The 57671-nt window shown below is 62.2% G+C and carries 49 protein-coding genes and 2 pseudogenes (2 of these 51 cut by a window edge); 25 read left to right on the top strand and 26 right to left on the bottom strand.

Annotated features, from left to right (window positions below):
* Nucleotides 1–1208, top strand: partial view of an aminotransferase-like domain-containing protein gene (locus DOCECA_RS23175; protein WP_420767168.1) — the 3' portion only. Its footprint begins 223 nt before the window's first position; only the last 1208 of its 1431 coding nucleotides appear in the window; its start codon lies off the left edge, out of view; the stop codon is at nt 1206–1208.
* A gap of 39 nt (nt 1209–1247) precedes the next feature.
* On the opposite strand, the gene DOCECA_RS23170 is transcribed toward DOCECA_RS23175, so the two are convergent.
* The 3 genes from DOCECA_RS23170 to DOCECA_RS23160 form a co-directional block, all read right to left on the bottom strand.
* Entirely contained in the window at nt 1248–3662 is a 2415-nt protein-coding gene (locus DOCECA_RS23170; RefSeq protein WP_445571147.1) for a fimbria/pilus outer membrane usher protein, read from the bottom strand.
* Nucleotides 3662–4366, bottom strand: coding sequence for a fimbria/pilus chaperone family protein (locus DOCECA_RS23165; protein ID WP_434608871.1), 705 nt, complete (start codon nt 4364–4366; stop codon nt 3662–3664). The genes DOCECA_RS23170 and DOCECA_RS23165 overlap by 1 nt, the downstream gene beginning before the upstream one ends.
* A 133-nt stretch (nt 4367–4499) precedes the next feature.
* Nucleotides 4500–5150, bottom strand: coding sequence for a DUF1120 domain-containing protein (locus DOCECA_RS23160; protein WP_434608869.1), 651 nt, complete (start codon nt 5148–5150; stop codon nt 4500–4502).
* Nucleotides 5151–5424: 274 nt separating this feature from the next.
* Between DOCECA_RS23160 and DOCECA_RS23155 the strand changes: the two genes are divergently transcribed.
* A complete protein-coding gene (locus tag DOCECA_RS23155; protein WP_420767164.1) occupies nt 5425–6990 on the top strand; it encodes a phospholipase D family protein in 1566 nt (521 codons plus the stop codon).
* A 74-nt stretch (nt 6991–7064) separates the two neighbouring features.
* Here the strand turns inward: DOCECA_RS23155 and DOCECA_RS23150 are convergent, their stop codons facing one another.
* The gene (locus DOCECA_RS23150; RefSeq protein ID WP_420767163.1) at nt 7065–8207 is read right to left on the bottom strand and encodes an MFS transporter; all 1143 of its coding nucleotides are present in this window, start codon (nt 8205–8207) and stop codon (nt 7065–7067) included.
* Between the two features lie 175 nt (nt 8208–8382).
* Nucleotides 8383–9876, bottom strand: a complete 1494-nt coding sequence (locus DOCECA_RS23145) for an aldehyde dehydrogenase (RefSeq protein ID WP_420767162.1) — start codon at nt 9874–9876, stop codon at nt 8383–8385.
* Nucleotides 9877–10108: 232 nt separating this feature from the next.
* Between DOCECA_RS23145 and DOCECA_RS23140 the strand changes: the two genes are divergently transcribed.
* Nucleotides 10109–10471, top strand: a complete 363-nt coding sequence (locus DOCECA_RS23140; protein WP_420767161.1) for a cupin domain-containing protein — start codon at nt 10109–10111, stop codon at nt 10469–10471.
* A gap of 115 nt (nt 10472–10586) precedes the next feature.
* On the opposite strand, the gene rpmG is transcribed toward DOCECA_RS23140, so the two are convergent.
* Nucleotides 10587–10742, bottom strand: a complete 156-nt coding sequence (gene rpmG, locus DOCECA_RS23135) for a 50S ribosomal protein L33 (protein WP_003177274.1) — start codon at nt 10740–10742, stop codon at nt 10587–10589.
* An 11-nt stretch (nt 10743–10753) separates the two neighbouring features.
* Nucleotides 10754–10987: a 50S ribosomal protein L28 gene (gene rpmB / locus DOCECA_RS23130; RefSeq protein ID WP_003177273.1), complete on the bottom strand. Its 234-nt coding sequence runs from the start codon at nt 10985–10987 to the stop codon at nt 10754–10756.
* Between the two features lie 448 nt (nt 10988–11435).
* Between rpmB and DOCECA_RS23125 the strand changes: the two genes are divergently transcribed.
* Nucleotides 11436–13022 (top strand): ABC transporter substrate-binding protein, encoded by a 1587-nt coding sequence (locus tag DOCECA_RS23125; protein WP_434649670.1) that lies wholly within the window; start codon nt 11436–11438, stop codon nt 13020–13022.
* A gap of 134 nt (nt 13023–13156) precedes the next feature.
* Here the strand turns inward: DOCECA_RS23125 and radC are convergent, their stop codons facing one another.
* Entirely contained in the window at nt 13157–13831 is a 675-nt protein-coding gene (gene radC / locus DOCECA_RS23120) for a RadC family protein (protein ID WP_445572185.1), read from the bottom strand.
* A 144-nt stretch (nt 13832–13975) separates the two neighbouring features.
* Between radC and coaBC the strand changes: the two genes are divergently transcribed.
* The 4 genes and pseudogenes from coaBC (at nt 13976) to argB (ending at nt 18229) form a co-directional block, all read left to right on the top strand.
* Nucleotides 13976–15184, top strand: a complete 1209-nt coding sequence (gene coaBC / locus DOCECA_RS23115) for a bifunctional phosphopantothenoylcysteine decarboxylase/phosphopantothenate--cysteine ligase CoaBC (protein ID WP_420767159.1) — start codon at nt 13976–13978, stop codon at nt 15182–15184.
* A 5-nt stretch (nt 15185–15189) separates the two neighbouring features.
* On the top strand, nt 15190–15645 hold the full coding sequence (gene dut, locus DOCECA_RS23110) for a dUTP diphosphatase (RefSeq protein WP_030138214.1): 456 nt from the start codon (nt 15190–15192) through the stop codon (nt 15643–15645).
* A gap of 236 nt (nt 15646–15881) precedes the next feature.
* A pseudogene (locus DOCECA_RS23105) lies at nt 15882–17297 on the top strand (phosphomannomutase/phosphoglucomutase); the annotation flags it as partial.
* Nucleotides 17298–17323: 26 nt separating this feature from the next.
* Nucleotides 17324–18229: an acetylglutamate kinase gene (argB, locus tag DOCECA_RS23100; protein ID WP_030138216.1), complete on the top strand. Its 906-nt coding sequence runs from the start codon at nt 17324–17326 to the stop codon at nt 18227–18229.
* A 193-nt stretch (nt 18230–18422) separates the two neighbouring features.
* Here the strand turns inward: argB and pyrE are convergent, their stop codons facing one another.
* Nucleotides 18423–19067, bottom strand: a complete 645-nt coding sequence (gene pyrE, locus DOCECA_RS23095) for an orotate phosphoribosyltransferase (RefSeq protein ID WP_060740059.1) — start codon at nt 19065–19067, stop codon at nt 18423–18425.
* Between the two features lie 83 nt (nt 19068–19150).
* Between pyrE and DOCECA_RS23090 the strand changes: the two genes are divergently transcribed.
* Complete coding sequence (locus DOCECA_RS23090) at nt 19151–19930, top strand: exodeoxyribonuclease III (RefSeq protein ID WP_013694557.1); 780 nt, start codon at nt 19151–19153, stop codon at nt 19928–19930.
* Between the two features lie 93 nt (nt 19931–20023).
* Here DOCECA_RS23090 and gltS read toward each other — a convergent pair whose 3' ends face one another.
* The 3 genes from gltS to rph all read right to left on the bottom strand — a co-directional run bounded on the left by gltS (nt 20024) and on the right by rph (nt 22846).
* Nucleotides 20024–21232: a sodium/glutamate symporter gene (gene gltS / locus DOCECA_RS23085; protein WP_445571146.1), complete on the bottom strand. Its 1209-nt coding sequence runs from the start codon at nt 21230–21232 to the stop codon at nt 20024–20026.
* 492 nt (nt 21233–21724) lie between these two features.
* Nucleotides 21725–22093 carry a DUF4870 domain-containing protein gene (locus DOCECA_RS23080; RefSeq protein WP_186615200.1) on the bottom strand — a complete coding sequence of 123 codons (369 nt, stop codon included), beginning with the start codon at nt 22091–22093 and terminating at the stop codon, nt 21725–21727.
* Nucleotides 22094–22123: 30 nt separating this feature from the next.
* The gene (rph, locus tag DOCECA_RS23075; protein WP_434561629.1) at nt 22124–22846 is read right to left on the bottom strand and encodes a ribonuclease PH; all 723 of its coding nucleotides are present in this window, start codon (nt 22844–22846) and stop codon (nt 22124–22126) included.
* A gap of 265 nt (nt 22847–23111) precedes the next feature.
* Between rph and DOCECA_RS23070 the strand changes: the two genes are divergently transcribed.
* The 6 genes from DOCECA_RS23070 (at nt 23112) to DOCECA_RS23045 (ending at nt 28415) form a co-directional block, all read left to right on the top strand.
* Nucleotides 23112–23975 carry a YicC/YloC family endoribonuclease gene (locus DOCECA_RS23070; protein ID WP_445571145.1) on the top strand — a complete coding sequence of 288 codons (864 nt, stop codon included), beginning with the start codon at nt 23112–23114 and terminating at the stop codon, nt 23973–23975.
* A gap of 12 nt (nt 23976–23987) precedes the next feature.
* Nucleotides 23988–24608, top strand: coding sequence for a guanylate kinase (gmk, locus tag DOCECA_RS23065; RefSeq protein ID WP_047735756.1), 621 nt, complete (start codon nt 23988–23990; stop codon nt 24606–24608).
* Nucleotides 24609–24775: 167 nt separating this feature from the next.
* Nucleotides 24776–25039: a DNA-directed RNA polymerase subunit omega gene (gene rpoZ / locus DOCECA_RS23060; protein WP_003177259.1), complete on the top strand. Its 264-nt coding sequence runs from the start codon at nt 24776–24778 to the stop codon at nt 25037–25039.
* A gap of 60 nt (nt 25040–25099) precedes the next feature.
* Nucleotides 25100–27205, top strand: coding sequence for a bifunctional GTP diphosphokinase/guanosine-3',5'-bis pyrophosphate 3'-pyrophosphohydrolase (gene spoT / locus DOCECA_RS23055; RefSeq protein ID WP_030142176.1), 2106 nt, complete (start codon nt 25100–25102; stop codon nt 27203–27205).
* A gap of 33 nt (nt 27206–27238) precedes the next feature.
* Nucleotides 27239–27619, top strand: coding sequence for a RidA family protein (locus DOCECA_RS23050; RefSeq protein WP_030142177.1), 381 nt, complete (start codon nt 27239–27241; stop codon nt 27617–27619).
* Nucleotides 27620–27674: 55 nt separating this feature from the next.
* On the top strand, nt 27675–28415 hold the full coding sequence (locus tag DOCECA_RS23045; protein WP_445571144.1) for a hypothetical protein: 741 nt from the start codon (nt 27675–27677) through the stop codon (nt 28413–28415).
* Between the two features lie 128 nt (nt 28416–28543).
* Here the strand turns inward: DOCECA_RS23045 and DOCECA_RS23040 are convergent, their stop codons facing one another.
* Entirely contained in the window at nt 28544–29401 is an 858-nt protein-coding gene (locus tag DOCECA_RS23040; RefSeq protein ID WP_434649664.1) for an SDR family oxidoreductase, read from the bottom strand.
* A gap of 188 nt (nt 29402–29589) precedes the next feature.
* Here DOCECA_RS23040 and exbB point away from each other — a divergent pair, with 188 nt between their 5' ends.
* The 6 genes from exbB (at nt 29590) to DOCECA_RS23010 (ending at nt 36502) form a co-directional block, all read left to right on the top strand.
* Entirely contained in the window at nt 29590–30561 is a 972-nt protein-coding gene (exbB, locus tag DOCECA_RS23035; RefSeq protein ID WP_434608851.1) for a tonB-system energizer ExbB, read from the top strand.
* A 6-nt stretch (nt 30562–30567) separates the two neighbouring features.
* Nucleotides 30568–30996 carry a TonB system transport protein ExbD gene (exbD, locus tag DOCECA_RS23030; RefSeq protein WP_030142181.1) on the top strand — a complete coding sequence of 143 codons (429 nt, stop codon included), beginning with the start codon at nt 30568–30570 and terminating at the stop codon, nt 30994–30996.
* Nucleotides 30993–31748, top strand: a complete 756-nt coding sequence (locus DOCECA_RS23025; RefSeq protein ID WP_434561619.1) for an energy transducer TonB family protein — start codon at nt 30993–30995, stop codon at nt 31746–31748. The genes exbD and DOCECA_RS23025 overlap by 4 nt, the downstream gene beginning before the upstream one ends.
* A 272-nt stretch (nt 31749–32020) precedes the next feature.
* The gene (locus DOCECA_RS23020) at nt 32021–32941 is read left to right on the top strand and encodes a hydrogen peroxide-inducible genes activator (RefSeq protein WP_039593629.1); all 921 of its coding nucleotides are present in this window, start codon (nt 32021–32023) and stop codon (nt 32939–32941) included.
* Nucleotides 32942–32950: 9 nt separating this feature from the next.
* The gene (gene recG / locus DOCECA_RS23015) at nt 32951–35026 is read left to right on the top strand and encodes an ATP-dependent DNA helicase RecG (RefSeq protein WP_445571143.1); all 2076 of its coding nucleotides are present in this window, start codon (nt 32951–32953) and stop codon (nt 35024–35026) included.
* 78 nt (nt 35027–35104) lie between these two features.
* Entirely contained in the window at nt 35105–36502 is a 1398-nt protein-coding gene (locus DOCECA_RS23010) for an aminoacyl-tRNA deacylase and HDOD domain-containing protein (protein ID WP_420767150.1), read from the top strand.
* A gap of 164 nt (nt 36503–36666) precedes the next feature.
* On the opposite strand, the gene DOCECA_RS23005 is transcribed toward DOCECA_RS23010, so the two are convergent.
* Complete coding sequence (locus DOCECA_RS23005) at nt 36667–37047, bottom strand: helicase (protein ID WP_445571142.1); 381 nt, start codon at nt 37045–37047, stop codon at nt 36667–36669.
* A gap of 240 nt (nt 37048–37287) precedes the next feature.
* On the opposite strand from DOCECA_RS23005, the pseudogene DOCECA_RS23000 reads away from it, so the two are divergent.
* A pseudogene (locus DOCECA_RS23000) lies at nt 37288–37443 on the top strand (DUF6124 family protein); the annotation flags it as partial.
* A gap of 606 nt (nt 37444–38049) precedes the next feature.
* On the opposite strand, the gene tagQ reads toward DOCECA_RS23000, so the two are convergent.
* The 12 genes from tagQ to tagH form a co-directional block, all read right to left on the bottom strand.
* Entirely contained in the window at nt 38050–38991 is a 942-nt protein-coding gene (tagQ, locus tag DOCECA_RS22995) for a type VI secretion system-associated lipoprotein TagQ (RefSeq protein ID WP_445571141.1), read from the bottom strand.
* 85 nt (nt 38992–39076) lie between these two features.
* The gene (locus DOCECA_RS22990; RefSeq protein ID WP_445571140.1) at nt 39077–40804 is read right to left on the bottom strand and encodes a formylglycine-generating enzyme family protein; all 1728 of its coding nucleotides are present in this window, start codon (nt 40802–40804) and stop codon (nt 39077–39079) included.
* Complete coding sequence (locus DOCECA_RS22985) at nt 40797–41993, bottom strand: ABC transporter permease (protein WP_445571139.1); 1197 nt, start codon at nt 41991–41993, stop codon at nt 40797–40799. The genes DOCECA_RS22990 and DOCECA_RS22985 overlap by 8 nt, the downstream gene beginning before the upstream one ends.
* Nucleotides 41993–42709, bottom strand: a complete 717-nt coding sequence (locus DOCECA_RS22980; protein ID WP_420767175.1) for an ABC transporter ATP-binding protein — start codon at nt 42707–42709, stop codon at nt 41993–41995. The genes DOCECA_RS22985 and DOCECA_RS22980 overlap by 1 nt, the downstream gene beginning before the upstream one ends.
* Entirely contained in the window at nt 42709–45771 is a 3063-nt protein-coding gene (locus DOCECA_RS22975) for a serine/threonine-protein kinase (RefSeq protein ID WP_445571138.1), read from the bottom strand. Before DOCECA_RS22975 ends, DOCECA_RS22980 begins: the two co-directional genes overlap by 1 nt.
* Nucleotides 45768–46499 (bottom strand): PP2C family protein-serine/threonine phosphatase, encoded by a 732-nt coding sequence (locus DOCECA_RS22970; protein ID WP_434561609.1) that lies wholly within the window; start codon nt 46497–46499, stop codon nt 45768–45770. The genes DOCECA_RS22975 and DOCECA_RS22970 overlap by 4 nt, the downstream gene beginning before the upstream one ends.
* The gene (gene tagF, locus DOCECA_RS22965) at nt 46500–47153 is read right to left on the bottom strand and encodes a type VI secretion system-associated protein TagF (protein WP_445571137.1); all 654 of its coding nucleotides are present in this window, start codon (nt 47151–47153) and stop codon (nt 46500–46502) included.
* Entirely contained in the window at nt 47150–50650 is a 3501-nt protein-coding gene (gene tssM / locus DOCECA_RS22960; RefSeq protein ID WP_445571136.1) for a type VI secretion system membrane subunit TssM, read from the bottom strand. Before tssM ends, tagF begins: the two co-directional genes overlap by 4 nt.
* Complete coding sequence (locus tag DOCECA_RS22955; protein ID WP_434649644.1) at nt 50647–51951, bottom strand: DotU family type VI secretion system protein; 1305 nt, start codon at nt 51949–51951, stop codon at nt 50647–50649. Before DOCECA_RS22955 ends, tssM begins: the two co-directional genes overlap by 4 nt.
* 6 nt (nt 51952–51957) lie before the next feature.
* Nucleotides 51958–53292, bottom strand: a complete 1335-nt coding sequence (gene tssK / locus DOCECA_RS22950) for a type VI secretion system baseplate subunit TssK (RefSeq protein WP_420767139.1) — start codon at nt 53290–53292, stop codon at nt 51958–51960.
* 15 nt (nt 53293–53307) lie between these two features.
* The gene (gene tssJ, locus DOCECA_RS22945) at nt 53308–53814 is read right to left on the bottom strand and encodes a type VI secretion system lipoprotein TssJ (RefSeq protein ID WP_445571135.1); all 507 of its coding nucleotides are present in this window, start codon (nt 53812–53814) and stop codon (nt 53308–53310) included.
* Between the two features lie 67 nt (nt 53815–53881).
* The gene (gene tagH / locus DOCECA_RS22940) at nt 53882–55309 is read right to left on the bottom strand and encodes a type VI secretion system-associated FHA domain protein TagH (protein WP_445571134.1); all 1428 of its coding nucleotides are present in this window, start codon (nt 55307–55309) and stop codon (nt 53882–53884) included.
* Nucleotides 55310–55713: 404 nt separating this feature from the next.
* On the opposite strand from tagH, the gene tssA reads away from it, so the two are divergent.
* The 3 genes from tssA to tssC form a co-directional block, all read left to right on the top strand.
* Entirely contained in the window at nt 55714–56739 is a 1026-nt protein-coding gene (tssA, locus tag DOCECA_RS22935) for a type VI secretion system protein TssA (RefSeq protein ID WP_420767136.1), read from the top strand.
* 82 nt (nt 56740–56821) lie between these two features.
* Nucleotides 56822–57337 (top strand): type VI secretion system contractile sheath small subunit, encoded by a 516-nt coding sequence (gene tssB / locus DOCECA_RS22930; RefSeq protein ID WP_186633609.1) that lies wholly within the window; start codon nt 56822–56824, stop codon nt 57335–57337.
* A gap of 12 nt (nt 57338–57349) precedes the next feature.
* A protein-coding gene (gene tssC, locus DOCECA_RS22925; protein ID WP_030138240.1) for a type VI secretion system contractile sheath large subunit crosses the window boundary here: on the top strand, nt 57350–57671 show its start. The gene runs 1175 nt beyond the window's last position; 322 of the gene's 1497 nt are visible here — the first part of the coding sequence; the start codon lies at nt 57350–57352; its stop codon lies off the right edge, out of view.

Below are 57671 nucleotides of genomic sequence, written 5' to 3'. Positions count from 1 at the left end.
TGCCGGCGGTGGGCCGTCCAGCCCAGCGCCCGGTGGACATTTCACAATGGGACCAAGTGCTGGAACTGATACGCGCCGTACCGCGCAAAGACGTGGTGCAGCTGGGTCGCGGGATGCCGGATATCCATTCGCCAACCATGAAGCCATTACTTCGCAGCCTGGCGCAGATCAGCCGACGGCAAGACATGCCCGGCCTGTATTACGACAACATCTACGGCAACCTGGAACTGCGGGAACAGATCGCCCGGCTGTCCTTGGACTCCGGCTGCCAACTGGGCGCCAACGATCTGATTGTCACTACCGGCTGCCACGAAGCGTTGTCAGTGAGCGTCCGCGCCACCTGCGAGCCAGGTGACATCGTCGCGGTGGATTCACCCAGCTTCCATGGCGCCATGCAGACGCTGAAAGGCCTGGGCATGAAAGCCCTGGAAATCCCCACCGACCCACTCACTGGCATCAGCCTGGAAGCTTTGGAACTGGCGTTGGAGCAATGGCCGATCAAGGCCATACAGTTGACCCCTAGCTGCAATAACCCGTTGGGTTACATCATGCCCGAGGCCAACAAACGCGCCCTCCTGACCTTGGCACAGCGCTTTGATGTGGCGATTATCGAAGACGATGTGTATGGCGAGCTGGCCTACACCTACCCGCGTCCGCGCACCATAAAGTCTTTCGACGAAGATGGGCGCGTCCTGCTCTGCAGTTCTTTTTCCAAGACCTTGGCGCCGGGCCTGCGAGTGGGTTGGGTTGCCCCCGGCCGCTATCTGGAACGGGTGCTGCACATGAAGTACATCAGCACGGGATCTACCGCGCCGCAGCCCCAGATCGCTATTGCCGAGTTTCTCAAGGCTGGTCATTTCGAGCCGCATTTACGCCGCATGCGCGGGCAATACCAGCGCAATCGCGACGTAATGATGGACTGGGTCAGCCGATATTTCCCCCAGGGCACCCGCGCCAGCCGCCCTCGTGGCAGCTTCATGCTCTGGGTCGAGTTGCCGGAAGGCTTCGATACGCTGAAGCTCAACCGCATGCTTCATGACCAAGGGGTCCAGATCGCGGTCGGCAGTATTTTCTCGGCATCTGGCAAATACCGTAATTGCCTGCGCATGAACTACGCTGCCAAGCCAACGGCGCAAATCGAAGATGCTGTACGCAAGGTGGGTGCCGCCGCGAGCAAGCTGTTGAGCGATGTCGCCAACGTCCAATGAAGCTCATCGCTCACTGAATGATCGGCGGTGCAGGTACGCTCAGCCAACCTGGCAAGCCACCTCAAGACGATCAATAGGCGCTGAGGATGCCGGCATCTGGCGAGTATCGATTTCCAAGCGGCAGATTTGCTCATCGGCAAGCGCTATAGAGAGTTTTGCCACGACAGGGGCATCCTCCAGATATACCAGGCCCGTATCGACCACCGTCGTCAAGTACTGACCCGCGTGGTCGTAAACCCCAAGGCCCTTGGCCATGGGCACCCCCTCTTCGTTGCGCACGTATAGCAACAAGCGACGAACCCTGGCGGCCTGGAAGTCGAGCCGCGGCACAGCGCCGCGCGCTGCCCGCACTTCTTGGTAACCATTTGGCACCTCAATGTTGCGAGGGAGGCTGACCGTGTCGATTTCAACACGGCTCGCCTGGTAAGGCGGCAGTTCAGCCGCCACCGCACGCCCGGCTCCATCGGTCCAGACGGGCCCCTGGGACGTTCCAATCTTGACTCCGGCGTAGTCGCCGACTTTGAGCAGGCCAAACGTGTCGCGCAGCGGATACGGCGAAGGCGTCACGCCCTCGTCGTGCAAAGCCAACCCCCCGCGTAGCGTCAGGTCATAATGGCGCGCGCCGGCGCTGCTCTGGGAATACCCCAGTTCTGCGCTGGTATAACGGGGCACGGCGTTAAGCCTGGCGTTGAAGTCGTTCCGGTCGTCGGCGAAGCGATCGGCACCGATGCTGTAGCCAAGGCTGTCACTGACCTGCTCCGAATAACGTGCGCCACTGCGCACTCCTCTCGAATCATCGTAACGTACAGAAGTGCTTATTCTTCGGTTGCGTCCCAGGGGCACACCCACGTTGACGAACGCACCTGATCTACCCGCTTGCTCAAACCTGTCGTGTTCAAGGCTCAGCGAAAACGTCGCCCAGTCGAAACCCCGCGACCATGCCGCGCTGACCCTCGAATGAGCTTTTCCACCCCCGCCCTGATAGCGAGCCAATGATCCGCTCAGCGCACCCCATGCCGGATCCGCTCTCCTCAGCGATAGGCTCCAGTGATTGGCCGCGCGGGCAAACGGGTCACCTCCAACGGCATCACGCCCGGCCTCAGACAAGTATCGAAACCCAGGGCTGCGCTGGCCCGCTGTCAAACCGACCGATAGCCCGTCGCCCAGCGTCGTGTTGAGTGTGGCCTGGATCTCTTGGCCGCCGATGCCTCGTGTCGTGCGTGAACCGAGCTGCTGCAGGGTCAGCACGGTCGCTGGGGTCAGCGCTTGAGAAACGCCCCATCCAATGGATTGGTAACCGTCGGCCCCCATCCACCCTGCGCTCGTCTGCGTCCGAGGGCCCCATCGCCAGTCCCGGCTGGCCGCAAAAAATGACGGAGTGTCATGGTCACGCCCGATCTGCCGGATCCTGCCTGCCGCCAATCCATAACTGGGCAGGGTGCCTAGTCTCGCGGGACGCACTTGCGCGGCAGGCACATGAAAATCGCGACGCTCACCGCTTTCTTCGAACACGCTGACTTCCAGATCCAGCCTATCACTGATCAGCGGCAGGTCGCGCAAGGTGAACGGCCCGGGGGGGACCAAAGTGGTATAGATCACGATGGCACTCTGACGGACCTCGACTCGGGCCGTCGAATAGGCCAACCCTTGGACCTCGGATCCCGCGCCCAGCCCACCCGCATCCGCGGAAAGCGCCGTTTCCGGGAAGATTTGCACCCCGGTGAACGGGCCCGTGGAAAACAACGAGGAACGCATGTTCAACTGGCCCAACTGCACCTGCGCGCCAAATCGCTCCCAGGTCTTGGATGCTTGGGTGTACAGCGTCTCGAAACGCGTCACGCCCTGGAACGACGTGTAATTCTGGCGGCTGCGTACGACCCAATCTCCGGCGTTGAAACCCAGCTCAGTGCCCAAGCTGCGATAGTGGCTGGACTGCCCCGCAGCGGAACCGTCGATGACCAGAGCATCGTAATTCCACACACCTGCCACCCCTCCGGAGTCCCAGCCGCCGGGACGCTGCCCTGGCCTCGCCAGCAAGTCGGCGGGCACCACCAATGAAACCAGGTTCTGTCCCGGATCAAGCTGCACCTGGAAGCCGGCCAACGCTTGTACGGCAGACAGGCACAGCGCCTCATCAACGCCTGGATTCACGTTCGACGGCGCGGCGATTCCCACGTGCTCAAACAAGTTCGCATCGACGCACAACTGCCCTTCGTCATCGAACGTCACGAAGATCTGCCCGGAAGGTACGCCATTGACATTCAGGGAGACGCGGTTGCGTCCTGCGGCAAACCGCGCGGCGCTGCGAAAGTACTCGGCGACATTCGGATCGATCCCTCGCGCTTCGAGCACCGAACGGTCAAATTCATCGGACGCCTGTGCCGAGGCTTCGGTCCAGGCAATCGACATCAGGACCAGGCTGCCGACAGGCCGCCAGAAGACACCCAGGCCCACTACTGCAAGCTCAAGCGTGCGTCGTGGCTACCAGCGGCAAACCCGTAGGTGGTGGCTGGGAACAACCGGACATGTGTGCCCAGGCTCGATGGCGTGGCGAACGCCAGCGTTTCCCCCGGCAGGATATAGGTACGGCCGATATCCAGTGTTGCACCACCGGGAATCAGACTCACCGACCGTGCCAGCCTCACAACATAGGGGCTGGGATTGCTCACGCTTATCTCACCGGTCCTGGCGCTCCAGACCAGCCGTTTCCAAGGCATTCGCTCCGTTGCCAGGCCAGCCGGACGAATAATCACCGGGATGTTCTGGCGCACGCCCATGGAGATTTGTGCGCCGCTCGCCGCCGGACGCGCTTTGATGCCCTCGAACACGACGCGCTTGAGCCGCTCCGTCTGCAAGACAGCGGCACTGTGAAGGATAAAACGCACTTGCTGGCTCTGGCCGGGTTCCAGTCGAGCCACGGGAGGGTTGACCAGGAGCAACGGTTCCTTGTCCTGCGGAAGGTCAAGGACAGCGCTATAGAGCAATGCCGGTTGATCGTCCGTATTCCTGACATTCAGGGTCGCCTCCCCTATGCCCTGGTCGACAATCACAACCGGCGTTTCCGGGACCATTCCGGCCGCCTGGGCGCCAAGGCCTATGAATGGCAGGCACAGCGCTGCCATCGCACTCGTCCACAGCGAGCAATTTCGAACAAACATGGGAATCTCCAGAGGCACCGACCGAGACATGCCAGGCACGTCTCGTCGGCATCAAACCTACCCGCAGGAGCACGGCTCCTCAGGCGAATCGATAGCCCTTCAGACGCGCATCACGCGTCGCATGCGCCAGGAGTCAGAGGTAAAACACATCGAACGTAACCGAACCGTCGAGATCGAAGTCATCGGTGGTAGCCGGTAATTCGGACGTGGCGCGAATGACCGCGGCGACTTTCATCGGGAAGGTGTGAAGACGAGCCGGTGCGGGACCGGCTGCCGGGCTACCCCCCCAGGAGTAAGTCGTTGGCGCATTGGTCACCAAACCATTGGTCGGCACGCTCCAGCCCGGATTGGCCGCCGTTCGTAGCAGCAGTGACTGCAAAGCGCCGTCGGCCCGAGGCTGGCCACCCAACAAACCGAAACCACCGATGCCGACCCCCTGGGTGCTACCCAGGCCGTAATACAGATCATCGCCTCGGCTTCCGTTGAAGGACAGGCCCGGCACTTTGGAAGCACCGCGGTTGTCAGTCACGGCAATTTCCACGGCCGCCGGAGCGGAGCAGGTGATTTGCAGGCTGACGTCCCGCTGAGGAAGATCGTTCTGCCGATCGGGGGCCAGGGTGGACGAAAAAATCCGGCCTAGGTTGACATCGCTACCACCGGCAAATGCCGGAACGCAGGAGGTCGGAATGACCCGGCCAGTTACATTCAAATCAACACTGGCCGCCTGGGCGATCATGGGCGTGGAAGCAGCAGCCAGCATGCTGGCCAGGAATATTTTTTTCATGATTACTTACCTGTGGAATGGGAGGGAGTGGAGTCATGCGATGGCTATCAGGGAAGGAAACCAGCCACCGGCAGCAATGCCTGCGTATCGTTGCCTACCAGATGGGATTTTTCTGTAGGAAAAGGCTCCTCGACGCGCCATGTTTTTCAGCAAAACGCGTGGCTCTCTTGGCCTTGGAGGCGGTGTCCCACACCCAAGGGGCATCGCATCTCGCAGGCATGACGGATCAAAAAGCCGTGCCATACTCCTTCGCAACGACCCGGGATGATTCGACTTGAAACCCCACGTTCCCCTGACATTCGCTCTGTTGCTCGCCACGACTCTCTGCGGCTGCGCGAGCCTGGATATCACTCGCGAGCCCAGCCAGGCGCTAGCGGCGGAGCATTCGACCTTCGGTCGCTCAGTCCAGGCCCAAGCCGCTCTTCACGAGGGCCGCTCGGGCTTTCGTCTACTGTCGGACAGCTCCGAGGCCTTCACCGCCCGGGCCGAATTGATCCGCAACGCTCAAAGCAGCCTGGACTTGCAGTACTACATCGTCCATGACGGGATCAGCACGCGAATGCTGGTGGACGAGTTGCTCAAGGCCGCCGACCGGGGCGTACGCGTGCGCATCTTGCTGGATGACACCACCAGCGACGGGCAAGAGGAGACCATCGCGACGCTCGCTGCCCACCCCAACGTCCAGATCCGCCTGTTCAACCCTTTGCATCTTGGCCGCGCCACCGGCGTGACCCGCGGCCTCGGGCGGCTGTTCAACCTGTCGTTGCAGCATCGAAGGATGCACAACAAGCTTTGGCTGGCGGACAACAGCATGGCGATCGTCGGAGGCCGAAACCTGGGGGATGAGTATTTCGATGCCGAACCCAACCTGAACTTCACCGACATCGACCTGCTCGGCGTCGGGCCGGTGGCCGAGCAGCTGGGACATAGCTTCGACCAGTATTGGAACAGCGCCCTGAGCAAGCCCATCGAGCAGTTCATGTCCCATCGGCCCACTGCCCAGGACTTGGCCGACAGCCGCTTGCGCCTGCAAGCGTCCCTTGATCAGACGCACAAGGAAAACCAGGCGCTGTATCAACAGCTGACCACCTACAAGACCCAGCCACGCCTGGACACCTGGCGCAGTCAATTGATCTGGGCCTGGAACCAGGCATTGTGGGACGCGCCTAGCAAAGTACTGTCAAGGGATGAGCCTGACCCCCAATTGCTGCTGACAACGCAACTGGGGCCGGAGCTGACCGGAGTGAGCAAGGAATTGATCATGATCTCGGCCTACTTCGTCCCCGGCCAGCCGGGCCTGGTGTACCTGACCAGTCGCGCCGATGCCGGCGTATCGGTGAGTCTGCTGACCAACTCCCTGGAAGCCACTGATGTGCCCGCTGTTCATGGCGGCTACGCGCCGTATCGCAAGGCCCTGTTGCAGCACGGCGTGCGCCTGTTCGAACTGCGACGACAGCCGGGCGACAATGGCAGCAGCCCACATCTGTTCTATAGCAAATCCTACGGCGAGTCGGACTCCAGCCTACACAGCAAGGCGATCATCTTCGACCGGCAGAAGTCCTTCATCGGCTCGTTCAACTTCGACCCGCGTTCGGTCCTGTGGAACACCGAGGTCGGTGTCCTGGTGGACAGCCCGGAGCTTGCCGACCAGGTGCGCGAGCTGGCGTTACAGGGGATGGCGCCGACCCTGAGTTATCAAGCGCGGCTTGAAGAGGGAAGAATGGTATGGACCACCGAAGACAACGGCAAGCTACACGACTTGGACCGCGAGCCAGGCAGTTGGTGGCGCCGGTTCAATGCCTGGTTCGCCACGACGATCGGGCTTGAGAGCATGCTCTGAGGGTTGACTGCTTTTCTGGCAGTCCGCCTTTGTGGCGAGGGAGCAAGCTCCCTCGTCGCCGGCCTCTTCTAACTTCAGGCGGGCTGTGTCGCTCCGAACGCGCCTTGTCGCAACAACAGAATCACCAACCCGAACGCCCCCGCAGCCATGAACAGGGGCAGCGCGTGCCCGCTGATCCATTGGCTGCCCGCCCCCGCCAACAAAGGTCCAACCAGGCATCCAATGCCCCAAAGCTGGGCAATATGAGCGTTGGCCCGGACCAGCGCATCGTCGCGATAACGCTCGCCGATCAAAATCAGCGACAAGGTGAACAGCCCTCCCGCGCTGGCACCAAACAGCACCCACAGCGGCCAGATGAAGAGCGTGTCGATCAGCAGCGGCACTGCCAGGCTGGACAACATCAAGACCACCGCGCAGCCAGTGAACAGCGAGCGACGCGAAAGACGATCGGCCAGGGCACCGATGGGCAATTGCAGCAAGGCATCGCCGACCACCACTGTGCTGACCATCGCCAGTGCGACATCGGCGCTGAAGCCCTGGCGCAAGCAATAGACGGGCAGCAACGTCAGGATCATGGCTTCAAAGGCGGCGAACAACGACACGGCCCAGCCAATCGCCGGCAAGCCCCGGCAAAAGCCCCAGAGATCCTTGAAGGTGACACTGCTGGCTTCACTGCTGGGCGCCCCGCTACGGCCAAGCAACAATAAGGGTGAGACCAGCAGCAGGCCGACGCCCACCCAGAAACCATAGTCGTGGTCGGTCCCAAGGGCGCCGAGCAGCAACGGACCGGACAGTTGGCTCAACGCATAGCTGCTGCCGTACAGCGCGACCAACCGGCCGCGCCATTGTTCGACGACCAATTGGTTGATCCAGCTCTCGCCAAGGATGAATACCAGCGTCAGGACCACGCCGATCAACAGCCGCAGCAGCAACCACACCGGATAACTGGGCAACAGCGCCAGCAACCCGATGGACAGTGCCCCGCCCCAGAGGCACAGGCGCATCAATGCCGCCGTGCCGAAGCGCGCCGCCAGTCGGCTCGATACCTTGGCCCCGACCAGCACCCCAACGGCCGGCATGGCGGCCATAACGCCGATGGCGAACGAACCGTAACCCCAGCCCTCCAGGCGCAGCGACACCAGCGGCATGCTCACGCCCAGGGCCAGGCCGACACTCAGGACAGACGCCAACACGGCGAAATAAGTCGCCCAACGCATTTCCCTGCTCCTGTAGCAATCACTCAAAACCAATGCGGGAGCGAGCTTGCTCGCGATGGCGGCGCGACATTCAACGATGTCGTCGACTGTCATACCGCTGATCGCGAGCAAGCTCGCTCCCACAGGGGACTAGCGCTACTTGAGGGCCCGAACCGGATCCGGAGCCGTCATTTCATCAGAGCTTGATCCAGGTCGCCTTCAGCTCGGTGTATTTGTCGAACGCATGCAACGACTTGTCCCGGCCGTTACCCGACTGCTTGAAGCCACCGAACGGCGCGGTCATGTCACCGCCGTCGTACTGGTTGACCCAGACGCTGCCGGCGCGCAGCGCCTTGGCGGTCAGGTGGGCCTTGGAGATGTCCTTGGTCCACACCGCGGCAGCCAAGCCGTATGGCGTGTCGTTGGCGATCTGGATGGCTTCTTCGGCGCTGTCGAAGGCGATGACGGACAATACCGGGCCGAAGATTTCTTCCTGGGCGATCTTCATTGCGTTGCTCACGCCATCGAAGATCGTCGGTTCAACGTAAGTGCCGCCGGTCTCTTCGAGGATCCGCTTGCCGCCCGCCACCAGCGTGGCGCCGTCGCTGTGACCGGCCTCGATGTAGGACAACACGGTATTCATCTGCTGGGTATCGACCAGGGCACCGACATTGGTGGCCGGGTCCAGCGGGTTGCCAGGCTTCCAGCCCTTGAGGGCCTCGATCACCAGCGGCAGGAAGGTGTCCTTGATGGAACGCTCCACCAGCAGGCGCGAGCCGGCGGTGCAGACTTCGCCCTGGTTGAAGGCAATGGCACTGGCGGCGGATTCGGCGGCGGCTTGCAGGTCCGGGGCATCGGCAAACACGATGTTCGGGCTCTTGCCGCCGGCTTCCAGCCAGACGCGCTTCATGTTGGACTCTCCGGAATAGACCATCAGTTGCTTGGCGATCCGGGTCGAGCCGGTGAATACCAGCGTATCGACATCCATGTGCAAGGCCAGCGCCTTGCCAACGGTATGGCCGTAGCCCGGCAGAACGTTCAGCACACCTTTGGGAATACCCGCCTCAATTGCCAGGGCGGCGATACGGATCGCGGTCAGCGGGGATTTTTCCGATGGTTTCAGCACCACGGAGTTACCGGTGGACAACGCAGGGCCGAGCTTCCAGCAAGCCATCATCAGCGGGAAGTTCCACGGCACGATGGCGCCGACCACGCCGACGGGTTCGCGGGTCACCAGGCCTAACTGATCGTGGGGCGTCGCGGCCACTTCGTCGTAGATCTTGTCGATGGCTTCACCGCTCCAGCTCAGCGCCTGGGCGGCCCCGGGCACGTCGATATTCAGCGAATCGCTGATCGGCTTGCCCATGTCCAGGGTTTCCAGCAGGGCCAGCTCCTCGGCGTTCTGCTTGAGCAGCCCGGCGAAGCGAATCATGGCGGCTTTGCGCTTGCTCGGCGCCAGGCGCGACCAGACGCCGGAATCGAACGTGGCGCGAGCATTTTCGACGGCGCGCTGGGCATCGGCCACGTCACAGCTGGCGACCTTGCCCAGCAGGCGGCCATCGACCGGGCTGAGGCAATCGAAGGTTTCGCCGGACACCGCATCGGTGTATTCGCCGTTGATGAAAGCGCGGCCTTCGATCTTCAGGTCGCGGGCACGCTGTTCCCAGTCGGCACGAGTCAGGGTGGTCATGCGAGTGTCCTCCTCTTATTGGGTAGGAACGCCGCGGCACCCGCAGCGCTCAAGAATTCTGCCCGGCCAGCCCGTTTTCGGCGCTGTTATCGGCACGGAACATCCGCCACCCTAAACCAGCCGCCGCTAATGTTTCAATATATTTGACATAACGCTGGCAAACGGCCTTGCGATGTTCGTTTTAATAAACATAGACTCGAGGCCTTCCACGCTATCTCCGGGGATCACTTGCATGCATATTCAGGACATCGTCGATTTCAGCCAGGCCAACACTACCCCCGAACGCTATCGCCCGGACCCCACCAAAATACTCAAGGGTGATCCTGAACAGGCGGTGTTCAATCATTACAACAGCCCATGCGGCCAGATGAATGCCGGGGTCTGGGAAGGTGCGGTCGGCCAGTGGACGGTCAACTATACGGAACACGAATACTGCGAAATCGTTCAGGGCGTATCGGTGCTGCGGGATGCCGAAGGCAATGCCAAGACACTTCGGGCGGGCGATCGCTTCGTGATTCCGGCCGGGTTCAAGGGCACCTGGGAAGTGCTGGAGCCTTGCCGCAAGATTTATGTGGTGTTCGAGCAGAAGGCCTGAGGGTTTTGTGCTGTCTGGGCTTGCTCGCGAGGGCGCCCTGACAGACAAGACACCGTTAACAAAAAAGGCCCGTATCTCGCGATACGGGCCTTTTTCGTAAAGAAGGAAAAATCAATTACTTGATTTTGCCTTCCTTGTAGATCACGTGCTTGCGAACAACCGGATCATATTTCTTGATCTCGATTTTGTCCGGGGTAGTACGCTTGTTCTTGTCGGTAGTGTAGAAGTGACCAGTACCGGCGCTCGAGATCAAACGAATCAATTCACGCATGATTAGCTCCCTTAAACCTTGCCATCGCGACGAAGTTCGGCCAGCACGACACTGATGCCACGCTTGTCGATGATGCGCATGCCCTTGGCAGATACGCGCAGACGTACAAAACGTTTCTCTTCTTCAACCCAGAAGCGGTGATGCTGCAGGTTCGGCAGGAAACGACGACGGGTTTTGTTGTTTGCGTGGGAAATGTTATTCCCAGTCACCGGACCCTTACCGGTAACTTGACAGACTCTCGACATGCCTCAGCCCTCTAAAACCACATGCCCAACCCGGCATGGGTTGGCCGCTTAATCTCTCAGTCATTTGGCGCCAGGCGCCGCGTTTCTTTAAGGGTCTTACCGGCTACACCTACAGTGAAGGAACCGGGCCCCTAGAAAAGAGCGCTGCTTTATACCAGAAAGACCCCAGCACAACAACAGCCGGTGTGATTTGTCTTCGTTGGAAATCATCAATCGGCAGCCCCGGGCGGCTGGGGCAAGGGCCGGCGATGGCCTTACCGCTCGTCGCGGCGCGCAGGTTTTTTTCAATCGATGCCGGGTTCCAACCCAGGGCACCTCCTGCGAAGCGCAGGAAAGAGTGCCGGAAAATGCAAAATGGGGATAGTCATTTGCAGGCGAGCCCACTAGGGTAGACCTTTTCCAGACTGCACTCGCAGATGGGCCTCCGACCTGCACAGGAAATCAAATCATGCGCCTCGCTGCCCTACCACTGATGCTCGCCCCTCTGCTGATCAGCCCTCTGGTCCAGGCCGCCGCCCTGAGCGTATGTACCGAGGCCAGCCCGGAAGGGTTCGATGTCGTTCAATACAACTCGTTGACCACCACCAATGCTTCGGCCGACGTGCTGATGAACCGCCTGGTGGACTTCGATACGGCCAGCGGGAAAGTGGTCCCGAGCCTGGCCGACAGCTGGGAAGTGTCGCCCGATGGACTGACCTATGTGTTCAAGCTGCGTCCACGGGTCAAGTTCCATCACACCGACTATTTCACACCGCACCGCGACTTGACCGCCGAAGACGTCAAGTTCAGCTTCGACCGCATGCTGGATCCGGCCAACCCTTGGCACAAAGTGGCGCAGAGTGGCTTCCCACACGCTCAATCCATGCAATTGCCGTCGCTGATCACAAAAATCGACGCCCTGGACCCGCTAACGGTGCGATTCACACTGGACCATGCCGACTCGACCTTCCTGGCGACGCTGAGCATGGGCTTTGCGTCAATCTATTCAGCCGAATACGCAGACCAGTTGCTGAAGGCCGGCAAGCCGGAACAACTCAACAGCCAGCCCATTGGCACCGGCCCGTTCATTTTCAGCCGTTTCCAGAAAGACGCCTCGATCCGCTACAAGGCCAACAGCGAATACTTTGGCGGCAAGCCTCAGGTCGACCCCCTGATTTTCGCCATCACCCCGGACGCCAATGTTCGCCTGCAGAAACTGCGGCGCAATGAATGCCAGATCGCGTTGTCGCCCAAGCCGTTGGACGTACAGGCCGCCAAGCAAGAGCCTACGTTGAAAGTGGAACAGACTGACGCCTTCATGACCGCCTTCCTGGCGATTAATAGCCAGCATCCCCCCTTGGACAAACCTGAAGTCCGTCAGGCTATCAATCTCGCGTTTGACAAGCCCAGCTACCTCAAGACCGTTTTCGAAGGCACCGCCGAAGCGGCCAACGGTCCTTACCCCCCAAACACCTGGAGCTACGCCAAAAACCTGCCCGGCTATGCCCATGATCCGGCCAAAGCTCGGGACCTGCTGGCCAAGGCCGGGTTGAAAGAGGGCTTCAAGACCACCATATGGACTCGCCCTTCCGGCAGCCTGCTCAACCCCAACCCGAGCCTTGGCGCCCAACTGCTGCAATCGGACCTGGCGGAAATCGGCATCCAGGCGGAAATCCGCGTGATCGAATGGGGCGAGCTGATCCGCCGCGCCAAGGCTGGCGAGCATGACCTGCTGTTCATGGGCTGGGCCGGTGATAACGGCGATCCGGACAATTTCCTCACGCCGCAATTTTCCTGCGCGGCGGTCAAGTCCGGCACCAACTTCGCCCGTTATTGCAACCCGGACCTGGACAAGCTGATCAGTGCTGGCAAGACCACTGGCGAGCAAGGTGTCCGCACCAAGCTCTACGAACAGGCACAGGCTCAGATCCAGCAGCAGGCCCTTTGGTTGCCGTTGGCGCACCCGACCGCCTTCGCATTGACCCGCAAGGATGTGCAGGGGTATGCGGTGAGCCCGTTTGGGCGCCAGGACTATTCCAAGGTCAGCTTCAAGTAACCCCAGCCCCACAGCCCCCCTGTGGGAGCGAGCTTGCTCGCGATAGCCGCGCATCAGACACATCAATGCTGACTGAGCAACCGCTATCGCGAGCAAGCTCGCTCCCACAAAGGGTCTTGTTCGTCAGATCGAACCTACATCCACCCATACTCCGCCATGGACAGTGGCTCCCCATCGCCAACGATGAAATGATCGAGCACCCGCACATCGATCAGCTCCAGCGCCTCCTGAAGCCGCTCGGTGAGCATTCGGTCGGCCTGGCTGGGCTCGGTGTTGCCGGAGGGGTGGTTGTGGCACAGGATCACGGCAGCGCAATTGTGGGCCAGGGCCCGCTTGACCACTTGCCGAGGGTGAACGGTGGCCGTGGCGATCGAGCCGCGAAACAGTGCTTCAAACGCCAGCACCTGGTGCCGTGAATCAAGGAACAGACAACCAAAAACCTCATGAGGCTCGTGGCGCAGCATTGACTTCAGATAGTCACGAACAGCCTGCGGATCCTCAAGCATTGATTTTTGCCGCATCCGCTCTGCCAGATGTCGCCGGCCCATTTCAAGAACGGCCCGCAATTGTGCGAATTTCGCCGGGCCCAGGCCCATCTGACTGCTGAACGTAACCTGGTCCGCTTCAAGCAGCGCGCGCAGGCAGCCAAATTGACTCAATAGGTGTCGCGCCAGATCCACCGCGCTTCTGCCCGCCACTCCCGTGCGCAAGAAAATCGCCAGCAACTCGGCGTCCGAAAGACTCTCCGCTCCCGACACCAGTAACCTTTCCCGCGGCCGCTCGGCCACGGGCCAATCCCGAATACTCATGGCATCTCCCTGATAGTGGGCGCCGCTGTTCCATAGCGGACGCTGTGATATCTTAGCCCATCTTTTTTGCAGGCGATTTTCACCCAGGCAGCTCACGCCAAGGGTTTCGCTCTGCGCTGACCACTGAAATCGAAAGGCAGGCCTATGCAGCGGCTGTATCGGAAACGCATCGTTCTGGGCGTCGGCGGCGGCATTGCCGCCTACAAGAGCGCCGAGCTGGTTCGCAGGCTTATCGACCAGGGCGCGGAAGTGCGGGTCGTCATGACCCGTGGCGGCAGTGAATTCATCACGCCGCTGACCATGCAGGCCCTGTCCGGCCACCCGGTCCACCTGGATCTGCTCGACCCGGCGGCTGAAGCCGCCATGGGCCATATCGAACTGGCCAAGTGGGCCGACCTGGTGTTGATCGCCCCGGCCACGGCCGACCTCATCGCCCGCCTGGCCCAGGGCATCGCCAATGACCTGTTGACCACCCTGGTGCTCGCCACCGACGCGGTGGTCGCCGTGGCACCGGCCATGAACCAGGCCATGTGGCGCGACCCGGCCACCCAGGCCAATCTGGAACTGCTTGAAAGTCGCAACCTGAAAGTCTTCGGTCCAGCTTCCGGCAGCCAGGCCTGCGGCGATGTCGGGATGGGCCGCATGCTAGAAGCCACCGACCTGGCCCAATGCGCCGCCGACTGCTTCAAGCGCGAAGCCCTGACGGGCAAGCACGTATTGATCACCGCCGGGCCGACCCAGGAAAACATCGACCCGGTGCGCTACATCACCAACCACAGCTCAGGGAAAATGGGCTTCGCCCTGGCCGAAGCCGCCGTAGAGGCTGGCGCCCGGGTGACGCTGATTACCGGCCCCGTGCACCTGCCGACCCCAGACCGGGTTACGCGCATCGACGTCGTCAGCGCCCGGGACATGCTTGCCGCCTGCGAAGCGGCCATCCCGTGCGACCTGTTCATCGCCTCGGCGGCAGTGGCGGACTACCGGCCTGAAGTCGTCGCCCCGCAAAAATTGAAGAAAGACCCTACGAGCGGCGACGGCCTGCTCCTGCAAATGGTGCGCAATCCCGATATCCTCGCCACCATCGCCACCCGCCCCGACCGACCGTTCAGCGTGGGTTTCGCCGCCGAGACCGAACACCTCCTCGATTACGCCGCGCGTAAGCTCAAGGACAAGAATCTGGACCTGATCGTCGCCAACGACGTCGCCAACCCGAGCATTGGGTTCAACAGCGAGGAAAACGCCTGCAGCGTGATCGACCGCCAGTTGCACGCCACGCTTTTCGCCCAGACCAGCAAGGGCAAGATCGCCCGCCAACTGATCACTTTCATCGCCGAACGGCTGAACCAGGTTTAATTTCAATGCACGCTCTACAAGCCAAGATCCTCGACCCACGCATCGGCAACGAATTTCCATTGCCGCAGTACGCCACACCGGGCTCCGCCGGCCTCGACCTGCGGGCCATGCTCAAGCAGGACACCGTCCTGGAGCCGGGCCAGACCCTGCTGATTCCGACCGGCCTGTCGGTCTATATCGGTGACCCGGGCCTTGCCGCGCTGATCCTGCCACGCTCGGGCCTGGGCCATAAGCACGGCATCGTGCTGGGCAACCTGGTCGGGCTGATCGATTCGGACTACCAGGGCGAACTGATGGTGTCCTGCTGGAACCGTGGCCAGACCGCTTTTAACATCGCAGTGGGCGAACGCATCGCTCAGCTTGTGCTGGTGCCAGTGGTCCAGGCCCACTTCGAACTGGTCCAGGAATTCGACGAAAGCCAACGTGGCGCCGGCGGCTTCGGGCATTCCGGCAGTCATTGATACTGCGTTGCAGCCGGGCACCTTGCCTGACTGCTTTATTAAGCTTCTGTTTCAGGACGAAAAATGCGCAACGGCTGGCGACAAGGTTTCCCACCGGGAATCAAGGTTTTAGACGGTTCAGACCGGGATACCGCTGTCTCATGGCACGCTCCCACCGCGAACTCTCTGCCAAAAACGCCGTCATACCCTTCAGCTTGAGCCTGCCGACGCCCCTGTCGGCGTGTCCAGTCACTTTCCTGATAGAGCGCCCGCCCATGAACACCCCAGCCGCAATCGCCCCGATCTTTCCTGACAGTATCTTCCGCGCCTACGACATCCGTGGCGTCGTGCCGGAAACCCTGACGGCTGAAACCGCTTACTGGATTGGCCGCGCCATTGGTTCCCAGAGCCTGGCCCAGGGCGAACCGAACGTGAACGTCGGCCGCGATGGTCGTTTGTCCGGCCCGGAACTGGTCGAGCAATTGATCAAGGGCATTGCCGACAGTGGTTGCCATGTCAGCGACGTCGGCCTGGTGCCAACACCGGCGCTGTACTACGCCGCCAACGTGCTGGCTGGTAAATCCGGCGTGATGCTCACCGGCAGCCACAACCCGTCGAACTACAACGGCTTCAAGATCGTCATCGCCGGCGACACCCTCGCCAACGAGCAGATCCAGGCCCTGCACACCCGCCTCAAGACCAATGACTTGAGCAGCGGCCAGGGCAGCGTGACCAAGGTCGACATCCTCCCGCGCTACAACGATGAGATCGTCAAGGACGTGAAGCTCGCTCGCCGCCTGAAAGTGGTGGTCGATTGCGGCAACGGCGCGGCTGGCGTGATCGCCCCCCAACTGATCGAAGCCCTGAACTGCGAAGTTATCCCGCTGTTCTGCGAAGTCGACGGCAACTTCCCGAACCACCACCCGGACCCGGGCAAGCTAGAAAACCTGCAAGACCTGATCGCCAAGGTCAAGGAAACCAATGCCGACCTGGGCCTGGCCTTCGACGGCGACGGCGACCGCGTGGGCGTGGTGACCGAGACCGGTAGCGTCGTGTTCCCGGACCGCCTGCTGATGCTGTTCGCCAAGGACGTCGTGGCACGCAACCCCGATGCGGAAATCATCTTCGACGTGAAGTGCACCCGTCGCCTGGTGCCGCTGATCAAGGAATACGGCGGCCGTCCGCTGATGTGGAAAACCGGCCATTCGTTGATCAAAAAGAAAATGAAACAGAGCGGTGCCCTGCTGGCCGGCGAAATGAGCGGCCACATCTTCTTCAAGGAGCGTTGGTTCGGTTTTGATGACGGCATCTACAGCGCGGCACGCCTGCTGGAGATTCTGAGCAAGGAAAAATCCACTGCGGAAGAACTGTTCGCAACCTTCCCGAACGATATTTCTACGCCGGAAATCAATATCCATGTGACCGAAGAGAGCAAATTCAGCATCATTGATGCACTGCACGATGCCCAGTGGGGCGAAGGCGCCGAACTGACCACCATCGACGGTGTGCGGGTCGACTACCCACAAGGCTGGGGCCTGGTTCGCGCCTCTAACACCACGCCGGTGTTGGTGCTGCGCTTCGAGGCCGACAACGAGGCCGAACTGCAGCGCATCAAGGACGTGTTCCACACCCAACTCAAACGTGTTGCACCCGATCTCCAACTACCGTTCTGATTTTTGAATCACCACCGGAGCCCTGAATGACCCTCGAACGCGAAGCCGCCGCCAACACCGCCAAGGTCCTGTCCGAAGCGTTGCCTTATATCCGACGCTATGTCGGCAAGACCCTGGTGATCAAGTACGGCGGCAACGCGATGGAAAGCGAGGAGCTGAAAACCGGCTTTGCCCGCGACATCGTGCTGATGAAGGCCGTGGGCATCAACCCGGTCGTGGTGCACGGTGGTGGCCCGCAGATCGGCGACTTGCTCAAGCGCCTCTCCATCGAGAGCCATTTCATCGACGGCATGCGCGTCACTGACGCACAGACCATGGATGTAGTGGAAATGGTGCTCGGCGGCCAGGTCAACAAGGACATCGTCAACCTGATCAACCGTCACGGCGGCAGCGCCATCGGCCTGACCGGCAAGGACGCCGAGCTGATCCGCGCGAAGAAGCTCACCGTTACGCGCCAGACCCCGGAGATGACCCAGCCGGAAATCATCGACATCGGCCAGGTGGGCGAAGTGGTCGGCATCAACACCGACCTGCTGAATTTGCTGGTCAAGGGCGACTTCATCCCGGTCATCGCGCCAATCGGCGTGGGCGCCAACGGTGAGTCGTACAACATCAACGCCGACCTGGTGGCCGGCAAGGTCGCCGAGGCGCTGAAGGCCGAGAAGCTGATGCTGCTCACCAACATTGCCGGCCTGATGGACAAGACCGGCAAGGTCCTGACCGGCTTGTCGACCCAGCAAGTCGACGACTTGATCGCCGACGGCACCATCTACGGCGGCATGCTGCCGAAGATTCGTTGCGCGCTGGAAGCGGTACAGGGCGGTGTTGGCAGCTCGCTGATCATCGACGGTCGCGTGCCGAATGCGATCCTGCTGGAGATCTTCACCGATACCGGCGTGGGTACGTTGATCAGCAATCGCAAGCGTCCTTAAGCGATACCTGCAAAAAAAAGACCCCGCTCAACCTGGTTGAGCGGGGTCTTTTTTTATTTAACTTTCAGATGAGCTTCTGTGGCGAGGGAGCTTGCTCCCGCTCGATTGCGCAGCGATCGCAAAAATATTGGGGCCGCTGCGCGACCCAGCGGGAGCAAGCTCCCTCGCCACAAGATCAAAATCATCGGGCTTCTTAGACGCCGAACTGGGCGCGGTAGGCTTCCACCGCCGGCAGATGCTGCTTGAGCTGCGGATCATCGGCCAAGAATTCCAGCACCTGGTTCAGCGAGACAATGCTGATCACCGGGATGCCGAAGTCGCGCTCAACTTCCTGAATTGCCGACAGCTCACCATTGCCGCGCTCCTGGCGGTTCAGGGCGATCAGCACGCCGGCGGCCTTGGCGCCTTCTTGCGAGGCGATGATCTGCATCACTTCGCGAATGGCGGTGCCGGCGGTGATGACGTCATCGATGATAAGCACATCGCCGGTCAGCGGCGCGCCGACAAGGCTACCGCCCTCGCCATGGGCCTTGGCTTCCTTGCGGTTGAAGCACCAGGGCAGGTCGCGGCCATGGTGTTCGGCCAGGGCGACGGCGGTGGTGGCGGCCAGCGGGATGCCTTTGTAGGCGGGCCCGAACAATACGTCGAACGGGATGCCGCTCTCGACGATGGCCGCGGCATAGAACCGACCCAACTGCGCCAGGGCGGTGCCGCTGTTGAACAGGCCGGCGTTGAAGAAGTACGGACTGGTGCGCCCGGACTTGAGAGTGAACTCACCGAAGCGCAGAACACCGCGATCGATGGCAAAGCGAATGAAATCGCGCTGATACGCCTGCATGAAAAAAAGCCTCAAATACCGCGGATTTAGCTAAATAGGTACACGGCGTGTATCATACACGCACGTGATTTTTGGGGCCATTTATGCGGATCATCAGTGTGAACGTCAATGGTATTCAGGCTGCAGTGGAGCGTGGTTTGCTCAGTTGGCTGCAAGCACAGAATGCCGACGTCATCTGCCTGCAGGACACCCGCGCCTCCGCCTTTGAACTGGACGATGCAGCCTTCCAACTGGATGGTTACTTCCTTTATGCCTGCGATGCCGAAGTCCCCGCCCAGGGTGGCGTGGCTTTGTACTCGCGGCTGCAACCGAAGGCTGTCATCAACGGTCTCGGTTTCGAGACGGCGGACCGCTACGGGCGCTACCTGCAAGCCGATTTCGACAAGGTCAGCATCGCGACCTTACTGCTCCCTTCGGGGCAGAACGGCGATGAAGATTTGAATCAGAAATTCAAGTTGATGGACGACTTCGCCCGTTACCTTGATAAACAGCGGCGCAAACGTCGCGAGTACATTTATTGTGGCTCGCTGTACGTGGCGCAACAGAAGCTGGATATCAAGAACTGGCGCGACAGCCAGCAATCTCCTGGTTTCCTGGCGCCGGAACGGGCCTGGATGGACGAGATCATTGGCAACATGGGCTATGTCGACGCCCTGCGTGAAGTCAGCCGCGAAGGCGACCAGTACAGCTGGTGGCCGGACAACGAGCAGGCCGAGATGCTCAATCTCGGCTGGCGTTTCGACTACCAGTTGCTGACGCCTGGGCTGCGCCGCTTCGTACGCAGCGCCCGCCTGCCGCGCCAGCCACGGTTCTCGCAGCACGCGCCGCTGATCGTGGACTACGATTGGACGCTGACGATCTAAGCGTATCGACGAGCTGCTGCAGGCCGACCGGTCAAAAAATACCCGTATCGCGAGATACGGGTATTTTTTTGGAGCATGTATCCGCTTCAGGCTTCAAGCCGCGGCAAATAACGGCAGGGCAAGGTACAGCTTGATGACGATGACGTTGACGATATCGATGAAGAACGCTCCCACCATGGGTACCACCAGAAACGCTATCTGCGAGGGTCCGTAGCGCTGAGTCACCGCCTGCATGTTGGCAATCGCCGTCGGCGTAGCCCCCAGCCCGAAACCGCAATGCCCTGCCGCCAGGACCGCGGCGTCGTAGTGGCTACCCATCAGCCTGAACGTCACGAAAATCGCAAACAAAGCCATGATCAACGTCTGGACTGCCAAAATGATGAAGATTGGCAAGGCCAGTGACGCCAGGTCCCACAACTTGAGCGACATGAGGGCGATCGCCAGGAACAGCGACAAGCTGACGTTGCCAAGCACAGACACTTCACGCTCGAAAACCTGATACAAGCCAAGCGCCGAAAGACCGTTGCGCAAGATTACCCCCACGAACAGGACGCAAACGAACGTCGGCAACTCGAATGCGGTACCGTGGAGCTGCCCGTTCAGGAGCGTGCCAGCCAACAGGCTGACAGCGATAAGAGCAAGTGTCTCGATGAACGAGAACGGCGTGATCGAGCGTTCTTCGTTCGGCTGCTCGAACCCCTTGGGCGCGCGAGGCTTTTGCGACTCAAGGCAACCGGGCACTTGGACACGCTTGATGAGCAGGCGAGCAACCGGACCACCGATCAAACCGCCCAACACCAAGCCAAACGTCACAGAAGCCATCGCGAGTTCGGAAGCGGAGGCCAGGCCGTATTTCTCACTGAACACCGTTCCCCACGCTGCGCCTGTTCCATGGCCGCCCGCCAAGCTAATCGAGCCGGTCAGCAATCCCATCAAGGGGTCGAGCCCCAGCGCTTTTGCCAGCCCGATGCCCATGGCGTTCTGGACCACCAGCAAGCCGGTCACCGCCAACAGGAAAATCCCCACCACGCGCCCGCCTCTTCTCAGGCTGGCGAAATCCGCACTCAGGCCGATCGTGGCGAAAAAAGCCAGCATCAATGGCGTTTGCAACGAAGTATCAAACCGAACTTCAATATCAAGTGCGCGCAAAGCCAAAAGAACCAAAGCCACTACCAGCCCGCCTGCTACAGGCTCGGGGATATTGTAGACACGCAGAAAACCAACACGGCCCACAAGCCCACGTCCCAGTAAAAGTACCAGGGAGGCGGCGACAAGCGTGCCGTAGAAATCGAGCTGAAACATGAATATCCATCTTTTCTGTATCTATTCAAGGGCGAACTTTTTACCTGGATACGCCACTTGAGCAGGTTGAATGCTCAACACTGATTGGTCTTTAATTCAAACGCCTTCAATGGCTTGAATATATCGAAATATTTCACGGAGAATATTGCTTGGAGCGACTCTATCAACCGAAGACTATCGATGCCAAGCATATGGGCCACGCGAGCATCGCTCAGTTGTGACTAAAAGTTTAAGAGCGGCAATATACCGACAAGAGACAATGCGCAGCTGGACACGACGGCTGTTGCAATGAACGGTTTTGTGACATCAATCTCTGAGTTCTCAACTTCTTGTTTCGATACTTCCTTCAGTGATGGAATCACATCAAGCAAGAATCCATTTCTACGAAGCGTTATCAGACTTTTCCGATTGTTTTTATACAAACACCAAGTTTCGCACCCCTAATAAAAATGCCCCGACAACCGGGGCATTTTTATATCGCAGCGCTGTTCGCTATTTAACCAACCGCCAGGTAAAGGGATATCGGTACGGCTGCCCCTCATTGGCTTTCACACCGCCAATAATGGTCAGCACCAGCGCACCGATGGCGACCAGGCCAAACAGGAAGAAACCGATCACCACGATCATCAGCAGCAAGCTGATCGCCGCAGCGATCGCCACAGTGATTTGGAAGTTCAGCGCTTCCTTGCCCTGGGCATCGATGAACGGGTCGGACTCACGCTTGAGCTGCCAGATGACCAGCGGCCCGATCAGCGAACCGAACGGAATGAAAATTCCCAACAGTGCAGACAGGTGACAAAACATTGCCCATTGCCGCGCTTCTTTGCTCGGTTGGGGCAACAGGACTTGCTCATCACTCATGACATTCTCCTTGTCTGAAGCGCACAACAATCAGTCGGCCAACGCGGCCTTTTGCAATTCGAAGATCTCGGTCATGCCTTTCTTCGCCAGCTCCAGCATAGCGTTCAATTCTTGCGGCTGGAACGGCGCGCCTTCGGCAGTGCCCTGGACTTCGATGAAGCCGCCAGCGCTGGTCATGACCACGTTCAGGTCGGTCTCGGCGGCGGAGTCTTCGAGGTAGTCCAGGTCCAGCACCGGCTCGCCCTGGTACATGCCCACCGACACCGCGGCGATCATTTGCTTGAGCGGGTCACCGCCCTTGAGGCCACCGCGTTTCTTGATCACTTTCAAGGCGTCGACCAACGCAACCATCGCGCCGGTGATGGAAGCGGTGCGGGTGCCGCCGTCAGCCTGGATCACATCGCAATCGACATACAGCGTCACATCACCAAGCTTGGACATGTCCAGCGCAGCGCGCAGGGAACGGCCGATCAATCGCTGGATCTCCAGGGTCCGGCCGCCCTGCTTGCCACGGCTGGCCTCGCGCTGGTTCCGCTCGCCGGTGGCGCGCGGCAGCATGCCGTATTCGGCGGTCAACCAGCCTTGCCCCTGGCCCTTCAGGAAGCGAGGCACGCCGTTTTCGACGCTGACGGTGCAGATGACCTTGGTATCACCGAATTCGACCAGTACAGATCCCTCGGCGTGTTTGGTGTAGTTGCGGGTAATGCGGATCGAGCGAAGCTGATCGGCAGCGCGACCACTTGGACGTTTCATAGGGAACACCTGTACAGGGGACGGAAAACTGCTGGGCATTATAAAGCCGTGCGCTGCCATAAGGCAGGTCTAAAAATCCAACGCGACGGACGAACGCGCTCAAAGCCCCGGCCGACGGGCTGCAGCGCTTTGTTACCGGAGCTGTTTGGGCGCTTGCGTCGCACTGCGCTACAATCCTGCGCCTTTGCTGTCCTTCAGCATCAACCCACAGACCCCAGGCCCCACGACGACCGATTGTGGCCGGCTTGCATTGCGAGGAATCCCCATGGTGCACAGCATGACCGCCTTCGCCCGAGTCGAAAAGGCCGGCGCCCAAGGCACGCTGAGCTGGGAATTGCGCTCGGTCAACAGCCGCTACCTGGAGCCGCATCTGCGCCTGCCCGAATCCTTCCGCGATCTGGAAGGCAGCGTGCGCGAAGCGCTGCGCCAGGGCTTGTCCCGGGGCAAGTTGGAATGCACCCTGCGCTTCACCGAAGAAAGCAGTGGCAAGACGCTGCAGGTCGATCGCGAACGCGCTGCGCAACTGGTCGCGGCCGCAGAAACCGTCGCCGGCTTGATCAAGAACCCCGCCGCCCTCAATCCGTTGGAAATACTGGCCTGGCCAGGCGTGCTGGTCGGCGATGCGAGCGATCCCCAAGCGCTGAATGCCGAGGCGCTGGCACTCTTCACTCAAGGGCTGAAGGAACTCAAGGCGGGTCGCGAGCGTGAAGGCGCGGAGCTGGCCCGTCTGATCAACGAGCGCCTGACCTCTATTGAAGAAGATGTCGTCACCCTGCGCGAACTGGTCCCGCAAATGCTCGCCACCCAACGCCAGAAAGTCCTCGACCGCTTCGCCGACATGAAGGCCGAGCTGGACCCGCAGCGCCTGGAACAGGAAATGGTCATGCTCGCGCAAAAAAGCGACGTGGCCGAAGAACTGGATCGCCTGAGCACCCACATCATCGAAGTTCGCCGGGTGCTCAAATCCGGCGGTGCGGCCGGTCGCCGCCTCGACTTCCTGATGCAGGAGCTCAACCGCGAAGCCAATACACTGGGCTCCAAAGCCTTCGACCCGCGCAGCACGCAGGCGGCGGTCAACCTCAAGGTGTTGATCGAGCAAATGCGCGAACAAGTGCAGAACATTGAGTAAGGCTAACCCGACATGACCCACAGCACCGGCACTCTCTACATCATTTCCGCGCCCTCGGGCGCTGGCAAGACCAGCCTGGTCAAGGCATTGATCGATGCCGAGCCGCAGATCCGCGTCTCGGTCTCGCACACCACCCGCGCCATGCGCCCGGGCGAAGTGAATGGCGTGAACTATCACTTCGTTGACCGTGAAGAGTTCGTGAGGATGGCCGAGCACGGCGACTTTCTCGAGCGCGCCGAAGTCTTCGGCAACCTCTACGGCACTTCGCAGAGCTACCTCCAGCAAACCCTCGACGAAGGCCACGACCTGATCCTGGAAATCGACTGGCAAGGCGCCGAGCAAGTTCGCAAGCTGATGCCCCAGGCCCGCTCCATCTTCATCCTGCCGCCGAGCCAGCAAGCCTTGCGCCAACGCCTGACCAACCGCGGCCAGGACAGCGATGAAATCATCGAAGGCCGGATGCGTGAAGCGGTCAGCGAAATGAGCCATTACGTCGATTACGATTATCTGATCATCAATGACGATTTTGCCCACGCGCTGGACGACCTGAAGGCGATTTTCCGCGCCAGCCAGCTGCAACAGAAGCGCCAGCAGCAACGTTTCGGCAAGCTTTTGGCTGAACTGCTGGGCTGAACAGCCCTTCCCAAAACCGCTGCGACGGCTTTACATTGGTACTCGCAGCGCGCCGAGGGGTTTGATCAAAAAATCAGCGCTTCCCTAAACGCTGGTGTTTTTTTAAACTGTTGAGTCCGCTCGCCCAACCGGGCAGCGCGCATATTGCATTCGCTCCGAGGAATACCATGGCCCGCGTAACCGTTGAAGACTGCCTAGAACACGTGGAAAACCGCTTTGAGCTGGTCATGCTCTCTACCAAGCGTGCCCGTCAACTGGCCACCGGCGGCAAAGAGCCATTGGTCCAGTGGGAAAACGACAAGCCTACCGTGGTAGCGCTGCGTGAAATCGCCGAAGGCCTGATGAGCTACGAGTTCATCGCCAACGCTGAAATCGTTGAAGACGAACCGCTGTTCGCAGCGTTCGAGGACGAGTCCAACGAGGCGGTCTAAGCCTATGCCTGGTCGACGTAGCACGGCGCGGGGTCACAGCAGACGGCAGGAGTCACTATCATGCCGAGCATAGACGCCCTCGCCGATCGCTTATCGGCCTACCTCGGCACGGACCAGGTCAACCTGGTCCGCCGAGCCTATTTCTACGCCGAACAAGCCCACGACGGCCAGCGCCGCCGCAGCGGCGAGGCGTACGTCACGCACCCGCTCGCGGTGGCGAATATCCTTGCCGACATGCACATGGACCATCAGAGCCTGATGGCGGCCATGCTCCATGACGTGATCGAAGACACCGGCATTGCCAAGGAAGCGCTGCAAGCGCAGTTCGGCGAAACCGTGGCCGAACTGGTCGACGGGGTCAGCAAGCTGACCCAGATGAACTTCGAAACCAAGGCCGAGGCCCAGGCCGAAAACTTCCAGAAAATGGCCATGGCCATGGCCCGCGATATCCGCGTGATCCTGGTCAAGCTCGCCGACCGTCTGCACAACATGCGCACGCTGGAAGTGCTGTCCGGCGAGAAACGCCGGCGAATCGCCAAGGAAACCCTCGAAATCTACGCACCCATCGCCAATCGCCTGGGCATGCACGCAATTCGCATCGAGTTCGAGGACCTGGGTTTCAAGGCGATGCACCCGATGCGTTCGGCGCGCATCAACCAGGCCGTCAAGCGCGCCCGGGGCAATCGCAAGGAAATCGTCAACAAGATCGAAGAGTCCCTGAGCCACTGTCTGGCCATCGACGGCATCGAAGGCGAAGTCAGCGGGCGGCAGAAACACCTGTACGGCATCTACAAGAAAATGCGCGGCAAGCGCCGGGCCTTCAACGAAATCATGGACGTCTATGCGTTCCGGATCATCGTCGACAAGGTCGATACCTGCTACCGCGTGCTGGGTGCTGTCCATAATTTGTACAAACCGCTGCCTGGGCGCTTCAAGGATTACATCGCGATTCCCAAGGCCAACGGTTACCAGTCGCTGCACACCACGCTGTTCGGCATGCACGGCGTACCGATCGAAATCCAGATCCGCACCCGTGAAATGGAAGAGATGGCCAACAACGGCATCGCCGCCCATTGGTTGTACAAATCCAGTGGCGACGAGCAACCCAAGAGCACTCACGCCCGCGCGCGGCAGTGGGTCAAGGGCGTGCTGGAAATGCAGCAACGGGCCGGCAATTCCCTGGAATTCATCGAGAGCGTGAAGATCGACCTGTTCCCGGACGAGGTCTACGTCTTCACGCCCAAGGGCCGGATCATGGAGCTGCCCAAAGGGTCCACAGCGGTGGATTTCGCCTACGCCGTGCACACCGACGTCGGCAACAGCTGCATTGCCTGTCGCATCAATCGTCGCCTGGCACCGTTGTCCGAACCGCTGCAAAGCGGCTCCACGGTGGAAATCGTCAGCGCCCCCGGCGCGCGCCCCAACCCGGCGTGGCTCAACTTTGTGGTCACCGGCAAGGCCCGCACGCATATCCGCCATGCGCTGAAGCTGCAACGTCGCTCCGAGTCCATCAGCCTGGGCGAACGCCTGCTGAACAAGGTACTGAACGGCTTCGACAGTTCCCTGGACAAGATCCCGGCCGAGCGCGTACAGGTCATGCTCCACGAATACCGTCTCGAATTGATCGAAGATCTGCTCGAGGACATCGGTTTGGGCAATCGCATGGCCTACGTCGTCGCCCGCCGACTGCTCGGCGAAGGCGAACAATTGCCGAGCCCTGAAGGTCCGCTGGCGATTCGCGGCACCGAAGGCCTGGTCCTCAGTTACGCCAAGTGTTGTACGCCGATTCCTGGCGATCCGATTGTCGGCCATCTGTCCGCCGGCAAAGGGATGGTGGTGCACCTGGACAACTGCCGCAATATCAGCGAAATCCGCCACAACCCGGAAAAATGCATCCAGCTTTCGTGGGCCAAGGATGTCACCGGCGAATTCAATGTCGAACTGCGCGTCGAGCTGGAGCACCAGCGCGGCCTGATCGCACTGCTGGCCAGCAGCGTCAACGCCGCCGACGGCAACATCGAGAAAATCAGCATGGACGAACGCGACGGTCGCATCAGCGTCGTCCAACTGGTGGTCAGCGTGCACGACCGCGTACACCTGGCCCGCGTGATCAAGAAACTGCGCGCCCTGACAGGGGTCATCCGCATCACTCGCATGCGCGCATAGCGTCTCACTCGCCCTCATTACAAGGAGTCATGAATGACCAAGACCGTTATCTCCAGCGACAAGGCCCCGGCCGCCATCGGTACTTATTCCCAGGCGATCAAGGCGGGCAACACCGTTTACATGTCGGGGCAAATCCCGCTGGACCCGAAAACCATGGAGCTGGTCGAGGGCTTCGAAGCCCAGACCGTGCAAGTGTTCGAGAACCTGAAAGCCGTGGCCGAAGCTGCCGGCGGTTCGTTCAAGGACATCGTCAAGCTCAACATCTTCCTCACCGACCTGAGCCACTTCGCCAAGGTCAACGAGATCATGGGCAAGTATTTCGACCAGCCTTACCCTGCCCGCGCTGCCATTGGCGTGGCTGCCTTGCCAAAAGGCGCCCAGGTCGAGATGGATGCCATCCTGGTCATCGAGTAAAACGCCCGGCGCAGCCTTTCCCGCTGCGCCGTTTTCGTTCTGAAAGGATTCCACCATGCGCAAAGCGCTTGCTTTCTCCCTGCTCGCCCTGCTCCTGGGCGGCTGCGCCAGCGACCCTGCAGACCGTGACATCAGCGGCACCTGGATCAACCAGGCCGCCATCGACGCTGCCGCCAAAGGCGGCCCGCTTCGCGAAGCATTGCAGGCCTATGGCCCGAACCTGGAATGGGACGTCAACACCCGGGCTGGCCAGGCGCGTTACACCAATGGTTTTGAGAATGTCGAAGGCAAGTTGCTGGGCGAAGAAGACGGCGCCTGGAAAGTCGACTTCTACGGCAGCTCGGCCAGCGAACTCAAGCGCGACGGCGACCAGTTGAGCCAGGCCGCCACCGAAAACGAACCACAGCAAGTGTTCGACCGCGCCCAAGTACAGGTACCGGAAGGCGCGCCGATTGGCGCCAGTTTCGAGCGCGCCCTGTATTCGGCTTATCTCGGCGGCATCTGGAACATTGCCGAAGGGCCTGGCCAGGGCGCCACCGTGCAATTCCAGCCCGATGGTCAAGTCAGCGGCTTGCCGGGCACTGATCGCTACGCCTTGTGCCTGGCCGGCGACTGCGCCTCCATGAGCGGTGGCAACGACAACATCTGGCTGCAACAGAACGGTCAGGGCAACACTTGGATTTTTTCCCGCGACGGCAAGAAACTGGAAATCTTCCAGACCGTGAACGCGGCGCTGGCGGATGAAATGCCGTCGTTCACGCCGGGTGATCGCAAATGGGTGCTTGAAAAGCGATAACCCGGTGTGCCCCCTGTGGGAACGAGCTTGCTCGCGATGGCGGTGTAACGGTCAACCTTGATGTTGACTGTTAGGGCCTCATCGCGAGCAAGCTCGCTCACAGAGTTGGTTTGGGGCTGTCAGGCGAATCAGCAACGACTTTCCAGAATCGCCGCATACCCCTCGCGAAAGCTCGGATAACGCGGCGTCCAGCCCAACGCCTTGGCCCGGGCGTTGCTGCAGCGCTTGCTGCCGGCGCGGCGCACGCTGGCGTCGTCGGCCCATTCGGTAACGCCCATGTAGTCACGCAACCAACCCACCACCTCGGCCAGCGGCGCGGGGGTGTCATCGACGCCGATGTAGCAGTCTTCCAGCGTCTTGCCCTGATGATCAGCTTTCAGCAGAAACGCCAGCAGGCCGGCGGCATCGTCGGCGTGGATGCGGTTGGCATAGAGCGGCGGGTCGATCACCACGCGATAGCCTTGGCGCACCTGGCTCAGCAGCCATTCCCGCCCCGGTCCGTAGATGCCGGTCAGGCGTATGCGACTGGCCGGGATGCCGCTGTCGAGTGCCACCTGCTCGGCTTCCAGCATCACTCGCCCGGAATAACCGCCCGCCTCGGTGGGCGAGCTTTCGTCCACCCACTCCCCGCCCTGCTGTCCATACACGCTGCTGCTGGACACAAAGAGCAATCGTTTGGGCCGCTGGCCATGCTGTTCCAGCCAGCCCAACACATGCTGTAACCCTTCGACATAAGCGGCACGATAGCCCGCCTCGTCATGATCGGTAGCGGCGGCGCTGTACACCAGATAATCCAACGACCCCACAGGCCAGTCGACGGGACACTGCGCACTGAACAGGTCCCCCGCGACACCGACAACCCCGGCCGGCAGGTTCGAAACCGTACGCCGCAAGCCATGGACCCGCCAATGTTCGGCCACGAGCTGGCTCGCCAGGCGGCCGCCTATATCGCCACAACCGGCGATCAAAACAGAAGGCGCGGACATCAAGAACTCCTCTGGGAAAGCCGCAGACTAGCCTTCGCATTGGACGAGCGGCTAGCCATGAAGCAAAAAAAGTTACTGTATTACTTTTGTTAACAAGAATTACTTGCAATAATGCTCGCCACTTTTGTTCTCGGCCTCACGAGGCCTGGAAGAACATCAACCTTCTTTTATTCTCAGGTCCGGCCAGCATGACACGTTCTTTCTCTTCCGCTTCGCCAACCAACCGACCCCGCGCCTGGGGCGCCGTGGCAGCCTTGCTGCTCAGTCTGATGCTGGCGCCGAGCGCCGCCTTCGCTGATGCGCAGACGCCCGCATCGACCCCCGCCACCACGCCTGCTGCCACCCAGGCACCGGCGGACCCGGCCGCACCTGCTGCAACGCCCGTGGCCACCGATCCGAGCCAGGCCGTCGAGGCCGAGGCGCCTCAAGTGCTCGAAGCCGACAATACCCTGGGCATGGCCCACGACCTGTCGCCGTGGGGCATGTACAAAAACGCCGACGTGGTCGTCAAAGCCGTGATGATCGGCCTGGCCATCGCCTCGATCATCACTTGGACGATCTGGATCGCCAAGGGCTTTGAACTGCTTGGCGCCAAGCGTCGCCTGCGGGGTGAAATCGCCGCGCTGAAAAAAGCCACCACTCTCAAGGAAGCCAGTGCCACCGCCGGCAAGGAAGGCACACTCGCCAACCTGCTGGTCCACGATGCGCTCGAAGAAATGCGCCTGTCGGCCAACAGCCGCGAGAAGGAGGGCATCAAGGAGCGCGTGAGCTTCCGCCTCGAGCGCCTGGTCGCGGCCTGCGGTCGCAACATGAGCAGCGGCACCGGCGTGCTCGCCACCATCGGCTCCACTGCGCCGTTCGTCGGCCTGTTCGGCACCGTGTGGGGGATCATGAACAGCTTCATCGGCATCGCCAAGACCCAGACCACCAACCTTGCCGTCGTTGCCCCCGGTATCGCCGAGGCCTTGCTGGCGACCGCATTGGGCCTGGTCGCGGCCATCCCGGCGGTGGTTATCTACAACGTCTTCGCCCGCTCCATCGCCGGCTACAAGGCCCAGGTTTCCGACGCTTCGGCCGAAGTCCTGCTGCTGGTCAGTCGCGACCTCGATCACCTGCCGCCCGAGCGTGGCTCGCAACCACACATGGTGAAAGTGGGGTAATCGGCCATGGGCCTGCATTTGAAAGAAGGCGCAGACGACGATCTGGCCGAGAACCACGAAATCAACGTCACGCCGTTCATCGACGTGATGCTGGTGCTGTTGATCATCTTCATGGTGGCCGCCCCGCTCGCCACCGTGGACATCAAGGTTGACCTTCCCGCGTCCACGGCCAAGCCGTCGCCACGGCCCGAGAAACCGGTGTTCCTGAGCGTCAAGGCGGACCAGCGCCTGTTCCTGGGCGAAGAGGAAATCAAGGTCGAGAGCCTCGGCCCGACCCTCGATGCCAAGACCCAGGGCAAGAAAGACACGACGATCTTCTTCCAGGCCGACAAAGGCGTGGACTATGGCGACCTGATGAGCGTGATGGACGCCCTGCGCGGCGCCGGTTACTTGAAGGTCGGCCTGGTCGGACTCGAGACGGCGCCGAAGAAATGATCACGACGCGCCAAAAACTGACGCGTTACAGCGGTAGCCTCGCCGTGGTGCTGGGCGTGCACGCGCTTGCCATCGCGCTGGCGCTGAACTGGACGACGCGTCCGCCCCTCGAATTGCCGCCCCAGGCGATGATGGTCGAGCTGGCGCCGGTTCCTGCCCCGCCACCGCCTGCACCGCCGAAAGTCGTCACACCGCCGACGCCTCCGGAGCCGGTGGAAGAGCTGCCATTGCCAAAACTGGCCGAAGCACCGAAGGCGGAAATCGCCGTGCCCAAGCCGGTCAAGCCCAAGCCGAAGCCCCAGCCGCCCAAGCCCAAGCCGGTGGAGAAAAAACCGGAGCCGCCGAAGGAAACGCCGTCGGAGCAAAAGCCCGCCGACACTCAGCCCACCCAGGCGCCGACCGAAAAGTCCGCACAACCGGCCCCAGGCCCGTCGCCCGCGCAAATGGCGGCCAAGGCGAGCTGGCAAGGCACACTGCTGGCGCACCTGGGCAAATACAAGAAGTACCCGGCCAGCGCCCAGGCACGCGGCAAGGAAGGCATGAACCGCCTGCGGTTCGTGGTGGATGCCGAAGGCAACGTGTTGTCCTTCGAATTGGTGGGCAAGTCAGGCAACGCCGATCTGGACCGGGCCACCCTGGACATGATCCGTCGCGCCCAACCGCTGCCCAAGCCACCGGCCGACCTGCTGACCAACGGCACGGTCGAGCTGACGGCGCCGTTCCTGTACTCCATCGACAAGCGCCGGCGCTGACCTCTAATTGCAAGCCCCTGTTTCAGGGGCTTCTTATTTGTGGCGAGGGGATTTATCCCCGCTGGGGCGCGTAGCGGCCCTAAAAAAGCTGACATGCCCCCCGGCTTTCCCGTCGCCAATCCTGTTCTTGGGGCCGCTTCGCAGCCCAACGGGGATAAATCCCCTCGCCACATCAGACATTCGACAGTGTCGCCGCGCGCCTCCAGTCTGATAACGTGCGTCTATCGATTGCAGCCGGTATGCTTGGCTCGCAACTTCACGGACGTTTCGCCATGACCCTCACAGAATTACGCTACATCGTGACCCTCGCCCAAGAGCAGCATTTCGGCCATGCGGCCGAGCGTTGCCATGTCAGCCAGCCGACACTGTCGGTGGGTGTGAAAAAGCTTGAAGACGAACTCGGTGTGCTTATTTTCGAGCGCAGCAAAAGCGCGGTGCGCCTGACCCCGGTCGGTGAAGGCATCGTGGCCCAGGCGCAAAAGGTCCTGGAACAGGCCCAGGGCATTCGCGAGCTGGCCCAGGCCGGCAAGAACCAGCTGACCGCCCCATTGAAAGTCGGCGCGATCTACACCGTCGGCCCGTACCTGTTCCCGCACCTGATTCCACAACTGCACCGGGTCGCCCCGCAGATGCCGTTGTACATCGAAGAAAACTTCACCCACGTGCTGCGCGACAAGCTGCGCAACGGCGAGCTGGACGCAATCATCATCGCCCTGCCGTTCAACGAAGCCGATGTCCTGACCCTGCCGCTCTACGACGAGCCGTTCTACGTTCTGATGCCGGCCCAGCACCCCTGGACCCAGAAAAAAACCATCGACGCCGGTCTGCTCAACGACAAGAGCCTGTTGTTGCTGGGCGAAGGCCACTGCTTCCGCGACCAGGTGCTGGAAGCCTGCCCGACGCTGACCAAGGGCAGCGAAGGTGCCAAGCACACCACGGTGGAATCCAGCTCTCTGGAAACCATTCGCCACATGGTTGCTTCCGGCCTGGGCATTTCCATCCTGCCGTTGTCGGCGGTGGACAGCCATCATTACTCCCCCGGCGTGATCGAAGTCCGCCCATTGACCGCGCCCGTGCCGTTCCGCACCGTTGCCATTGCCTGGCGCGCCAGCTTCCCGCGACCCAAGGCCATCGAGATCCTCGCCGACTCGATCCGCCTGTGTTCCGTGGCCAAGCCGCCCGCCGCCAAGTAAGCCGTGGCCATGACTGAGCTGTCGAAAGTGCCGGTCACGGCACTCAAGGGTGTCGGTGAAGCCATGGCCGAAAAGTTTGCCAAGGTCGGCCTGGAAACCCTCCAGGACGTGCTGTTCCACCTGCCGCTGCGTTATCAGGATCGCACCCGCGTGGTGCCCATCGGCCATTTGCGGCCTGGACAGGATGCAGTGGTGGAAGGCACCGTCAGCGGCGCCGACGTGGTCATGGGCCGGCGTCGTAGCCTGGTGGTGCGCCTGCAGGACGGCACCGGCGGGCTCAGTCTGCGTTTCTATCATTTCAGCAATGCGCAAAAGGAAGGCCTCAAGCGTGGCACCCGCGTGCGCTGCTACGGCGAGGCGCGGCCCGGAGCCTCGGGGCTGGAGATCTATCATCCGGAATACCGCGCCATCACCGGCGACGAACCGCCGCCCGTCGCGGAAACCCTGACGCCGGTCTACCCGCTCACCGAAGGCCTGACCCAACAGCGCCTGCGCCAACTCTGCCAGCAGACCCTGACAATGCTCGGCCCCACCAGCCTGCCGGACTGGCTGCCCAAGGAGTTGGCCCGGGACTATCAGCTCGCGCCACTGGCCGACGCGATTCGCTATCTGCATCACCCGCCCGCCGATGCAGATGTGGAAGAGCTCGCTCTCGGACATCACTGGGCCCAGCATCGCCTTGCCTTTGAAGAACTGCTGACCCATCAACTGTCCCAGCAACGCCTGCGCGAAAGCCTGCGCTCGCTGCGCGCCCCGGCCATGCCCAAGGCGACGAAGCTGCCGGCCCGTTACCTGGCCAACCTCGGTTTCACCCCCACCGGCGCGCAGCAGCGGGTCGGCAACGAAATCGCCTACGACCTGAGCCAGCCAGAGCCGATGCTGCGGCTGATCCAGGGCGACGTCGGCGCCGGCAAGACCGTGGTCGCCGCCCTCGCCGCGCTGCAAGCGTTGGAGGCCGGTTATCAAGTGGCCTTGATGGCGCCCACGGAGATCCTGGCCGAGCAACATTTCATCACCTTCCAGCGCTGGCTCGAACCTCTGGGCATCGAAGTCGCCTGGCTGGCCGGCAAGCTCAAGGGCAAGAACCGCGCCGCCGCCCTCGCGCAAATCGCCGAGGGCGCGCCGATGGTGGTCGGCACCCACGCTCTGTTCCAAGACGAAGTGCAGTTCAAGAACCTGGCCCTGGTGATCATCGACGAACAACACCGCTTCGGCGTCCAACAGCGCCTGGCCCTGCGGCAGAAAGGCGTCGGCGGGCGCATGTGCCCGCATCAGTTGATCATGACCGCGACGCCGATCCCACGGACCCTGGCGATGAGCGCCTACGCCGACCTCGACACCTCGATCCTCGACGAACTGCCTCCCGGTCGCACGCCGGTCAATACCGTGCTGGTCACCGACACCCGGCGGGTCGAAGTGATCGAGCGCGTACGCAGCGCCTGCGCCGAAGGCCGGCAAGCCTATTGGGTGTGCACCCTGATCGAAGAGTCGGAAGAGCTGACCTGCCAGGCAGCCGAGACTACTTTTGAAGACCTCACCGCCGCCCTCGGCGAGTTGAAAGTCGGGCTGATCCACGGCCGCATGAAGCCTGCCGAAAAAGCGGCGGTCATGGCCGAGTTCAAGGCCGGCGTCCTGCAACTGCTGGTCGCCACCACCGTGATCGAGGTCGGCGTCGATGTTCCCAACGCCAGCTTGATGATCATCGAAAACCCCGAGCGCCTGGGCCTGGCGCAGTTGCACCAGCTGCGCGGCCGGGTCGGCCGGGGCAGTGCCGCCAGCCATTGCGTGCTGCTGTATCACCCGCCGCTGTCACAGATCGGCCGCCAACGCTTGGGCATCATGCGCGAAACCAACGACGGTTTCGTGATCGCCGAAAAAGACCTCGAACTGCGCGGCCCAGGCGAAATGCTCGGCACGCGCCAGACCGGTCTGCTTCAATTCAAGGTGGCCGACCTGATGCGCGACGCCGACCTGCTCCCGGCGGTTCGCGACGCCGCCCAGGCGCTGCTGGAGCGCTGGCCCGACCATGTGAGCCCGCTGCTGGATCGCTGGCTGCGTCATGGGCAGCAATACGGCCAAGTGTGAGCACGCGCTCAGTTTTCTGGACGCGCCTTCTGGACAAGCTGGTTATACTGACCCACTTGTAGAATACGGACACCGACCATGACCGAAGCTGCCCTCGTCCCCGTAACCCCGCACGCTCCGTCTGTTATTCGGCAATTGCTCGAAAAACTGGGCATCGCCTTCGACGAAATCATCGAGCGACCGGGCCTGAATCCTGCTCGCAAAGTGCAAGCCGTGCTGCTGCACGATGCCGTCGGCGCGCTCATGGTCCTGTTTCCACAAAATCAATTGCTGGACCTCAACCGTCTGGCCGAACTCACTGGCCGTAAACTCACGGCGGTGCCGACCGAGCGCCTGGAGCGAATGCTGGGCAAGCACAGCCTAAGCCTCCTGCCGGGCCTACCCGCGCTGACCAGCTCGCCATGCCTGTACGAAGAAGGCTTGCTGCGCGAGCCCAAGCTGCTGATCAACTCAGGCGAGCCGGGGCTGCTGCTGGAAGTCACCAGCGAAGCCTTCAAGACCATGCTCACCAAGGCCAGCGCCGCGACGTTTGGCGAACCCTTGGGCAATATCTCCCCGAACCTGGACCGCCCGGATGACGACCGCAAGGAAATCACCCAAGCCGTCCAGGCATTCACCGCCCGGCGTATCCAGCAACGGCTGGAAGAGACCATCGAGATCCCGCCGCTGGCCGAAACCGCGCAAAAAATCATCAAGCTGCGGGTCGACCCTGACGCCACCATCGACGACATCACCGGCGTGGTCGAAACCGACCCCGCACTGGCCGCCCAAGTGGTGAGCTGGGCCGCATCGCCGTATTACGCATCGCCGGGCAAGATCCGCTCGGTGGAAGACGCCATCGTCCGGGTGCTGGGCTTCGACCTGGTGATCAACCTGGCGCTGGGCCTGGCCCTGGGCAAGACCCTGAGCCTGCCCAAGGACCACCCGCAACACACCACGCCGTACTGGCAGCAATCGATCTACACCGCCGCCGTCATCGAAGGCCTGACCCGCGCCATGCCACGCGCCCAGCGCCCGGAGGGCGGCCTGACCTACCTGTCGGGCTTGCTGCACAACTTTGGCTACCTGCTGCTGGCCCACGTCTTCCCGCCGCATTTCTCCTTGATCTGCCGGCACCTGGAAGTCAACCCGCACCTGTGCCACAGCTATGTGGAGCAACACCTGCTGGGCATCAGCCGCGAGCAGATCGGCGCCTGGCTGATGCGCTACTGGGACATGCCCGACGAACTGGCCACCGCCCTGCGCTTCCAGCACGATCCCCACTACGACGGCGAATACGCCGCCTACCCGAACCTGGTTTGCCTGGCCGTACGCCTGCTGCGCTCACGCAGCATCGGCTCCGGACCGGATGAGGACATCCCCGATGCCCTGCTCGAACGCGTTGGGCTGACTCGGGAAAAGGCCAATGATGTGGTGAGCAAGGTGCTTGAAGCCGAGGTGCTACTGCGGGAATTGGCTTCGCAGTTCAGCCATTAAACGCAGCGGCACAAGGGCTGTTGTGGCGAGGGAGCTTGCTCCCGTTCGGCTGCGCAGCAGACGCAAAACCTGCCGACGCGATCCGTCAGCGCAAACGCACTAGCCTATTTGGGGCTGCTTCGCAGCCCAGCGGGAGCAAGCTCCCTCGCCACGGGGGTTCTTGACTAAGCCTTCTTGGCCTTCCTCGGCTTCAAATACTTCATCAACCCCTGAAACCAGATCACCAGCGCCGGATTACCCTTGATCTGGATCGACTTGTCCTGGATCCCGGTCATGAACGCCAGTTGCTTGTTCTTCGCCTGCATCGTGGCGAAGCCATAGCCTGCATCCTTGAACGCGATGGCGAAGGCCGGCGTTGCATAAACACCCGACTGGCTGGTGATGCGCTGGTTCTTCACGGTGAAATACCGAGCGATCTTGCCGTCCAGGGTTTGCAGTTGGAACACCAGCTCCTTGTCGCCCAGCTGTTGTTGGAAGGCTGGATTGCTGCGGCTGGCCTTGCCCATCAACCACCCCAGCATCCACAACAGGAAACGAAATTTCATCGGCACAGCCTCGTGAGAAAAATGAACGGCTGGCGCAGTTTATCGTTTCCCCAGCGGAACGCCATCATCGAATCCGGTTTAAGGAAGATCGCCCGCATTTTGCGCACGATGACTGCCAAGTCATGTTTAGAAGGGGCATTCCATGGCCTTCAGACCCGTCGGAGATTTCCTTCAAAACGCCGGGCTGTTCATGAACTAGGCAGGGCAACCGAGCGCGGCTAACCTCTATTCGTCACCGCAAAAATCGCCGCCGACCTGGCCGACGACATCGACGAATCCCGCCGCTGTGTAGCCCTGGCGATCAGTCGCATGGCTGATGGGGTTCAGTTGTTGGTTGAGCGCGCGCTGGATCATTTGGAGACGAAGGGGGTGGCGGCGTCTGCAGCCAAGGGATAGGACGGACATAGTGGCAAGCTGAACCGACGCCTTCGCGAGCAGGCGCGCTCCCACAAGGGATCGGGGTTGTCGCAAATATTTCAGTCACCACAAAACAAATGTGGGAGCGAGCTTGCTCGCGAAAGCGGTCGATCAGTCGCTATCGATGCAAGCTGAACGGCCGCCTTCGCGAGCAAGCTCGCTCCCACAGGGGAAACGCGGTCCCACCGAGAGCCAGGTCGGCTTCAAGGCCGCCTCGGCTTGGCTTTTGATCTACGGGCCCCGTTAACCACGATGGCCGAGCGCAGGCATTGTGGAGTGGGCAACCCGGCATGGATGCCGGGTTAGCCGCGCTGGGTCATGGATGACCCTTCGCGGCGGGCCCACGGAGCAATGCCGGAGTGAGGGCATGCCGAGCCTAGGCGAGGCACCGAGTGGTGGGGCCAAGCCTTTTTTGCTTACTTTTTTTGGCGTCTGAAAAAAAGTGAGTCGCCGTAAGGGCGAAACCCTAAGCAGCCGTTACCGCAGCAATGGATACGTACCCAGAAACAACTGTGGGAGCAAGCCTGCTCGCTCCCACAGATTTGCAGCGGTGATCACTCAAGGGAAGTGATCAGCCGCCATCAATCAAACATTCGGGCAAGGCACCGGAGCCCAGTCACCCAAGTCCGGATTCTTGCACATGCTGTTCACCTGCGTAGTACCCGCGCTGGCAACCTGCTTGCTTTCATCCTGCTTGGCCTTGGCGGTCTGCAGGGTCTTCTCGGTAGCGACCGCTTCTTTCGGCACGGCTGGCAGTTCTTTCTTCTTCGCCGGCGTCACTTTCTTCTTGGTCTTGGTGCTGGTCTGCGCCGCCACAACCTGCGTGGTGTCAGCAGTGGCCACGGTCACCACGTCATTACGCTGCACACCCACTTGCTGCAGGTCCTTCTCGTAGGCCTGGGTGTAGTTGTTCAGGTCTTCGGAAGCCTTGCCGTTCACCGCGACGATCAGGTCATTGGATTCTTTCAGGCCGGCAACGATTTCCGCCAGGCGCTTGCGGCCTTCGGTGTCGTTGACGGTCTTGGCCTTGCGGTCGGCGACCAGTTTGCTGAACGCGTTCTGGTAGCACTGTTGCGACGCCTTGGCGTAGGCGGTGCTGCGGTCGATGTCCGAAGCGCTCTTGCTGACGTCGGCGGCGTAGGAGGCGATGCGCATGTTGTCATCGGCGATCTGCTTCTGGCGCTCGGTGTAGTAACCGGTAGCGCCACCGGCCAAGGCGCCGCCCGCGGCACCGATGGCGGCGTTACGGCCACGGTCTTCCTTGTCGGCGGTCAAGGCGCCCAGCAGCGCACCACCGACGGCACCGACGGCTGCGCCGGTGACGACCGACTTGGTCATGTTCCCTTCGGTGGAGCGCAGGTGCTGCACCGGCTCGTAGCAGTTGGGGTAGTACTCGACCTTGGTGCTCGAGGCGACCTTGGACGTCGGCGACGAAGCGCAGCCAGTCAGTACGGTGCTGAAGCCCACAGCAACCATCAGCAAATGACGCTTGGAAACCGAAGCAAAAGGTTTACGGGAGAAAAGCATAGTTGTGTTCTCGTTTAAGTTTTGACCAGCTCAGCACGGCCCCATCGCCGCCTGAGTCCCTTCCAAGCTCGCTGACAACGAACACTCAAGACCGCTGAGCGCTCGATGCGAGCAATTGCTTCAATATCGCCGCCGGGTCGGCTCGTTTCTGCTGACGATAATCCCCGACATGGCGAACGAATAACGTTGCACGCGCCACCAGGCTCTTGCCCAGTACCGGTTTGCGCTCAAGCTCTTCCTTGATGCGCTGCAATTGCGCCTGGATCACGGCATCGGTGTAGCGCGTGCCGGTCGCCAGGTTGTCGATGTAGATCGCCACCGCGCCGTCCAGCGCACTGCGACCATTTTCAATGGCCGTGGCAAACAGCGTGGCGCTGGCGTCGTCCTTGGCATCCAGGGCCGCCTGCCGACTGTTCTGCAGGTTGGTCAGGCGAATGTTGTAGTTGTTGATGGTCTCGGCCACCAGGGCCGAAGACTGGATCAAGTTGCCCGCCGCTTCCTCGCGCTGTTGGGCGATGAGCGAGACGTTGCGCTTGAGCTCTTCGTTGACCAGGCCCAACTCCGCTTGAAGGCGCGGGTCGGCGCTGGCGGCAATGATGCTGTCCAGACGCTTGGTCGGGTCTTCGGCGTCGTCGATGGCGTCGGTCAGGGACGCGAGCCGGCCCTCTTTCTGCCACTGGGCGAACAGTTCCTTGTAGCGCGAACGCGGCGCCGACAACGCGCCGACAGCCACACGGAAACCGGTGGTTTCGTTGTTTTGCTCGGTGCCGTCCGCGGCGAACAACGGGTACTCGCGGCGCATGCCGGTGAACAACGTGCCCTCGCCTTCCAGGTAGTTGCCGCCCTTGACCACGAAGCCGCCATAGGCGCCCTGACGGCGACCGGCGTGCACCAGTTGGAATGATTCCTGGACCATTTCGGCGGCGTTGCCCACCACGTCGAACAGGCCGATGGGGTTCGGCAACTTGGTGCCGATGGGCATCAAACGCGCCGCTTGGCCCGTGCCGCCGGCGACTTGGTTGAACACTGCCCAATCGGCCAGCGGCCCGTCGCTTTCACTGCCTTCAAGGTGCCGGGGGAACAAGCGCCCTTCCAGGTCCTGACGGCTCACAGCTTGCCCACCTCGGGCGGCGAATTCCCACTCCACTTCGGTGGGCAGGCGCACGAAGCCCAGGCCGCCGTCTTCGGCGGATGCGCCGCGACCGCTCACTGGCAGCAGGTCCTTGTGGTATTTCATCAGCCAGGCGCTGTACACCGCCGCAAAGCGCTCGGCCTCGAATTTCGACAGTTTCACCTTCGGCAAGCGCCCGGCCATGCCCTGGGGCAACTCGGCTTGCAAGGCTTCGCAGGCCGGCGCCGGCTCGCCGCTGGCCAGGGATTGCGCCTGGGCCATGACCTGAGCGTACTGGCGAGCGGTGACTTCGTATTTGCCGATGAAGTACAGCATCGGCTTGAGCGGCGTCTTGGCGTCGGTCTTGGGCATCAACGGCGTGATGGTCTTGTTCCAATCCTTGGGCAAATCCTTGAGGGTGAACTGGCCATTGATGAAGTCACGCCGGTAGCCGGAAATGAACGACTGCTGGTAGCCGGCCTCGCCTTCGCTGAATGGGTAGCCGAGGCTGATCTCGCGGTCGTCCAGGGTCCCTTGGGCAAGAATGTAGACGTAGCGAAACACCATTTGCCCTTCACACGGCAGCGGCAGGCTGACGTCGTCGGGCAACGGCTTGGGGTTGTCCAGCTTGTCTGTGCCTTCATCGGCACAGACCAGACCGGCCAGGCTCAGCGCCACGGCGGCGCCCAATAACTTATACATCGCGAATTCCTTCACATGCCTGGATGCGCGCCACCCGCCAGCCGCCACACGCCGCCGCGATGGCGCTGATGCCGAGCACGGCCACCAGGGCCAAGGTGTAATGACGCACCAGCAGATGGCTGGCGTACTCGCCGGGCATCTGCGCAAATAAATAATTGAGCCCCGACTGCGCCAGGCCATACAACCCGGCGCTCAGCAGGGCCGCAAACGTGGCGCTGTAGAGCGCCTGCAACACCACGAACAACAACAGCGCCGCCGTGGACACGCCCAGCAGGCGCAGCACCGACAGCTCCCGACGCTTGCGCTCCACCGCTGCCAGGGCCCCGGCAAAAATCGCTGCGAACCCGCCGGCCAACGCCAACCCGGCGATGATCCAGAACACGATCGACAGGTTGCGGCTCAACGATTGCACCTGTGCGATGGTCTGGGCCTGGGTCGACACCAACAGGTTCTGCCCGGCGAAGTACTGGCGCAGCGGCTCGACATCACCAAGGTTGCGCGCGTACAGGCGAAACGCCGGATAGACCCGCTGCCCAACCTCGCCCACTGCATCGCCCGGCCAGCCGAACGCGGGCACGGCACGGCCGTCGCGGTAATCCTCGGCGGCCTCCAGCAACGCCAGCGGGGCAAACAGGCCGTCCCGGGTGAAGGCTTCCAGTGGCAGCACATGCATCACCTGTACGCGAGTGCGCTGCGCCTCGCTGCGACCGGCCACTTGCCGGCCGAAACCGGCCTGCAACCAATCACCGGCCTTGGCGCCGAGTTTCTCGGCGGCGGTCTGGCTGAGCACCACTTGATCCAAGCCCTGCGGCACCGGCAGGCGATCGAACAAAGGGTCGCCAGCGGCCGTGGGAATCATCTCGACCGTGACGGCGGCAGCCTCGCTGCTCAGATCCGCCGTGGCCGCGATCTGTCGGGTGCGCGGCAAGGCGAAGGCGACGTCGCTGCGCTGTCCCAATTGCTCGACGAAGGCGGCACTGAAACGGCCACCGCCCAACGGGATGATTTCCCGGGTAGCCGGGTCACGTTCCAGACGCTCGGTCAGGCTGCTGACCAGGCCGAACTTCAGGCCAAACAGCACCAGCAACGGCGCCACCACGGCCACCAACGCCAGCACCGAACACGCCGACAGCCAAGCGTCGTTGCGGTAATCCTGCCAGGCCAGGGAAGCCACCAGCGCGCCGCGCATCAGCAGGCCTCCCCGAGCGTAGCGGTGACGCCGCCGTCGGCATCGCGGCGGCAACTGATGCGCAGCACTTGCAAGCCGCTGGCGCGGGCCAGCGCCTCGTCATGGGTGGCGACCACACAGCAGACACCCTGCTCGCGGGCCTGGGTGACCAACAACTGCATGACGCGCTCGGCGTTCAGCGGGTCGAGGGCGGCGGTCGGTTCGTCGGCCAGCAGCAGGCGCGGGCCATGGGCCAAGGCGCGGGCGCAACTGACCCGCTGGCGCTGGCCGACGGAAAGATCCGCGGGTTTCTTGTCCAGTTGATCGGCAATGTCCAATTGTCCGGCCAGGCGCTTCACGCTGCCGTCATCCTTCAAGCCCAGCAGTTTGCGCGACAACGCGATGTTGCCGCGTACGTCCAGGAAGCCCAGCAGGCCACCGGTTTGCAGAACATAGCCCAGGTGGCGGCCGCGCAACTCAGCCAAGGTGCCTTGTTGCGACGTGCGCCACAGTTTGGCGATGTCCAGCGGCGCGTTGGCCGGCGTGAAGTCGAACTGCCCCGCCTGATCCGGCGCCAGCACCAGCGCCAGCAAGTCCAGCAAGGTGCTCTTGCCGCAGCCGCTGGGACCGACCACCGCCAGCTGTTCACCGGCGCGCAGTTGCAGCCGTGGAATCACCAGGCTGTAGCGTTGGCCACCGGCGCCCCGGCTCTTGTGCACTGCGCTCAGGTTCAGCATCACGGCAGCGTCGACAACGGAACGCGGTACAAGGCGTCGCCCGGCTCGGCATCGCCGAAGCGCACCCAATTGGCGAGGTCGTTGTGGAAGGTTTCGTAGAGGCGGATCTTTGATTCCAGCTCGTCGATGAAATCCTCCTGCTCGGCCACGCTCAACGACAGCCACAAATCCTGGGTCATGTTCAGCGATTTGCTGCGGTACGGCAGCCCTTCCAGGTACTCGCCGAGAATCCCACCCGTGGCGAGGTTGCCGCCTTTGCGCAGGGCCGATGGGTCGCGGCTCATATAGGCGCTGGCGCTGGCGATTTCCTGGAAGAAATCCTTGGGCGAGCTCTGGGTTTTGCGGGCCGCGTCGACGATGAGTTTCAGCGATTGCTGCAGGTCGTTGAGTTGCAGCTTGGTCAGCATCACGCAGACCTGGAATGCCGGCAGCGCCGGGTTGGTCAGGTCGCGGTCGGCGGTCCAGGCGCTGACCAATTGCGGCGCCTGGCTGGCGGCTTTGCGCCCCAGGAAGTCCATGTGCATTGCGTAGCCGACCGCTGCCGATTTGTCGGCCAGGCTCGGCGCGGCGCTGAGCAGCGGCACGCTTTGCGGCTTGTTGCTGCGCACCTGGTGGACGAGGTCGGCGAACACCGAGCCGATTTCGTCGACCCGCTCGCCGAACTTACGTACGTCGGCACCCGGCACCGCAATGTACAGGTCACCGATTTGCGGGTTGGCGTCGGCAGTCAGTGTGCGGTACTGGGACTGTGCGCCGGCGTGGGTTTTCTTGCCGGCGTCGCTGAGCAGGTGCAGGGCGTATATCTTGATTTGCTTGCCCAATGCCGCCTGGCGCACTTCGGCCTCGTTCATTTGTGTGGCGGCAAATGGGTCGTTCTTGCGCAGCGCACCGGCGTCCGTGACCAACAGGATCAGCCGGCCGCCGTAGCCGGACCAGTCCATCCCTTCCACCGCCTCCATGACACCGGCAAACGCATCTTCATTAAACGAATGGCTCGACACGGTAGATGCCTTGACCTGCCGCGCCATCTCCAGGAAGCGTTGCGGGTCGCGGCCCTGTTCCAAGGTGATCAAGGTCTTGGCGGTGTATTCCAGGCCTGGGGTTTTCTTGATGCTGCTGCGAAAACCCACCATTCCGAAACTGACGCTATCAAGCTCGCCACGCTCGCCGATGCGAGTCTGCAATTGATGCACCACGTCACGGACCTGATCGATGTAGGGCTGCATGGACACGGTGGTGTCCACCACCAGCACCACGGCGGTACGGAACGCGTCGGCGTTGGCGGCGGTGACCGGCGTGTTGGTCGCAGCCTTTTGGGCGGTGCCAGGGTCGATGGACGCCACGTTCAGCAACTGCACCGGCTGTCCGTTATCGTCGAAGCTCTCGCGGGAATCGAAGATTGGCAGCAGATAGAACTGATTCTGCGGCACGGCGCTGGCGGCCGGCTCCAGAGCCAGCACTTGCTGATCGTCCTGGGGGTTCTGCTGAGCTTTGAGCAACGCGTTTTTGGCGGCGGCCGGGTTGGCCAGTAGCTTCTCCACTTCGCCGGGCTGACGCAGGAACATCACCGGCGCACGGCCGGAGCGCTCGGTGAACTTGAGCACCAGGCTCTGTTTCCAATCGCTGACCTGAGCGGCGGGCAACCAGCCGTCGCTGCGCCCGTCGGTGGCGGCGCCGACGCGCACCCAGGCGCTGCCGTCCACGTCCTTGCGCTGGTAGACGTACAGCACGGAGAACGCCGGCAACGCCTTGCCCGGCGCAGCGCCAGGCTCGGCGGCCAACTTGGCCCCCGGTTTGCTGAGCACGCGCTGGAACAGAGTTTTCTTGCCAGCCATCAGCAGCGGACGCTGGCCGCCATCGGCCTCGGTCACCACGGGCGGCTTGACCGCAGGTACGTCAGGGGCTTTCGGCGGGGTGACTTCAGGGGGCTTGGCCGAGGTCGTCTTGGCAATCGGCGTTTTCATCTCTTTGCCGTCATTGCCAGACAACCACCAATAACCCGCGCCACCCAGCGCCAACGCCACGGCCACCGCAACAGCCGCGAGGGCAAACACCGGACCCTTGCGTTGCTCCGAAACCGTGGATTGCGCTGTTGGCTTGAGCGGCGGTGGCACAGGCTTGGGTTGTGGCGGCGAGTAAGCCGGGCCGCTGGGAATGTCTATGGACATGGGCGTCAAGCCCGCCAGGTCATCCACCGCAGGCGGCACGACCGGCAGTTCAAACGACAACGGCCGGATCAGCGTCGCTTCCGACGATTGCTCCGGCAAGTTATCCAGCGCCCGCAGCAGCGCCGCCGCATCCGGGAAACGCTCCGCCGGATCCTTCGCCAGCAACTTGCGCAGCACGTCCTGGTAACGGCCATGGTGCACCGGCAGTTCCGGCAAGGGCTCGGTCAGGTGCGCCAGGGCCGTGGACAGTGCATCGTTGCCGGTGTACGGCAACTTGCCGACGAGGATTTCATAGAGCACCACGCCCAAGGCGTACAGGTCGGCGCGACCGTCGATGTCTTGCCCACGGGCCTGTTCCGGGCTCATGTAGCTCGGTGTGCCAACGGCGAAACCGGCTTGGGTGAACTGGGTGCGGTCGTCCAGGGATTTGGCGATGCCGAAGTCCGACAGCACCGCCGTGCCGTCGGCGCGAAAGAGGATGTTGGCCGGCTTCACGTCGCGGTGGACCAACCCCAAGCCGTGGGCATACCCAAGGGCCGAGGCGATCTGGCGAATGTAGGTCAGGCCCTGCTCCGGCGTCAGGCCCGCGGCGATGCGTTCCTTGAGCGTGCCGTTGGGCAGGTATTCCATCGCCATGTAATACAGCTCACCGACGTTGCCGATGTCATGGATGGTGACCGTGTGCGGGTGGGACAAGCGCGCCAGGGTCTTGCCTTCGCGCAGGAAACGCTCGCAAAACGTCGGGTCGGCGGCCAGGGCTGCCGCCATGACTTTCAATGCCACCTTGCGCTCCAGCGAACGCTGGGTCGCCAGGTACACGCTGGCCATCGCGCCTTCGCCGATCTCGCCGTCGATGTCGTAACCGGGGATGACAAGGTTAAGGGTCAAGCTCATGACGGCACCTTCACGACGACCACGGTGATGTTGTCCGGCGCGCCGCGCATCAGGCCCAGGGACACCAGGCTACTGGCGATCTCGCCGGGCTCGTCGTGGCTCAATACTTCACGGATTTCCTCGTCCTCGACGGTCTTGGTCAGGCCGTCGCTGCACAGTAGGTAGCTGTCGCCGGGCACCAGCAGCAATTCGGCCAGCGCCAGGTTCAGTTGCGCCTCGACGCCGATGGCGCGGGTGACGATGTTGGCGCGTGGATGCACGCGGGCTTCGGCTTCGCTGAGCAGGCCGCTGTCTTGCAAGTCCTGGACGTAGCTGTGGTCCCGGGAAATGCTTTCGAGCACGCCATCGCGCAGGCGATACAACCGGCTGTCACCGGCCCACAGGCACATGCCGCGCAGGTCGCGGGCGGCCAGTACCACCACGGTGCTGCCCATCATGGTCACGCCACGGTTGGCGGTTTCTTCGCGCACGGCGGCGTTCACCCGCAACAGGTCGCTTTGCAGTGCCGCGATGTATTCATCCAGGGAACGGCCCACGGCAATGCTGCGCAGGCTGTCGATGATCAGGCTGCTGACGTAGTCGCCCGCCGCGTGCCCGCCCATGCCATCGGCGACCACCCACAGGCCGTTTTCAGGCATGTCCAGGCAGGCATCTTCGTTGACCTGGCGGACCATGCCGACGTGGCTCTTGCTTGCAGACTTGATTGCTTTTCCGGCACTTGGACGCATCTACACAACACCTTCTTGGCCGAGCAAAAATTGCGCAAAATCAGCCGCCGCCGGTAATCCCTGGCAGCGCATCAAACCGGGCGCGATGCGCTCCGAACCCAGGCCCCACCACAGGCTTGCGCCTTCACAGGCCGACTCGGCCAGGGCGCTCATCCTTCGCTGCGGATCGGTGGCATCGAAACGATGCAGGCTGGCGAAGCGACTGCTCAAGGTGCGCGGCTGGCACATTGGGCTGCCAAGGGTTTCAAGCTCTTCGCTGAACGCTTCGAAACTGGCTTCCACGCTCAATGTGCTCAGCAACAGGCTCTCCACTCGCTCGAACCAGTCGTCCGCGCCACCGACCACCGAGGCTGGGTCCGCCTCCGCGTCCATCAATACCGCGACGGTCAGCGGGAAATAGCGCCCGACCCGGTCGATGCTGGGCATCACCACCCCGACGGCAGCGTCCGGGCCGCACACGCCGGGCGCGACCATGAAGCGCCATAGCGGGCTGACCAGATAGGCGTCCAACCAACGCTCGCCGAGGCTGCTCTGGCTGGCGAGCAAACCCGCCGCCAGCCAGGAGTCCCACGGTTTGATAAAACTCTGGGGCAAGCCTCGGCTGACGAAATCCCCGCGGCTGGCCAACTTTCCATAGAAGCCCGGCGTACTCATAGACGCTCCGGCAGGCTGAAGCCGCTGAGCACGCGGCTCTTGAACGGGTTGAAAGCACTGTTGGCCCGCAGCTCATAAGAGGCGCTTGCGCCATCGACCCGCAGGCGCAGGTTGAAGCGATCCGGCGAGTTGCCGGCGGTCAGGTCCGATTGTTCCAGCAGGCGGAACCAGGCCCATGGCCCATCCAGGGTGATACCGGAACGACCGCTGGAGGAAGGTGGCATGATCGAAATCCGCACCACGCCGATGCTGCCGGGGTTCGGCCACTGCAACGCGGTCGGGCGGCTCGGGCCGTGGTCGTAGCTCAGCTGCTGACCGTCGAGGTCGAGCAGGAACTGGGTGATGGTCGAATCCATCGCCACCGGCTTGAGCTCGAAGCGCACCATCGGCTGGGTGCCGCCGGAGCGGAAAAACGCATCGCGGATGGTCGCCGCGCGCTGGAAGGTCTGCAACACGCCAGGAGAAATCCCGAGCTTCTGCGCCGCGCCCGGCTGCCAGCGCCAGGTTTGCGTCGAGGTATCCACGTACGGTTGCAGGTACTTGCGGAAGTAGTTGTCCATCACCCCGCCGACGCCGAAGAACTGGCCGAAGTCATCAAGGGTGGCGTCCCGCGCACTGCCTGGCGACATCGGGTAACGTCCGGCCAGGGACTGGCGGTAGATGTTCACCACTTCGCTGGTCCAGGCCGCGTTCAGTTGATTGCGCACCCCGCCCATCATGGTGTTGGTGGTGGAATTGACCACTGACTTGACCAAGCCCTGCACAAGTGGCGACTGGCGTTCGGCGTTGAGGCTCACCCGGGTAGCGGCGGCCGACGCCTGGTTCTTGGCCTCGCCGAGCAAGGCATCGCCGCTGGCGCCGACCATGGCGCTGACTTGCACGTACAGCGCGTTCATGTCGGACAACAGGCCGTCGATGGCCGCCGGTTCGCCTTCGTTCTTGTTGACGATGCTGTTGAGCTCGGCGAAATGCGCGGTGATCGGATCATCGCTCGCCGTCGGCGCGTTCGACGTCGCCTGTTCCTGGCCGAGCAGGCTGCCGAGGCGCTCCTTGAGCTTGTCCACGCTGCCCTCCACCGGCGCGCCTTGGGCGGCCAGCAGGCGCTCATCCTGTTGCAGGTCGGTTTCCTTCGCCACTGCCACCAGCAGTTTTTTCAGCGGCGAGGTCGGGCCGGAAATCACCCGCAGCACATCGGCGGCCTGGGCCACGCTGGTGATCGGCACGAAGTCGATGTCGGCCAGCAAGGCGTCCCATTGGCGCATGTAGTCCTGGAAATACAGGCGACGCACATCGGCGGCCAGGCTGGCGACGTTCTGTTGGTCGGCCTCTTCATGGCCCAGCACCCATTGCTCTTCAGCCAAGGTGCCAGTCTGGCTCAGGCTGCTGAGCAAAAAGCCCTGGCGATACCCTTTGACCGTGAAGAACCCACTCAACGGTTCGCCCAACGGCTTGCCGCTCTTGCGGCTGAACACCAGCGCAGCGTCACGCCCGGCGGCTTCGTTGATGCGGAAGTCCGGAATGCCTTCTGGCAGCTTCTGGCGCTTGATGCGGTCGTAGACGCGCTGGGCCACCGGCAACTGTTGCAACTGGCGGCGCAGGTCTTCGATCAGCCGTGGGTCCAGGCGCGCGGTCGGCGGACGCCGTTCGAACAGTGCCTGCAAATGTCCGGTCAGGGCTTGGCGCTGCTCGGCTGGCAAGTCCCGTGGCAAGCTGCGATCCCAATCCAAAGCGATCCAGGCCTTGATGAAGTCGGCGTCGTAATGCTCGTTATCGGCGAGCATCAGATAGGCCTTCAAGCCTTCGTAGAGGAAGTCCGAATTGCCGCCGCTGTGCAGTTGCTCTTCGATGCGCGTCAGCAGGCGTGGCGCGAACACCGCGATCAACAGCTTGCGGTAGACGCTACCGGACTCGGCTTCCAGCATGTCGCCCTGATAGAGGCCCAAACCTTCAGCCCAATCGGGGGCGTCGTCGGCCAGGTGTTTCACGGCGTTGAGCAGCGGCAACACCGCAAGCACGTCGCGCTGGGCCGGGCTGAGGTTCTGCACGGTCTGGCCCAGCGGCGCGACCTTCTGGTCGACCTGGGCGATGTAGGCCTGGTTGGCGCGATAGCTGACCCACCACAACGTACTGACCACCAACACCAGCACGACTGTTGACGCGAGCACGCCACGAGCGATCCACTTGCGCCGGCGCTCGACTTTCGGGTCCACCCCCACCAGCCCGCGCTCGGCAAACGCCACGGCGCTGAACAGTTTTTCGATGAAGTAGCTGCGTCCGGTGCCGGTCTGGCGCGCCAGGTGCTGGCGGTCCAGGTTCATGCTCTGGGCCATGGAGCCGATCAGACGATCGATCGGGCTGCCTTCCTGGGTGCCGCTGGTGAAGTACACACCGCGCAGCAATACCCGCTCTTCAAAGGCGTTGGGTTTGAACACGCCGTCGAGGAAGCTTTGCAGGCAATCCTTCAACGCACCGAACTGCTGCGCGAAGCCGTAGATCAGGTCGCGCCGCGCCGGGTCGCGCTCTTGTTGCAAGCGCTCGACCAAGCGGTCGTTCAGGCGCTGTTCCAACAGGGCGAATTCGCTTTGCAGGTGCGCCAACGGACTGTCGTTGCTCTTGCCATCGTCCAGGGCGAAGGTCATGCCCCAGACCTGGGCGCGTTCTTCCTTGCTGAGGCTATCGAAGTACTCCATGAAGCCTGGCACCAGGTCGAGCTTGGTGAGCATGAGGTAGACCGGGAAACGCACGCCCAGTTGGGTGTACAACTCCTGGATGCGCAAGCGAATCGCCGCGGCGTGGGCCGCGCGTTCGGCGTCGCTGCCCAGCAGCAGGTCCGAGAGGCTGATGGCGATGAACGCGCCGTCGATGGGGCGACGTGCCCGTTGTTTTTTCAGCAGGCCGAGGAAGCCCAGCCATGCTGCCTTGTCGACGGCCGCGTCACTGTCCTGGGTGGTGTAGCGGCCAGCGGTGTCGAGCAGCACGGCCTGGTCGGTGAACCACCAGTCGCAATTGCGCGTACCGCCGACGCCGCGCACCGCACCGGCGCCGAGCTGCGCGGCCAACGGGAAATGCAGGCCGGAGTTGACCAGCGCGGTGGTCTTGCCGGAACCGGGCGGGCCGATGATCACGTACCACGGCAGCTCGTAGAGGTTGCGCCTCTCGTCACCGCCGAGCTTGGCTTTCTTGAGCAACGCCAAGGCTTCGTCCATGCGCTGGCGCAGGGTTTCGAGTTCCTCGGCGGTGGCGATGCTGGTGGGGTCCGGCGGCGTCTGCGCGGCCAGGCTGCGCATCACTTCGGCGGCTTGGCGCCGAGCCTGGATAATGCGCAACACCCGGTAGGCGATCCACACTGCGAACACCAGAATGATCAACGCCCAGCGGCGGCCTTCAGGCACCAGCCAATCGAGCAGCGGGCCAACGAACCAGATGATCAGGCTGAGGGCGATCAGGCCCAGCAATGGAATGACCCAGCGGATCATGAAACTGAAAAACGCCTTCACTCGACCCCCTCCGCCAACACTGTGATTTCAACCCGTCGATTGCGCGCGCGCCCCTCGGTCGTGGCGTTGGACGCCAGCGGCTCGGTGTCGCTGCGGCCCTCGGCGCTGAAGCGCTCGGGTTGGCCGGTCTTGGCCGAAAGAATGTCCAGCACCGACCGGGCCCGCGCCTCGGACAAGGCCCAGTTGGACGGGAATCTCAGGGTGGCGATCGGGCGATTGTCGCTGTGGCCAGTCACCAGCACCTGGCCCTTGACCTTGCGCACCGCGTCAGCGATGCGCAGCATCAGCGGTTGGAAATCGTCTTTGATGCTGGCGCTGCCGGAGGCGAACAGTTCATCGCCACGGATGGTCACCACCGAGCGATCGACGGCGTCTTCCACGGCCACCTTGCCGGAGCGGATTTCATCGGCGAGGAAACCGGCCAGGCGTGGGCGCTCGATCACTTTGGGCTGGACCACGGGACGGTCGATGGTCTGCACCGGGATTTCACCGAGGAAGTGGATGTTCTTGAACACCGGCTCGGCGTCGGAGGCCAGCTTCATGCGCAGGCCGAACAGCAGCGCCAGCAGCAGCGCCGCGCCGATGGCCAGGGCGATCCACGGCGGCATGAATTGCGCCAGGCGATCACGGGCCACGGTGACACCGCGCCAGTGCGGCGACAGCTCGCGCTCGTAGTCGCCACGAGCGCTGCGAATGACGCCCGCGGTACGCTCGCGCAACGCCTCCAATTGACTGCGGCCGTCGTTCATTACCCGATAACGGCCTTCGAACCCGAGGCACATGCACAGGTACAAAAGCTCCAGCAGATACAAGCGCTCGCGCGGGCTTTGCAGGCAGTGCTCCAGCAACTGGAACACCTTCTCGCCGCCCCAGGCTTCGTTATGCACGGTGATCAAAAGGCTTTGCTTGCCCCAATCGCTGGTGCCACCCCATGGGGTGCTCAACACCGCTTCATCCAGGGCGGTACACAAGGCGTAGCGGGCCAGCAACACGTCGTTGCGCACCACGCCGGCGGCCTCGGCGCGCTCTTCGAACTGGCGCAGGTAGGCCAACAGTTGCGCGCGCAAGCTGGCCGGCGCCGGGTGGGCGATGGTGTTGCGCAAGCGCGTCAGCAGGGCCAGCAACGGGCCGGCGGCGCCTTCCAACGGGTTGAGGCCCTGGGCCTTGCCGGTCAGGACCGGCGCGGCCGGCATCGACAACGGCGCGGGCGTCGGCTGTTGGCGTGCCGGGTCCGGACGGAACGGATCCGCGCCGCGGCCACCGGGCGTCGGCATGAACTGGGTACGATCGTCGTTGCTCATCGCGGTTTATCCTCGGATCGCCCAGAACGCCAGGTTCAGCCCCGGGAACTGGCCGGCGATGTGGAACGCAAAGCCGCCGGAGTTGCTCAACTGCTGCCAGTGATCGCTGCCTCGGTCGAGCTCGTAATAGGTGGAACCGGCGTGGTACGGCAGTTGGCGTGGCGCTACCGGCAACGGCAGCAGGCCGATGCCCGGCAATTGCAGGTTGACCAGGTCACGGATGTGCTCCACCGAGCCGACCTTGCTCTGCTGGCCGAAGCGGCCGCGCAGGGTTTCGGCGGGCACGTCGGCGCGTACCACCAGGATGAAACTGGCGCTGTCGAGCAGGGTCTTGTCGGCCAGCATCGCCACGTGAATGCCGTAGGCTTTTTCAACAATCGGGATCGGCGTGGCCTTGCTGTCGATCAACATCGACAGGGCCTCACGCAAGGCCTGCATCACCGGCGCGTAGCTGAGCGCCAGGTCGTCGTGCTGGTACTGCGGATAGGGCTGCGGCCGCCGTGCTGACGCGGTAAAGGTCGAGAATTCTCCCGCCAGGCTGACGAGTTCGCTGTAGAAGCGCTCGGGGTGCAGCGGCGTCAACTGGCTCAGGTGCTGGATCAGCGGCTGGGCGCGGTTGACCAGTTGCAGCAGCATGAAATCAGCGATCTCCGAGGCGCCACCGGCCCCCGAGGCCACCACCCGCCCGGCCAAGGCTTCACCGCGTTGATGCAGCAGGCCCAGCAGTTCGCTGCGAAACGCCGCCAGTGGCTTGGAAGCCGCCACATCCAGCAGCGGTGGAATGTAGCTGTCGTCGAGGACCAGGGCCCGGTCGGCGCGTTTTTCCTTGATGCGCACCACGCCAATCGCGGCGTAGTCGCCGATGCCGTCCTGTTCGGTCAACAAGCGCAACGCCCGGGAACCCACGGCCACCGGCGCGCGGTTTTCGAACGGCGCGTTGTCGTCGCGCACTTCACACACCTGGCTGACATAACGCGCAGCACCGAGGTCTTCACCTTCGTCCACGGTGTCGCGGGCACCCGCGCGCTTGAGCGGCAACGCCAGGTACACCACGCCATCGCGCAGGTTGTCGTCGATGTTCAGTGGGGTCGGCGCCAAATCATCCTGGGGAATGTTGAACGGCGTGCCGTCCGGCAGCAGGCCCCGCGCCGAGAGGATGGCCAGCTTGCCCTGGGCCAGCAGGCCCTGGTCGATCAGCAATTCGGAAAAACCCCAGGCACCGGCCGACAAGGGGCGGCTGCGGGCGTCGATGAGGTTTTCCAGGTAACGGTCATGCTGCTGGAAGTGCTGCGTTCCAATGAACATGCCTTCCGACCAGACCACGCGATTGTTCCAGGACATGGGGGCTCCGATTCCTTATTGGGCAGGGCTGGATGGGGGAACGACGACGGCGCTGCGCACGGCGCGCACGTCGAGGCTGATCTGGTATTCGGTGTATTCGCGCGCCGGTACATTCATCACCGTGCGCCATAGCGACTGGTCCAACTCGCGATAGCCCACCAGTATTCCGATGTGCCGAGTGGCCGGGTCGAGCTCACGTTTCAGGCTCAATTGCTGGTCCGGCTGGATCAGCACTTCGTCCTGGTCGATCAGGTCCGCACCGAGCGTCGCCTGGGCCCGCTCGGCCAAGGCGAAATAATCGGCGCGGCCAAAAGTGGCCGCATTCTTCAGTTCAAAAATACGCACCCGCACCGGCGCTGGCTGGCCGGAGGCACCGGGGTTGAGCCCGGCGATGGAATGGAAGTGCAGCTCGATGGCGGCGGTGTCGGCCTCAGCTCCTTCGGGCTGGGGTTGGGCCGCATCCTTGGCGCACGCCGTCAGCAGAAGCGCTACGGCGACTGCGAGTAAAAACCTGGGGATCATCCTGCGTCCTCAATGACGTTTGAGCTATCCGTTGTTGTCTTGATCAGTATCGTTAAGGCGGCGCCGCTCAACGGCGTCGCTGTCGTGTGCTGTGCTCTTCGTAAGCGCGGCTGAACTCACGACCGAACAGGTCCTGGAAATCCTCTTGGGCTTCCCGGGAAATGTTGCTGTAGAGCTCGGTGAATTGCTGCCAGTACTGGGCCTGTCGCGAGCCGCTGAAAATGCCTGAAAGTCCACCAGGCTTGGCCATGCGTTCTTCCAGTTGCGCCGGCTCGAAGCGCGCCAGCAAATGCTTGATCGCCGCTTCCACGCCGGCCATGACCGCCAACTGGTGGGCGCGCAGATCATCGAAACTGTCACGCACCGCCACGTCCGGGGCCATGAATGCCTGGTTGCCATGGCGCAACAGCAACAGCAGGGCTTCATCGACATTGGGGGCGAACTTCAGCGGGTTGTTTTCCACCGGCTGGATCATCGTCTGCTGGATGCGGAATTCACCCTTGAGGCTGCTGCGGGCGCGCAGTACATCGATCAGCCCTTCGACCATCAAGCGATAACTGCGCCCGATGCTCTCCATCTGCGCCTCGGCGTTGGCCTTGTCCAGGCGCAACTGATCCAGCCCGGCGCCGCGCAGGAAAGCCTGGAGCAGGTCGGGTTGAGAGGTTTGCACCGGGGAGGTCGTCGGTTCGACGCGGCTGACGGGCGCTTCTGGTCGCGGCGCGGGTTCAATCGGCGCAACGACCTCAACCACAGGGATTGCCGGTACGGGAACCGGCTCGGGCAGCGGCGCAACGGGAATCGGTGCCACGGGCGCTGGCTTGTCGCTGAACAGATCCCAGTCTGCCGGAATGACCGGGGCCGGCGTTCCCGCCACTGGCTCGAACACCGGCTCAGCCACAGGCGGGGGGTTCGGGCGGGGGATCGGCGTAGGCGCACGGAAATCGTGCTGCTCGGCCGGCACATGATCCGGCTGGGTGGCCGGCGGGACGCTGGGCGGGGTGAGGAAGTCGAACAGGTCGGGCAGCGTGTCCATGGACGATACGCCCTGGAAGTGGGCCGGCATGGCGACGGGCATCGACGAAGGCGTTTTCACGGATGCGTTCTGACGGCCCATCAAGGCTTCGAAACTGCTGGGGGCTTCGGCGAACGGATTGCTATCGGTCATCGGCAGGTCGAAGTCGACCCGCGCCTGGATCTCATAATCGCCAATGCGGATGATCTCGCCGTCCTGCAACGGCTCGCTATTGCCTTTGCGCAGGCGAATACCGGCCTTGACCAACTCCACACCGTTAGTGCTGTTATCGGTCAAGTAATAACGCCCGTCCTTGTATTGGATAACGCAATGCTTGCCCGAGACCAGGCGTTCCGGATCTGGCAGAACCCAATCATTATCGGAACTACGGCCAATTGCCATCACGCCCTGACCCAAAGTCTTTTCAGAACATTGTCCGGGGGTAATCTTGTGATAACTAGTGATAGTCAAACACAGCGGCATCTCGCCTCCTTGCTGAATACTTCTTGTCGCTGGCGATACATAAGAACGGGGCCCCGTCGATGCGACATGGGATCCTTGCCTGCGACCGGAACGGCTTTTTGCCAGCATGATCGCTGATCTTAACCGGCCTGCGTGACAAAAAAACCTGTTCCAGTGCCTGCTTCGACCTACGAGTCGCGCGGGTTGTTAAGCGCCTCACAACTGTCACATCGGCGAAATAGCTTACCTTGACAACGGATAAGTACTACACCAAAAATGCACAACTTGTTGAATATACATGATGGCACTTTAAGATCATCTCGCTCTTATAGCGCCATTATCCTCAAGGAACATGTGAAGTTTCATCCGAAACTTGCGTGTGCACTGCCCGACTTCTTCAGCGGGTGATAGGGAGATCGATCCAAGTGGATGTGCCTTTGTTGCTCGCCGCCGTTTCCGCGAATTCGCCTTGCGGTGAAGACCTGGAATATGACGCGGATTTCTTGCGCCTGGAACGTGATTCCCGAGGCCAGCCCGAACGCAGCATGGGCGATTCGATCCTGCCCGCCGAACCCCCTGAATGGCGCAGCATCCAGCAGCAGAGCCTGGACCTGTTGCAGCGCAGCAAAGACCTGCGCATCACTCATTTCCTGTTGCAGAGCTCCCTGGCCCTGGAAGGTATTCCCGGCCTCGCCCGCGCATTGACGCTGATCAGCGAGTTGCTCAAGCAATACTGGGCCGACCTGCACCCGCGCCTGGACGCCGATGACGACAACGACCCCACCGTGCGCATCAATGCCCTCGCCGGCCTGACGTCGGACGTCACCATTCGCCTGTTGCGCGAGAGCATCCTGGCCCGCTCGCGAACGTTCGGCGCCGTCAGCCTGCGCGCCGCCGCCAATGCCAGCGGCTTGCAAAGTTTCCCCGATGAAAGTCTCGGCGCCGAACAGCTCGCCGGCGCCCTGCTCGACAGCGACCCCGAGCAGCTGGAAGTCATCCGTGCCGCCCTGCTGGAAGCCCGCAGCGCCGCCGAAGCCATCGAACAGCAGGTCAGCGACCAGGTCGGTTCCGCCCAAGGCGTGGACCTCGGCCCTTTGAAGCAGCCGTTAAAAATGGCGTTGCAGATTCTCGGTCAGTTCGCCCCGCAGAGCGGCGACAGCGACCTTGCCGATCCTGTCGAAACCGACGACACCGCACCCGTCGAATACACCAGCTCACCAGGCGCGCCCCGCAGTACCGTCCCGGGGGAAATCAACAACCGTGACGACGTGCTGCGCAGCCTGGACCGGATCCTGGCGTACTACACCCGCCATGAGCCCTCCAGCCCGCTGCCGGTGCTGTTGAATCGGGCGAAGAATCTGGTGCACGCCGACTTCGCGGCGATCGTGCGCAATCTGATTCCCGACGGCATGAGTCAATTTGAAAACCTGCGCGGCCCGGAAAGCGAATAAAAAGCGAGCGGATCACGCAGTCACGTCATAGGTACCTCCCGATGACGCCAACACCGTCGCTCAAGCGACCAGGAGCAGCAACGTGGCGAAGCAAAGTTCTCAGAAATTCATCGCGCGCAACCGCGCGCCTCGAGTGCAGATCGAGTACGACGTCGAGCTCTACGGCGCCGAGAAAAAGGTCCAGTTGCCCTTCGTCATGGGGGTAATGGCCGACCTCGCCGGCAAGCCCGCCGAGCCTCTGGCACCGGTGGCCGATCGCAAGTTCCTCGAGATCGACGTCGACAATTTCGACTCGCGCCTCAAGGCCATGCAGCCGCGCGTGGCGTTCCATGTGCCTAACGAATTGACCGGCGAAGGCAACCTGAGCCTGGACCTGACCTTCGAAAGCATGGACGACTTCAGCCCGGCAGCCGTGGCGCGCAAGATCGACTCGCTGAACAAGCTGCTCGAAGCGCGTACCCAATTGGCCAACCTGCTGACCTACATGGACGGCAAGACCGGCGCCGAGGAAATCATCATGAAGGCGATCAAGGACCCAGCGCTGTTGCAGGCCCTGGCGAGCGCGCCGAAGCCCGCCGACGCAGAGCCCAAAGCTTAAGGACTAACGATCATGAACGATTTGGTACGCGACAATCAGCCCCAGAACCTGGGCGCCACCGAAGAAACCAGCGAGTTCGCCTCGCTGCTGCTGCAAGAATTCAAACCCAAGACCGAACGTGCCCGCGAAGCCGTCGAGACCGCCGTGCGCACCCTGGCCGAACAGGCCCTGGCGCAGACCGACCTGGTGTCCAACGACGCCATCAAGTCGATCGAGTCGATCATCGCCGCCATCGACGCCAAGCTCACCGCCCAGGTCAACCAGGTCATCCACCACCCGGATTTCCAGCAATTGGAAAGCGCCTGGCGTGGCCTGCACTACCTGGTCAACAACA

Source organism: Pseudomonas sp. E102, from assembly GCF_052660185.1.
This window is presented reverse-complemented; position numbering and strand designations above follow the sequence as displayed.

Bases quoted from the DNA above. Each gene is read 5' to 3' on its own strand.
- DOCECA_RS23165 (WP_434608871.1), bottom strand. From the start codon at position 4,366: ATGTTTGTTCGAAATTGCTCGCTGTGGACGAGTGCGATGGCAGCGCTG.
- DOCECA_RS23160 (WP_434608869.1), bottom strand. From the start codon at position 5,150: ATGAAAAAAATATTCCTGGCCAGCATGCTGGCTGCTGCTTCCACGCCC.
- DOCECA_RS23150 (WP_420767163.1), bottom strand. From the start codon at position 8,207: ATGCGTTGGGCGACTTATTTCGCCGTGTTGGCGTCTGTCCTGAGTGTC.
- DOCECA_RS23145 (WP_420767162.1), bottom strand. From the start codon at position 9,876: ATGACCACCCTGACTCGTGCCGACTGGGAACAGCGTGCCCGCGACCTG.
- DOCECA_RS23140 (WP_420767161.1), top strand. From the start codon at position 10,109: ATGCATATTCAGGACATCGTCGATTTCAGCCAGGCCAACACTACCCCC.
- rpmG (WP_003177274.1), bottom strand. From the start codon at position 10,742: ATGCGTGAATTGATTCGTTTGATCTCGAGCGCCGGTACTGGTCACTTC.
- rpmB (WP_003177273.1), bottom strand. From the start codon at position 10,987: ATGTCGAGAGTCTGTCAAGTTACCGGTAAGGGTCCGGTGACTGGGAAT.
- DOCECA_RS23125 (WP_434649670.1), top strand. From the start codon at position 11,436: ATGCGCCTCGCTGCCCTACCACTGATGCTCGCCCCTCTGCTGATCAGC.
- radC (WP_445572185.1), bottom strand. From the start codon at position 13,831: ATGAGTATTCGGGATTGGCCCGTGGCCGAGCGGCCGCGGGAAAGGTTA.
- coaBC (WP_420767159.1), top strand. From the start codon at position 13,976: ATGCAGCGGCTGTATCGGAAACGCATCGTTCTGGGCGTCGGCGGCGGC.
- dut (WP_030138214.1), top strand. From the start codon at position 15,190: ATGCACGCTCTACAAGCCAAGATCCTCGACCCACGCATCGGCAACGAA.
- argB (WP_030138216.1), top strand. From the start codon at position 17,324: ATGACCCTCGAACGCGAAGCCGCCGCCAACACCGCCAAGGTCCTGTCC.
- pyrE (WP_060740059.1), bottom strand. From the start codon at position 19,067: ATGCAGGCGTATCAGCGCGATTTCATTCGCTTTGCCATCGATCGCGGT.
- DOCECA_RS23090 (WP_013694557.1), top strand. From the start codon at position 19,151: ATGCGGATCATCAGTGTGAACGTCAATGGTATTCAGGCTGCAGTGGAG.
- gltS (WP_445571146.1), bottom strand. From the start codon at position 21,232: ATGTTTCAGCTCGATTTCTACGGCACGCTTGTCGCCGCCTCCCTGGTA.
- DOCECA_RS23080 (WP_186615200.1), bottom strand. From the start codon at position 22,093: ATGAGTGATGAGCAAGTCCTGTTGCCCCAACCGAGCAAAGAAGCGCGG.
- rph (WP_434561629.1), bottom strand. From the start codon at position 22,846: ATGAAACGTCCAAGTGGTCGCGCTGCCGATCAGCTTCGCTCGATCCGC.
- DOCECA_RS23070 (WP_445571145.1), top strand. From the start codon at position 23,112: ATGGTGCACAGCATGACCGCCTTCGCCCGAGTCGAAAAGGCCGGCGCC.
- gmk (WP_047735756.1), top strand. From the start codon at position 23,988: ATGACCCACAGCACCGGCACTCTCTACATCATTTCCGCGCCCTCGGGC.
- rpoZ (WP_003177259.1), top strand. From the start codon at position 24,776: ATGGCCCGCGTAACCGTTGAAGACTGCCTAGAACACGTGGAAAACCGC.
- spoT (WP_030142176.1), top strand. From the start codon at position 25,100: ATGCCGAGCATAGACGCCCTCGCCGATCGCTTATCGGCCTACCTCGGC.
- DOCECA_RS23050 (WP_030142177.1), top strand. From the start codon at position 27,239: ATGACCAAGACCGTTATCTCCAGCGACAAGGCCCCGGCCGCCATCGGT.
- DOCECA_RS23045 (WP_445571144.1), top strand. From the start codon at position 27,675: ATGCGCAAAGCGCTTGCTTTCTCCCTGCTCGCCCTGCTCCTGGGCGGC.
- DOCECA_RS23040 (WP_434649664.1), bottom strand. From the start codon at position 29,401: ATGTCCGCGCCTTCTGTTTTGATCGCCGGTTGTGGCGATATAGGCGGC.
- exbB (WP_434608851.1), top strand. From the start codon at position 29,590: ATGACACGTTCTTTCTCTTCCGCTTCGCCAACCAACCGACCCCGCGCC.
- exbD (WP_030142181.1), top strand. From the start codon at position 30,568: ATGGGCCTGCATTTGAAAGAAGGCGCAGACGACGATCTGGCCGAGAAC.
- DOCECA_RS23025 (WP_434561619.1), top strand. From the start codon at position 30,993: ATGATCACGACGCGCCAAAAACTGACGCGTTACAGCGGTAGCCTCGCC.
- DOCECA_RS23020 (WP_039593629.1), top strand. From the start codon at position 32,021: ATGACCCTCACAGAATTACGCTACATCGTGACCCTCGCCCAAGAGCAG.
- recG (WP_445571143.1), top strand. From the start codon at position 32,951: ATGACTGAGCTGTCGAAAGTGCCGGTCACGGCACTCAAGGGTGTCGGT.
- DOCECA_RS23010 (WP_420767150.1), top strand. From the start codon at position 35,105: ATGACCGAAGCTGCCCTCGTCCCCGTAACCCCGCACGCTCCGTCTGTT.
- DOCECA_RS23005 (WP_445571142.1), bottom strand. From the start codon at position 37,047: ATGAAATTTCGTTTCCTGTTGTGGATGCTGGGGTGGTTGATGGGCAAG.
- tagQ (WP_445571141.1), bottom strand. From the start codon at position 38,991: ATGCTTTTCTCCCGTAAACCTTTTGCTTCGGTTTCCAAGCGTCATTTG.
- DOCECA_RS22990 (WP_445571140.1), bottom strand. From the start codon at position 40,804: ATGTATAAGTTATTGGGCGCCGCCGTGGCGCTGAGCCTGGCCGGTCTG.
- DOCECA_RS22985 (WP_445571139.1), bottom strand. From the start codon at position 41,993: ATGCGCGGCGCGCTGGTGGCTTCCCTGGCCTGGCAGGATTACCGCAAC.
- DOCECA_RS22980 (WP_420767175.1), bottom strand. From the start codon at position 42,709: ATGCTGAACCTGAGCGCAGTGCACAAGAGCCGGGGCGCCGGTGGCCAA.
- DOCECA_RS22975 (WP_445571138.1), bottom strand. From the start codon at position 45,771: ATGAGCTTGACCCTTAACCTTGTCATCCCCGGTTACGACATCGACGGC.
- DOCECA_RS22970 (WP_434561609.1), bottom strand. From the start codon at position 46,499: ATGCGTCCAAGTGCCGGAAAAGCAATCAAGTCTGCAAGCAAGAGCCAC.
- tagF (WP_445571137.1), bottom strand. From the start codon at position 47,153: ATGAGTACGCCGGGCTTCTATGGAAAGTTGGCCAGCCGCGGGGATTTC.
- DOCECA_RS22955 (WP_434649644.1), bottom strand. From the start codon at position 51,951: ATGAGCAACGACGATCGTACCCAGTTCATGCCGACGCCCGGTGGCCGC.
- tssK (WP_420767139.1), bottom strand. From the start codon at position 53,292: ATGTCCTGGAACAATCGCGTGGTCTGGTCGGAAGGCATGTTCATTGGA.
- tssJ (WP_445571135.1), bottom strand. From the start codon at position 53,814: ATGATCCCCAGGTTTTTACTCGCAGTCGCCGTAGCGCTTCTGCTGACG.
- tagH (WP_445571134.1), bottom strand. From the start codon at position 55,309: ATGCCGCTGTGTTTGACTATCACTAGTTATCACAAGATTACCCCCGGA.